The 45,935-nt window shown below is 70.4% G+C and carries 45 protein-coding genes (1 of these 45 only partly in view); 19 read left to right on the top strand and 26 right to left on the bottom strand.

Features of this window, described 5'->3' with window-relative positions; genetic code table 11:
- Nucleotides 1-144 precede the first annotated feature (144 nt).
- Nucleotides 145-1,818, top strand: coding sequence for a Na/Pi cotransporter family protein (locus tag ACO057_RS14825; protein WP_421993060.1), 1,674 nt, complete (start codon nt 145-147; stop codon nt 1,816-1,818).
- A 201-nt stretch (nt 1,819-2,019) separates the two neighbouring features.
- The gene (locus ACO057_RS14820) at nt 2,020-2,268 is read left to right on the top strand and encodes a hypothetical protein (RefSeq protein WP_421993058.1); all 249 of its coding nucleotides are present in this window, start codon (nt 2,020-2,022) and stop codon (nt 2,266-2,268) included.
- A gap of 12 nt (nt 2,269-2,280) precedes the next feature.
- Here the strand turns inward: ACO057_RS14820 and leuD are convergent, their stop codons facing one another.
- From leuD to ACO057_RS14805, 3 genes are read right to left on the bottom strand one after another with little or no spacing between them, the layout of a single operon-like run.
- A complete protein-coding gene (gene leuD, locus ACO057_RS14815) occupies nt 2,281-2,895 on the bottom strand; it encodes a 3-isopropylmalate dehydratase small subunit (protein ID WP_421993056.1) in 615 nt (204 codons plus the stop codon).
- 5 nt (nt 2,896-2,900) lie between these two features.
- Entirely contained in the window at nt 2,901-4,289 is a 1,389-nt protein-coding gene (locus tag ACO057_RS14810; protein WP_421993054.1) for a 3-isopropylmalate dehydratase large subunit, read from the bottom strand.
- Nucleotides 4,290-4,317: 28 nt separating this feature from the next.
- Nucleotides 4,318-5,034: an IclR family transcriptional regulator gene (locus ACO057_RS14805; RefSeq protein ID WP_421993052.1), complete on the bottom strand. Its 717-nt coding sequence runs from the start codon at nt 5,032-5,034 to the stop codon at nt 4,318-4,320.
- A gap of 94 nt (nt 5,035-5,128) precedes the next feature.
- Between ACO057_RS14805 and ACO057_RS14800 the strand changes: the two genes are divergently transcribed.
- Nucleotides 5,129-6,115 carry a Bug family tripartite tricarboxylate transporter substrate binding protein gene (locus ACO057_RS14800; protein WP_421993050.1) on the top strand — a complete coding sequence of 329 codons (987 nt, stop codon included), beginning with the start codon at nt 5,129-5,131 and terminating at the stop codon, nt 6,113-6,115.
- A gap of 12 nt (nt 6,116-6,127) precedes the next feature.
- Here the strand turns inward: ACO057_RS14800 and ACO057_RS14795 are convergent, their stop codons facing one another.
- The 4 genes from ACO057_RS14795 to cysK form a co-directional block, all read right to left on the bottom strand.
- Nucleotides 6,128-7,021 carry a dienelactone hydrolase family protein gene (locus ACO057_RS14795; RefSeq protein ID WP_421993048.1) on the bottom strand — a complete coding sequence of 298 codons (894 nt, stop codon included), beginning with the start codon at nt 7,019-7,021 and terminating at the stop codon, nt 6,128-6,130.
- Between the two features lie 29 nt (nt 7,022-7,050).
- Nucleotides 7,051-8,070 (bottom strand): amino acid ABC transporter substrate-binding protein, encoded by a 1,020-nt coding sequence (locus ACO057_RS14790; protein WP_421993046.1) that lies wholly within the window; start codon nt 8,068-8,070, stop codon nt 7,051-7,053.
- Between the two features lie 88 nt (nt 8,071-8,158).
- A complete protein-coding gene (locus ACO057_RS14785) occupies nt 8,159-10,471 on the bottom strand; it encodes a molybdopterin guanine dinucleotide-containing S/N-oxide reductase (RefSeq protein WP_421993044.1) in 2,313 nt (770 codons plus the stop codon).
- A gap of 3 nt (nt 10,472-10,474) precedes the next feature.
- Complete coding sequence (cysK, locus tag ACO057_RS14780; protein WP_421993042.1) at nt 10,475-11,389, bottom strand: cysteine synthase A; 915 nt, start codon at nt 11,387-11,389, stop codon at nt 10,475-10,477.
- Between the two features lie 288 nt (nt 11,390-11,677).
- Between cysK and ACO057_RS14775 the strand changes: the two genes are divergently transcribed.
- Genes ACO057_RS14775 through ACO057_RS14760 form a run of 4 tightly spaced genes read left to right on the top strand, consistent with a single transcriptional unit; the run spans nt 11,678 to nt 15,417 of the window.
- Nucleotides 11,678-12,697, top strand: a complete 1,020-nt coding sequence (locus ACO057_RS14775) for a sulfate ABC transporter substrate-binding protein (RefSeq protein ID WP_421993040.1) — start codon at nt 11,678-11,680, stop codon at nt 12,695-12,697.
- A gap of 4 nt (nt 12,698-12,701) precedes the next feature.
- On the top strand, nt 12,702-13,535 hold the full coding sequence (cysT, locus tag ACO057_RS14770; RefSeq protein ID WP_421993038.1) for a sulfate ABC transporter permease subunit CysT: 834 nt from the start codon (nt 12,702-12,704) through the stop codon (nt 13,533-13,535).
- The gene (gene cysW, locus ACO057_RS14765; protein WP_421993036.1) at nt 13,532-14,365 is read left to right on the top strand and encodes a sulfate ABC transporter permease subunit CysW; all 834 of its coding nucleotides are present in this window, start codon (nt 13,532-13,534) and stop codon (nt 14,363-14,365) included. The genes cysT and cysW overlap by 4 nt, the downstream gene beginning before the upstream one ends.
- Entirely contained in the window at nt 14,362-15,417 is a 1,056-nt protein-coding gene (locus ACO057_RS14760; protein ID WP_421993034.1) for a sulfate/molybdate ABC transporter ATP-binding protein, read from the top strand. Before cysW ends, ACO057_RS14760 begins: the two co-directional genes overlap by 4 nt.
- 65 nt (nt 15,418-15,482) lie before the next feature.
- Here the strand turns inward: ACO057_RS14760 and ACO057_RS14755 are convergent, their stop codons facing one another.
- Nucleotides 15,483-15,620 carry a hypothetical protein gene (locus ACO057_RS14755; protein WP_421993032.1) on the bottom strand — a complete coding sequence of 46 codons (138 nt, stop codon included), beginning with the start codon at nt 15,618-15,620 and terminating at the stop codon, nt 15,483-15,485.
- Between the two features lie 13 nt (nt 15,621-15,633).
- The gene (locus ACO057_RS14750; protein ID WP_421993030.1) at nt 15,634-17,322 is read right to left on the bottom strand and encodes an NADPH-dependent assimilatory sulfite reductase hemoprotein subunit; all 1,689 of its coding nucleotides are present in this window, start codon (nt 17,320-17,322) and stop codon (nt 15,634-15,636) included.
- A gap of 85 nt (nt 17,323-17,407) precedes the next feature.
- Between ACO057_RS14750 and cobA the strand changes: the two genes are divergently transcribed.
- From cobA to ACO057_RS14735, 3 genes are all read left to right on the top strand, one after another.
- Complete coding sequence (cobA, locus tag ACO057_RS14745; RefSeq protein WP_421993028.1) at nt 17,408-18,220, top strand: uroporphyrinogen-III C-methyltransferase; 813 nt, start codon at nt 17,408-17,410, stop codon at nt 18,218-18,220.
- Between the two features lie 32 nt (nt 18,221-18,252).
- Nucleotides 18,253-18,903, top strand: coding sequence for a peroxiredoxin (locus ACO057_RS14740; protein ID WP_421993026.1), 651 nt, complete (start codon nt 18,253-18,255; stop codon nt 18,901-18,903).
- Between the two features lie 88 nt (nt 18,904-18,991).
- A complete protein-coding gene (locus tag ACO057_RS14735; RefSeq protein ID WP_421993024.1) occupies nt 18,992-19,264 on the top strand; it encodes a hypothetical protein in 273 nt (90 codons plus the stop codon).
- 128 nt (nt 19,265-19,392) lie between these two features.
- Here the strand turns inward: ACO057_RS14735 and metC are convergent, their stop codons facing one another.
- Genes metC through ACO057_RS14715 form a run of 4 tightly spaced genes read right to left on the bottom strand, consistent with a single transcriptional unit; the run spans nt 19,393 to nt 22,798 of the window.
- Nucleotides 19,393-20,595, bottom strand: coding sequence for a cystathionine beta-lyase (gene metC / locus ACO057_RS14730; RefSeq protein ID WP_421993022.1), 1,203 nt, complete (start codon nt 20,593-20,595; stop codon nt 19,393-19,395).
- A complete protein-coding gene (locus tag ACO057_RS14725; RefSeq protein WP_421993020.1) occupies nt 20,595-21,434 on the bottom strand; it encodes a sulfurtransferase in 840 nt (279 codons plus the stop codon). Before ACO057_RS14725 ends, metC begins: the two co-directional genes overlap by 1 nt.
- 3 nt (nt 21,435-21,437) lie before the next feature.
- Nucleotides 21,438-22,157, bottom strand: coding sequence for an alanyl-tRNA editing protein (locus ACO057_RS14720; protein ID WP_421993018.1), 720 nt, complete (start codon nt 22,155-22,157; stop codon nt 21,438-21,440).
- Nucleotides 22,154-22,798 (bottom strand): NUDIX domain-containing protein, encoded by a 645-nt coding sequence (locus ACO057_RS14715; protein ID WP_421993016.1) that lies wholly within the window; start codon nt 22,796-22,798, stop codon nt 22,154-22,156. The genes ACO057_RS14720 and ACO057_RS14715 overlap by 4 nt, the downstream gene beginning before the upstream one ends.
- Nucleotides 22,799-22,847: 49 nt before the next feature.
- On the opposite strand from ACO057_RS14715, the gene ACO057_RS14710 reads away from it, so the two are divergent.
- The 3 genes from ACO057_RS14710 (at nt 22,848) to ACO057_RS14700 (ending at nt 26,110) form a co-directional block, all read left to right on the top strand.
- The gene (locus ACO057_RS14710) at nt 22,848-23,741 is read left to right on the top strand and encodes a DMT family transporter (RefSeq protein WP_421993014.1); all 894 of its coding nucleotides are present in this window, start codon (nt 22,848-22,850) and stop codon (nt 23,739-23,741) included.
- Nucleotides 23,742-23,816: 75 nt separating this feature from the next.
- Nucleotides 23,817-25,316 carry a glycosyltransferase family 39 protein gene (locus ACO057_RS14705; protein ID WP_421993012.1) on the top strand — a complete coding sequence of 500 codons (1,500 nt, stop codon included), beginning with the start codon at nt 23,817-23,819 and terminating at the stop codon, nt 25,314-25,316.
- The gene (locus ACO057_RS14700; RefSeq protein ID WP_421993010.1) at nt 25,316-26,110 is read left to right on the top strand and encodes a YdcF family protein; all 795 of its coding nucleotides are present in this window, start codon (nt 25,316-25,318) and stop codon (nt 26,108-26,110) included. The genes ACO057_RS14705 and ACO057_RS14700 overlap by 1 nt, the downstream gene beginning before the upstream one ends.
- A gap of 1 nt (nt 26,111) precedes the next feature.
- Here the strand turns inward: ACO057_RS14700 and ACO057_RS14695 are convergent, their stop codons facing one another.
- Genes ACO057_RS14695 through ACO057_RS14665 form a run of 7 tightly spaced genes read right to left on the bottom strand, consistent with a single transcriptional unit; the run spans nt 26,112 to nt 32,812 of the window.
- Nucleotides 26,112-26,600 carry a GNAT family N-acetyltransferase gene (locus ACO057_RS14695; RefSeq protein WP_421993008.1) on the bottom strand — a complete coding sequence of 163 codons (489 nt, stop codon included), beginning with the start codon at nt 26,598-26,600 and terminating at the stop codon, nt 26,112-26,114.
- The gene (locus tag ACO057_RS14690; protein WP_421993006.1) at nt 26,597-27,469 is read right to left on the bottom strand and encodes a glycosyltransferase family 2 protein; all 873 of its coding nucleotides are present in this window, start codon (nt 27,467-27,469) and stop codon (nt 26,597-26,599) included. Before ACO057_RS14690 ends, ACO057_RS14695 begins: the two co-directional genes overlap by 4 nt.
- Nucleotides 27,466-28,338 carry a glycosyltransferase family 2 protein gene (locus ACO057_RS14685; protein WP_421993004.1) on the bottom strand — a complete coding sequence of 291 codons (873 nt, stop codon included), beginning with the start codon at nt 28,336-28,338 and terminating at the stop codon, nt 27,466-27,468. The genes ACO057_RS14690 and ACO057_RS14685 overlap by 4 nt, the downstream gene beginning before the upstream one ends.
- On the bottom strand, nt 28,335-29,492 hold the full coding sequence (locus tag ACO057_RS14680; RefSeq protein WP_421993002.1) for a glycosyltransferase: 1,158 nt from the start codon (nt 29,490-29,492) through the stop codon (nt 28,335-28,337). The genes ACO057_RS14685 and ACO057_RS14680 overlap by 4 nt, the downstream gene beginning before the upstream one ends.
- Complete coding sequence (locus ACO057_RS14675) at nt 29,489-30,556, bottom strand: glycosyltransferase family 4 protein (protein WP_421993000.1); 1,068 nt, start codon at nt 30,554-30,556, stop codon at nt 29,489-29,491. The genes ACO057_RS14680 and ACO057_RS14675 overlap by 4 nt, the downstream gene beginning before the upstream one ends.
- Nucleotides 30,553-32,076 carry a flippase gene (locus ACO057_RS14670; RefSeq protein ID WP_421992998.1) on the bottom strand — a complete coding sequence of 508 codons (1,524 nt, stop codon included), beginning with the start codon at nt 32,074-32,076 and terminating at the stop codon, nt 30,553-30,555. The genes ACO057_RS14675 and ACO057_RS14670 overlap by 4 nt, the downstream gene beginning before the upstream one ends.
- A 37-nt stretch (nt 32,077-32,113) precedes the next feature.
- A complete protein-coding gene (locus ACO057_RS14665; RefSeq protein WP_421992996.1) occupies nt 32,114-32,812 on the bottom strand; it encodes a sugar transferase in 699 nt (232 codons plus the stop codon).
- Between the two features lie 260 nt (nt 32,813-33,072).
- Between ACO057_RS14665 and ACO057_RS14660 the strand changes: the two genes are divergently transcribed.
- Nucleotides 33,073-34,617 (top strand): DUF6311 domain-containing protein, encoded by a 1,545-nt coding sequence (locus tag ACO057_RS14660; RefSeq protein WP_421992994.1) that lies wholly within the window; start codon nt 33,073-33,075, stop codon nt 34,615-34,617.
- Here ACO057_RS14660 and ACO057_RS14655 read toward each other — a convergent pair.
- The gene (locus tag ACO057_RS14655) at nt 34,576-35,562 is read right to left on the bottom strand and encodes a glycosyltransferase family 2 protein (RefSeq protein ID WP_421992992.1); all 987 of its coding nucleotides are present in this window, start codon (nt 35,560-35,562) and stop codon (nt 34,576-34,578) included. The two genes, ACO057_RS14660 and ACO057_RS14655, sit on opposite strands and share 42 nt — an antisense overlap.
- A gap of 163 nt (nt 35,563-35,725) precedes the next feature.
- Here ACO057_RS14655 and ACO057_RS14650 point away from each other — a divergent pair, with 163 nt between their 5' ends.
- The 4 genes from ACO057_RS14650 (at nt 35,726) to ACO057_RS14635 (ending at nt 39,336) form a co-directional block, all read left to right on the top strand.
- Nucleotides 35,726-36,658 (top strand): dihydrodipicolinate synthase family protein, encoded by a 933-nt coding sequence (locus tag ACO057_RS14650; RefSeq protein ID WP_421992990.1) that lies wholly within the window; start codon nt 35,726-35,728, stop codon nt 36,656-36,658.
- 67 nt (nt 36,659-36,725) lie between these two features.
- The gene (greB, locus tag ACO057_RS14645) at nt 36,726-37,259 is read left to right on the top strand and encodes a transcription elongation factor GreB (protein WP_421992988.1); all 534 of its coding nucleotides are present in this window, start codon (nt 36,726-36,728) and stop codon (nt 37,257-37,259) included.
- On the top strand, nt 37,256-38,173 hold the full coding sequence (locus ACO057_RS14640; RefSeq protein WP_421992986.1) for a 3-hydroxyacyl-CoA dehydrogenase family protein: 918 nt from the start codon (nt 37,256-37,258) through the stop codon (nt 38,171-38,173). Before greB ends, ACO057_RS14640 begins: the two co-directional genes overlap by 4 nt.
- Nucleotides 38,170-39,336, top strand: a complete 1,167-nt coding sequence (locus ACO057_RS14635; protein ID WP_421992984.1) for an MFS transporter — start codon at nt 38,170-38,172, stop codon at nt 39,334-39,336. Before ACO057_RS14640 ends, ACO057_RS14635 begins: the two co-directional genes overlap by 4 nt.
- Here the strand turns inward: ACO057_RS14635 and ACO057_RS14630 are convergent.
- Complete coding sequence (locus ACO057_RS14630; protein ID WP_421992982.1) at nt 39,281-40,126, bottom strand: alpha/beta fold hydrolase; 846 nt, start codon at nt 40,124-40,126, stop codon at nt 39,281-39,283. The genes ACO057_RS14635 and ACO057_RS14630 overlap by 56 nt on opposite strands.
- Nucleotides 40,123-40,770, bottom strand: coding sequence for a DMT family transporter (locus ACO057_RS14625; RefSeq protein ID WP_421992980.1), 648 nt, complete (start codon nt 40,768-40,770; stop codon nt 40,123-40,125). Before ACO057_RS14625 ends, ACO057_RS14630 begins: the two co-directional genes overlap by 4 nt.
- 490 nt (nt 40,771-41,260) lie before the next feature.
- Here ACO057_RS14625 and ACO057_RS14620 point away from each other — a divergent pair, with 490 nt between their 5' ends.
- Nucleotides 41,261-43,603: a xanthine dehydrogenase family protein molybdopterin-binding subunit gene (locus ACO057_RS14620; RefSeq protein ID WP_421992978.1), complete on the top strand. Its 2,343-nt coding sequence runs from the start codon at nt 41,261-41,263 to the stop codon at nt 43,601-43,603.
- Nucleotides 43,604-43,629: 26 nt separating this feature from the next.
- Here the strand turns inward: ACO057_RS14620 and ACO057_RS14615 are convergent, their stop codons facing one another.
- From ACO057_RS14615 to ACO057_RS14605, 3 genes are all read right to left on the bottom strand, one after another.
- Nucleotides 43,630-44,796, bottom strand: coding sequence for a Bcr/CflA family multidrug efflux MFS transporter (locus ACO057_RS14615; protein ID WP_421992976.1), 1,167 nt, complete (start codon nt 44,794-44,796; stop codon nt 43,630-43,632).
- Complete coding sequence (locus ACO057_RS14610) at nt 44,793-45,233, bottom strand: cupin domain-containing protein (protein ID WP_421992974.1); 441 nt, start codon at nt 45,231-45,233, stop codon at nt 44,793-44,795. Before ACO057_RS14610 ends, ACO057_RS14615 begins: the two co-directional genes overlap by 4 nt.
- A 126-nt stretch (nt 45,234-45,359) precedes the next feature.
- Nucleotides 45,360-45,935, bottom strand: partial view of an ABC transporter ATP-binding protein gene (locus ACO057_RS14605; protein WP_421992972.1) — the 3' portion only. Its footprint extends 126 nt past the window's final position; 576 of the gene's 702 nt are visible here — the last part of the coding sequence; its start codon lies off the right edge, out of view; it ends in the stop codon at nt 45,360-45,362.

The following is a 45,935-nucleotide window of genomic DNA, read 5'->3' as shown; positions in this document are numbered from 1 at the left end:
AGGCGTGACGTCCACGGGGAGAGCGGCGGCTGGCGACACTCCGGTGAGATGGCTTCGTGGGCCCCGCGCGTAAAGCCGCCGCCCTTGGCATCGCCGGGCGCAGGGTCCACATTATGACATAATTATTGCAGCGGAGGGCGGCCCATGGGCTCCGAGATTCTGCTGCTGCTCCTGGGCAGCGTGGCTTTACTACTCTGGGGGGTGCGGATGGTCCGCACCGGCATGCTGCGGGCCTATGGCACGCTGCTGCGACGCGCTTTGGGCACCGCTTCGCGCCGGCGGGTCAACGCCTTCGGCGGCGGGATCGTGGCGGCCTTCGCGCTGCAATCCTCCACCGCCGTGGCGGTCATCATCGGCGCCTTCGCGGGGCAGGGACTGGTCTCCACCTCGGCGGCGCTGGCGGTGATGCTCGGCGCCGATCTCGGCACCAGCTTCGCGGCCCAGCTGCTGGCGCTGGACGTGAAATGGCTCTGGTCGGTGCTGCTCTTCGTCGGCGTGCCCGTCTTCCTCTCGGCGCAGTCGGACCGGCGCAAGGGCACCGCGCGGCTGATGATCGGCCTCGGCCTGATCCTGCTGGCGCTCTCGCAGATGGAACACGCGATCGATCTGCTGAAGACCTCCCCCGTCATGGCGATGATCCTGCAGACGCTCGCGGCCGAGAAGCTGCTGGCCTTCCTGCTCGGCGCCCTCGTGACCTGGCTGCTGCATTCAAGCCTGGCCTTCGTGATGCTGACGCTCTCGCTGGCGAGCTCAGGCCTGGTCGGGCCGGAACTCGCGGTGGCGCTGGTGCTGGGCGCTAATGCGGGCGGGGCGGCCGCGCCCGTGCTCTCGCTCAGCAGCGCGGGGCCGGCCGCGCGGCGCGTCGCGATCGGGCATTTTATCATCCGCGGCGGCGCGGCGGCGATCCTGCTGCCCTTCGCCTGGCCGCTCGGCCAGGGGCTGAGCGCGGTCTTCGCCAATCCCGCCGTGCTGGTGGCCATGGCCCATACCGGCTTCAACCTCTGCGGCTCCATCCTGGGCATGCCGCTGATCGACGTGATCGGCCGGATGCTGGAGCGCTGGATCCCCGACGCGCAGCTCAGCGCCGATGCCGGCGCGCCGCGCCATCTGGACGCCTCCGTGCTCGACAGCCCCGCCGAGGCCCTGGCCTGCGCCACGCGGGAATCCATCGTCCTCGGCGAGCGGGTGAGCGCCATGCTCGCCGAATCCTGGAATGCCATCGAGACGGGCGACCCACGGCACATCAAGGCCGTCGCGCAGGCGGATGACGCGGTGGACCGGCTGCACGAGGCCATCAAGCTCTACCTCGTCCAGGCCTCGCGCTCGGAGATGGATCAGGAGGAGAGCGGCCGCGCGGTCGAGATCCTCGGCTTCATCATGAACCTCGAGCATGTGGGCGACATCCTCGACAAGAGCCTGATGGAGCTGGCCGAGAAGCGCGGCCGCCTGGGCCTTTCCTTCTCCGCCCAGGGCCTCGCCGAGCTGCGCGCCTTCCACGGGCGGATCATGGAGACGATGCGCCTGTCGCTGAACGTCTTCACCACGCGCGACATGGGCCTCGCCCGCCGCCTCTTCGCCGACAAGTCCGGCCTGCGCGCGGCCGAGCGTGACGCCGCGCATCTGCACTTCCAGCGCCTGCGCGAGGGGGTGGCGGAGTCGCTGGAGACCTCGGCGATCCATCTCGACATGCTTCGCGACCTCAAGCGCATCCACGGCCACCTGACCGCGGTCGCCTACCCGATCCTGGAGGCGGCGGGGGAGCTGGCCGAGAGCCGGCTGCGCGAGCGGGAAGCGGGTCTGACGCCGGCGAGGGCGTGAGGCTCGGCACGCTTTCCATTCTTTCGTCGCGCAGCGGGCCGCAGCGCGGCGCGAAGGCGCGGCTGGTCGGCGCCATTTTCTGAATCTGGGTCGGTCGGCGCGAAAACCTTCCGCGGGCTGCATCTGAGGCGGCTCCTCCGCCGTACCCCCACGCGTATCGGGGCCATGCAGGCTCCGGTCCTGGAGCGTGGATCCGGCGGAATGCGACTGACCTTTTACCCGGATGAGCACAGCGTGACGATCAGCACCGAGACCCACATCCTGCGCGTCGAAGCGGTCGGCCCATGGCTGTTCGAGGCGATGACGGCCCGCGACGTCCAGGGGCCGCTCGTCGATCTCGCCCGGGAACATGGGGCGCCGAAGCTGGAGCTCTTCGCCGCCGGGCGCGATCCGCCCCATCTTTCCGCGGGAATCGTCGCGGAGCACATAGCCTGGTCGGGCGATGTGTGAACGAAGCGCCGTCTAGGCCGGGCGCGGCTCCAGTAGCCAGGGCCGGCGCAGCGCGTCCCGCGCCTGGAAGGCGGCGATGGCGGCCTCGCGCGTGAGGGTCAGGCCGATCGGGTCCAGCCCCTCCAGCAGCATGGTCTTGCGCAGCGGCTCGACCGGGAAGGACATCACGATGTTCCCGCAGCGGATCTCCTGCGCTTCCAGATCGACGGTCAGCTCCGGCGTATGCAGCACGAGGGCCTGCAGCTCGGCCACCTGTTCGGCGGGCAGGCGGATGGGCAGCATGCCGTTCTCGAAGAGGTTGTCGTGGAAGGCCCCACCGAAGGAGGGCGCGATGACGCAGCGGATGCCGAAGCCCTGCAGCGCCCAGACCGCCGTCTCGCGCGCCGAGCCGCAGCCGAAATTCTCGCCGCCGATCAGGATGCGCGATGCGTCATAGGGCGCGCGGTTCAGGGCGCATTCGGGATTGGGCGAGCCGTCGGGCCGGTTGCGCCACATCTCCAGCGCATAGGGTCCGAGCTGGTCGCGCAGCAGTCCGGCCGAGCGCTCGACGCGGATGATCATGTCGGTGTCGACATTGGCCAGCGGCACGGGGGCGGCGACGCCGGTGAGGGTGGTGAAGCGGTCCATGATTCTCAGCTCCGCGGATCGACGATGACGCCGGCCAGCGCGGCGCGCACGGCCATGACGGGGCTGGCGAGATGGGTGCGCGCGCCCGGCCCCTGCCGCCCCACGAAGTTGCGGTTCGAGGTGGAGATCACGCGCTTGCCCGGGCCCACGATGTCGCCATTGGAGCCGACGCAGAGCGAGCAGCCGGGCTCGCGCCAGTCGAAGCCCGCCGCGCGGAAGCGATCGGCGAGGCCCTCGGCCTCGGCCGCGCGCTTCACCGCCTGCGAACCGGCCACGACCCAGGCGGTGACGCCCTGCGCCACGCGGCCGTCTCCCAGCGCCCCCGCCGCCTCGCGCAGGTCCGACAGGCGCGCATTGGTGCAGGAGCCGATGAAGACGTGGTCGACCGCGAGGCCGGCCATCTTCTGCCCCGCGCTCAGGCCCATGTAGTCCAGCGCGGCGGCCCAGGCGCGGCCGCGCGCCGGGTCGGGCGCGGAGGCGGGGTCGGGCGCGCAGCCGGTCACGGAGACCACGTGCTCGGGGCTCGTGCCCCAGGTGAGCTGCGGGCCGAGATCGGCCACGGGCACGACGTATTCGCGGTCGAAGACGGCACCCGGATCCGTGAAGAAGGCGGACCAGTTCGCCACCGCCGCGTCCCAATGCCCGGGGCCGGGCGCGTGGCGGCGGCCCTTCAGATAGGCGAAGATCTTCGCGTCGGGCGCGACCATGCCCATCTTCGAGCCGAGCTCGACGGCCATGTTGCACAGGGTCATGCGCGCCTCGGCGTCCAGCGCCTCGACGGCCGGGCCGGCGAATTCGATGGCGTGGCCGACACCCCCGCCCACGCCGACCACGGCCAGGGCGGCGAGCGCCAGGTCCTTGGCGGTGATGCCGGCGGGCGGCGTTCCCTCGAAGCGGATGCGCATGTTCTTCGGGCGGCGCTGCACGATGGTCGAGGTCGCGAGCACATGCGCCACTTCCGAGAAGCCGATGCCCCAGGCCAGGGCGCCGAGCGCGCCATGGGTGGTGGTGTGGCTGTCGGGGCAGACGATCAGCATGCCCGGCTGCGTCAGCCCGAGCTCGGGGCCGACCACATGGGCTATGCCCTGGTCGGGATGGTCCTGGCCGAAGAGCATGACGCCGTGCCTCGCACAGCCCTCGTTCATCGCGGCCAGGTGCCGCGCGGTCCAGGGCGCGCCGCCCACGCGGCCGGGGGCGGTGGAGACGACGTGGTCGACGATGCCCGTGGTGCGCCAGGGGTCGCGCACCGGCAGGCCGCGCGCCTCCACCACGCCGAAGGCGCCGGCGCGCATCTCCAGCAGGTATTGGCGGTCGACGTTGAGCAGATCCACGCCGGGGGCCAGCGTCTCGATCCGCTGCGCGTCCCAGAGCTTGTCCAGCAGGGTTCTCGGCATTCGTTTCTCCAATTTCTCGGCCGTTTTCTTAGCCATCCAGGTCGCGGGTCAGGGCCGCGGCCTCGCGCAGCAGCAGGGTGGTCATGGCGGCGCGATGGGCGGCGTCGCGAAAGCGGGTGACGGTGCCGCTGAGGGTGAGGGCGCCGGCCAGCACCCCGCCCTGGCGGAAGACGGGGATGCTGAGCGCGCCCACCTCGGGCGTGCGCTCGCCGAAGGAACCGTGGACCAGCGGGACATCCGCGCGCGGACCCTCGGCGAAGAGCTGCAGCACCTGACCCGCCGCGCCCTGCAGCGGCAGCACGGCGCCGATCGTCACCACGTCGCGCACCTCCTGCCGGCCCTCGACGCGGGCGAGGGCGACGCGGCCCTCGCTTTCGCGGATGAAGAAGGACGCCGCCTCCTGCGTCTCGGCGGCGAGGCGCGCGAGCACGGGCTCGAGGGCCGAACGCAGGTCGAAGGCGCGGCCATAGGCCTGGCCCAGCCGCAGCAGGACAGGCCCCAGACGGTAGCGCCCATCGGCCGTGCGCACCGCGTAGCGGCAGCGCTCCAGCGAGGCCAGGACGCGCAGCAGGGTGCTCTTGTGGGAGCCGGTCCGGCGGGCCAGCTCGGCCAGCGGGATGGCGCGCCCGGCCTCGCCCAGCGCGTCCAGCACGGCCAGGCCGCGCTCCAGCGCCGAGACCCCGGCGGAAGCCCAGCTTCCTCCGGCCGGTTCGACGGCGTCCCCTCCTGGCTCCTTGACGTTCATGCGCGCCGAGGTAATCCTCAATTCCAGAACGTGTATTCTGCTGTGGTGAATGGTCGCGCGTCAAGCGGCCGGGCAGGGTGCGGAGGAACGAGTCATGACCCAAAATCCGATCGGGCGTCGCAGCCTGCTGGCCACCCCGGCTTTCCTGACGGCGGGCGCGGCCCAAGCCCAGTCCCAGGCCCAGAGCTGGCCGGACCGGCCGGTGCGCGTCGTGGTGAACTATTCGGCGGGCGGCGCGGCCGATACCGCCTGCCGGCTGCTCCAGCTTGGCCTGTCCGAGGCGCTGGGCCAGTCCGTGGTCATCGAGAACCGGACCGGGGCCGGGGGCACCATCGGCGCGATCGCCGTCGCCCGCGCGCCGGCCGATGGCTACACCATCCTCTACGAAGCGGCGGCGCATGTCGTCGCCCCGCTGATGTTCCGCAACCTGCCGATCGATTACCTGACGGCCTTCTCTTATATCGGCCGCGCCACCATCCAGCCCTATGTGATGGTCGCCAATGCGAACTTCCCCGGCCGCACGACGCAGGATTTCATCGCCGCCGCCAGGTCGCGGCGCGATCCCGTCACCTATGGCACGCCGGGCGTGGGCAGCAGCGGCCACATCGCGGCCGAGGCCTTCGCCCAGGCCGCCGGCATCCGGCTGGAGCACGTGCCCTATCGCGGCGGTGCCGAGGCGGCCAATGCCCTGGCCGCCGGCGACATCGATTCGGCCTGCATCACGCTGTCTTCCGCCGGGCCCGTCGTGCAGGCGGGGCGCGCGCATTTCCTGGGCGTGACCGGGGCGAGCCGCGCCGCCAGCCATCCCGATATCCCGCCGCTGGCCGATGGCGGCCTGCCGGGCTTCGATTTCACCAGCTGGTCGGGCTTCATGGGCCCGGCCGGCATGCCGGAGGAGGCGATCCGCAAATTCGCCGCGGCGCTTCAGGCGGCCGGCAGCCATCCCGCGACGATGCAGCGCCTGGCCGCGAGCGGCTTCGAATCCGCCCCCACCGGCCCGGCGGATTTCGCCGCCCTGGTGGCGCGCGACCGCGAGGCCTTCGGGGCCGTGGTGCGCCGGGCCGGCATGCAGCCGGCCTGACGCGCACGGCCCTCAGCCCACGCCGTGAGCCTTGAGGAAGACCAGCATCTGGCTCCAGGCGGAGGCTGCCGCGTCCGGGCGGTAACTCGGGCGGTAATCCGCGTGGAAGCCGTGCGGCGCGCCCGGGAAGATCACCAGAGTGAAGGACTTTCCGGCAGCGCGCATGGCGGCCTCCATCTGGCGAAGGCCCTCCACGGGAATGCCCGTATCCGCCTCGCCATAGAGGCCCAGGATCGGGCATTTGATCTCGGGCACCAGCTCCGTGATCGTGCGCGGAGTGATCGCGGTCGCGGGGTTCGCCACGGGGCCGTAGAAGGCCACGCCGGCCTTTAGCCGGGGATTCTGCGCGGAATATTCCCAGACGTTCCGCCCGCCGCGGCAGAAGCCGATAATGCCCAGCTTCTCTGCACTGCCGCCCTCGCTCACCGCCCAGGTGCAGGTGGCATCGAGGTCGCGGTTGAGTTCGTCATCGGGCTTGCGCAGCGCGATGGCGGCGGCGGCCTGCACGTTCTCAGCTGTCTTCGGATCCCCCTGGCGCACATAGTAGTCGGGCGCGACGGCCAAGTAGCCCTGTTGGGCCAGACGCCGGCAGACGTCCTTGATGTATTCGTGCAGCCCGAAGATCTCCTGGCACACGACGACGACGGGCCATCCCGAACCCGTCGCGGGGCGCGCGCGGTAGCCGGGGATGGGCCGGTCCGCGACGGGGATCATGACGTCGCCCGCCACCAGCCCGGTGGTGGCGGTGGTAACGATGGTCTGGGCCATCACCGGCCCGGCCGCGAGCGTATAGCCCGTCGCCACGCCGAGGCCCGCGCCGCCGAGGAAACCCCTTCGACCCGGTCGCTCCAGGCGCGAGGGCGAGATCATCTCTTCGGCGGAGGGAAGGTCGGTGAGCTTGTTCATGGCGAAAGCATCCTCCTCGAAATGACGGATCAGCGGATGGGCGGCACGTACATCAGCCCGCCGCGGTTCCACAGGTTGTTCACCCCGCGCTGAAGCCCGATCGGGGTGTTCGGCCCGAGGTGGCGGTCATAGATCTCGCCGTAATTCCCGACCGCCTTGATGATGTTATAGGCCCAGCGGCGGTCCAGCCCCATGGCGGGGCCATGATCGCCCGACTGGCCCAGCAGGCGCCGGACCGCGGGGAGCGGGCTGTTCAGCATCTCGTCCACATTGGCCTGGGTGATGCCCAGCTCCTCCGCCTCGACCAGGGCGTAGAAGGACCAGCGCACGATATCCAGCCACTGGTCGTCGCCATGCCGCACGGCGAGCGCCAGCGGCTCCTTGCTGATGCGCTCCTCGAGGATGATGTGCTCGGACGGATCGGCGAAGGCGGTGCGGATGGCGGCGAGCTGGCTGGCATCGGTGGAATAGGCGTCGCAGCGGCCGGAGGCATAGGCGTTGCGGGCCTCGTCCGCGCGCTCGAAGACCACGGGGCGATAGGCGATGTTGTTGGCGCGCGCCCAGTCGGCGACGTTGAGCTCGCTGGTCGAGCCCGCCGTGGCGCAGATCGCCGCACCCGCGAGATCGCGCGAGTTGCGGATATTGGCCGAGCGGCGGACCAGGAAGGACTGGCCGTCGTAGAAATTGATCGCGGCGAAGTTCAGCGCATTGGCGGTGTCGCGCGAATGGCTCCAGGTGAAGGTGCTGGCGACGAGATCCACCGAGCCGGTCTGCACCGAGGTCGGCCGCTGGCCGCCGGCGACGGGCACGAAGCGCGCGCGATTGGCGTCCCCGAAGACGGCGGCGGCGACGGCGCGGCAGGAATCCGGATCGAGGCCGCGATAGACGCCCTGGCTGTCCGGCGCGCCGAAGCCCGGCGTGCCGGGGCTCACCGCGCAATCCACGCTGCCGCGCGCGCGGACGGCGCTGAGCGTGGGCCCGGCCGCGAGCTGCGCGGCGGCGAGATCGGGCAGGACGAGCACGGCCAGGAAGGCAAGATATCGACGCATCCAGGGAACCCTTGTTTCTGGTTTTGCCCAGCCTGCGGAATTTCGAGGCCGGGCACCAGAACTTCCGGGATTATCTGAACTTTCGCGATTATTCTGCGGCTTCGGCGAGGCTCCCCGGCGGCTCATAGGCGCGTACCGGCGGAAGATTGCCCTCGAAGCGCTCGACCTCGACGGAGGTGAGCTGCCCCGTGCAGCCCTGGGCCAGGCGCGAGGTGCCGACATCGCGCGTCAGCACGTTCGGATTGCCGTGCACGCAGAGCGGCGTCTCGGCCGCGGCATCGTCCGGATCGTACCAGGCGCCGGTCGGCAGGTTCACGATGCCCGGCGCCACATCCTGCGTGAGCTTCGCGGTGGCGAGGCAGGCGCCGCGCGCGTTGAAGAGGCGCACGATGTCGCCTTCGGCGATGTTTCTGCTCGCCGCATCGGTCGGGTGGATGCGCATCACCTCGCGCCCGCGCCGCTTGGCGCCCTGGCTGGTCGCGCCGAAATCGAGCTGGCTGTGCAGCTTGGTCGCGGGCTGGTTGGCGACGAGGCGCAGCGGGGCCTCGGCGGTCGGCACGTCCACGGGTTCGAGCCAGGTCGGATGGCCGGGGCAGTCGGGGTAGTTGAAGCCGGCGATGACCGGCGAATGGATCTGGATGCGGCCGGATTCCGTGTGCAGCGCATTGGCCTCCGGATCCTCGCGGAAGGCGCGCAGCACGCCGCCGTCATCGGGCGCGAAGGGGATCTCCAGCGGGCCCTCGCGCCAGAGCGTGTCGAGGTCCGGCGCGGGCAGGCCGCGCGCGGCCAGGGCCACGCGGGCGGATTCGTAGAGGAAGGCGAGCCATTCGCGCGCGCTGCGGCCCTCGGTGAAGGCCTCGCCACGGCCCAGGCGCTCGGCCAGGGCCGAGAAGATGGCGTAGTCGTCGCGCGCTTCGCCATAGGGCTCGGCGATGCGGTGCATGGGGATGATCAGCGGATCGGTCGGCGCGGCGCCGAGGTCCTCGCGCTCCATGGTGACGGTGGCGGGCAGCACGATATCGGCATGGCGCGCGGTGGCGGTCCAGGCGCTGTCGTGGACGATCAGCGTGTCCACCGTCGCGAAGGCGCGGCGCAGGCGGTTGAGGTCCTGGTGGTGGTGGAAGGGATTTCCGCCGGCCCAATAGACGAGCTTGATGTCGGCATAGGCGTATTCCTTGCCGTCGTAATCGAAGCGCGCGCCGGGATTGAGCAGCATGTCGGAGATGCGCGCGACGGGGATGAACTCGCGCACCGAATTCTTGCCCTGGTTCAGCGCGGCGACGGGCGTGGCCACGTTGCGCCGCCCGGTGTGGCCGAGCGCGCCGAGCGAATAATGGAAGCCGCCGCCGGGCAGGCCGAGCTGGCCGAGGGCGGCCGCCAGCACCAGCGCCATCCACACCGGCTGCTCGCCGAATTCCGCGCGCTGGAGCGAATGCGCCACGGTGACGAGGCTGCGCCGGCCGGGCAGGCGGCGGGCGAGGGCGCGGATGGTCTCGGCGGGGATGTTCGTGATGGGCGCGGCCCAGTCCGCGTCCTTGGGCTGGCCGTCCGTCCGGCCCATCAGATAGCCCTCGAAGACGTCCCAGCCATCGGTGTAGCGCGCGAGGAAGGCCGCATCATGCATGCCGTCCGCGACGAGGGTGTGGGTGAGGGCGAGCATCAGCGCCGTGTCGGTGTTGGGGCGGATGGTCAGCCATTCCGCGCCGGCCTCTTCCGGCAGGTCGTCGCGCAGCGGGCCGATCAGTACGAATTCCGCGCCACGGTCGCGCGCCGCCTTCATGCAGCCGCGCTCGATATGCTGGCTGATGCCGCCGCTGGCCACCATGCTGTTCTTCAGCGCCATGCCGCCGAAGGCGAGCACGATCTCGCTGTGCTCGGCGATCGCCTCCCAGGTGACGTTGCGGCGGGAGACGGATTCCATCGGCCCGACGATGCGCGGCAGGATCACGCCCGAGGCGCCCGCGCTGTAGGAGTTCACCGAGCGCACATAGCCGCCCAGCGAGATGTTCAGGAAGCGGTGCACCTGGCTTTGCGCATGGTGGAACCGCCCCGCGCTCGACCAGCCGTAGGAGCCGCCGAAGACCGATTGCGGCCCGTGCTTTTCCTTCACGCGCCGCAGCTCGGCGGCCAGCAGGTCGAGCACCTGGTCCCATTCCATCGGGATCATCTCGTCGCTGCCGCGCGTCGCATCGGGGCCCGGCCCGCGCTCCAGCCAGCCGCGGCGGACCATGGGCCGCGCGATGCGCGCCTTATGGCGCAGCGCGGCCTCCATATTGCCCAGGATGGGGCTCGGATCCGGATCGCCCGGATGGGGCTTCAGCTCGAGGCGCCCCTCGTGCCACCGCGCGGTGAAATTGCCCCAATGGGAGCTGTGCGGCAGGAAGGGGGGCGCTTCGGGCATGGGTTACTCCGGCAGGAAGTCGGCGACGGAGAGATAACGCTCACCCGTGTCGTAATTGAAGCCCAGAACGCGCGTCCCGGCCGGAAATTCCGGCAGCTTCTGCGCGATGGCCGCCAAGGTGGCGCCGGAGGAGATGCCGACCAGCAGCGCCTCCTGCGTCGCCGAGCGCCGGGCGTAGTCCTTGGCGGCGTCAGCCGTGACCTGGATCACCCCGTCCAGCAGGCTCACATCGAGGTTCTTCGGCACGAAGCCCGCGCCGATGCCCTGGATCGGATGCGGCGCGGGCGCGCCACCCGAGATGACCGGCGAGGCGGTGGGCTCCACGGCATAGACCTTCAGCTTCGGCCAGGCCTTCTTGAGCACCTGGGCGCAGCCGCTGAGATGCCCGCCCGTGCCCACGCCGGTGATCAGCACGTCCAGCCCCTCGGGGAAGTCGGCCAGGATCTCCTGGGCGGTGGTCTTCACATGGATGGCGACATTGGCCGGGTTCTCGAACTGCTGCGGCATCCACGAGCCGGGCGTCGCGGCCACCAGCTCCTCGGCGCGGGCGATGGCGCCCTTCATGCCCTTCTCGCGCGGGGTGAGGTCGAAGGTGGCGCCATAGGCCTGCATGAGGCGGCGGCGCTCGATCGACATGCTCTCGGGCATCACGAGGATGAGCTTGAAGCCCTTCACCGCGGCGGCCATGGCCAGGCCCACGCCGGTATTGCCCGAGGTCGGCTCGATGATGGTGCCGCCGGGCTTCAGCGAGCCGTCGGCGATGGCGGCGTCGATCATGGCGACGCCGATGCGGTCCTTGATGGAGCCGCCGGGATTGGAGCGCTCGGACTTCACCCAGACCTCGGCCTCGGGGAAGAGGCGCCCCAGGCGGATGTGCGGGGTATTGCCGATGGTGGCGAGGACGTCGGTCGCTTTCATGGGGTCTCTCCGTGGTGAGGGGATTTCGTCCCCCGATCCTTACGCTCAACACGTGGCGCGATTGTCCCGGCCACGCAATGCCGGGAGGATACATCGCGTGAATTTATCGTAAAATAGTCATTGCACGAGAATTTGACGTTTTATAGGTTGGTGCGGCGCACAATGAGGGGGCGGCCATCTGGCCTGCCGTCGCGAAGGCTGGCTTCAGCGTGCCTCGCCGCCGTGCGGCATCCTGTCTTGCAACCGGTTCGCCTCTTCCCAGATTTCCATCCGAAGGAGACCCGACGCATGACCCTCCTCACTCTCCCGCGCCGATCGCTGCTCGCCGGCGGTTCCGCGCTTGGCCTCGCGGGCCGGGCCCAGGCCCAGGGCGCGCAGACCCTGCTGAATGTCAGCTACGACCCGACGCGCGAGCTCTACCGCGAGTTCAGTGCGGCCTTCGCCGCGAACTGGGCCTCGCGCGGCCAACCGCGGCCCACCATCAACACGTCGCATGGCGGCTCCGGCCGCCAGGCCCGCAGCGTGATCGATGGATTGCAGGCGGATGTCGTCACCCTCGCTCTGGCCTATGACATCGACGAGATCGCCGAACGCGGGCTGATCGCGCGCGACTGGCAGAAGCGCCTGCCGCAGAATTCCTCACCCTATACCAGCACCATCGTCTTCCTGGTGCGGCGCGGGAATCCGAAGGGCCTGCGCGACTGGGGCGACCTGCTGAAGCCCGGCGTCTCCGTCATCACGCCGAATCCGAAGACCTCGGGCGGCGCGCGCTGGAACTACCTCGCCCTCTGGGCCTGGGCGCTGCGTCAGCCCGGCGGCAATGCGGCCAGGGCCGAGGAGGCGGTGGCCCAGCTCTTCCGCCAGGTGCCCGTGCTGGATACGGGTGCGCGCGGCTCCACCACCACCTTCGTGCAGCGTGCCCAGGGTGACGTGCTGCTCGCCTGGGAGAACGAGGCGCATCTCGCCTTGCAGGAATTTGGCCGCAGCGGGGTGGAGATCGTGTACCCCTCCTTCTCGATCCTGGCCGAACCGCCCGTCTCGGTCGTGGACCAGAATGTCGAAAGACGTGGGACCAGGACATTGGCCGAGGCCTTTCTGAATCATCTCTACAGCGAGGAGGGCCAGCGCATCGCCGCCAAGCATTTCTACCGCCCGCGCGACGAGGCGGTGGCGCGCGCCAATGCCGAGCGCTTCCCGCGGCTGGAGCTCGTGACCATCGACGAGGCCTTCGGCGGCTGGGCCGAGGCCCAGCGGACGCATTTCAACGACGGCGGCGTCTTCGACCGCATCTACCGACCAGGGCGATAGACACTTGAGCGCGCGCGCCGCCCCGCGACGCCACGCCCTTCCCGGATTCGGGCTGTCGCTCGGCGTGACGCTCACCTGGCTCGGCCTCATCGTCCTGGTGCCGCTGGCCGCGCTGGCGCTGCGCCCGTGGCAGCTGGGCGCGCTGGGCGTGTGGCAGGCCCTGGCCGAGCCCCGCGTGCTGGCGGCGCTGCGCCTGTCCTTCGGGGCGGCGCTGCTGGCGAGCCTGATCGCGGCGCCGATGGGCCTGCTGCTGGCCTGGGTGATCACGCGCTATCGCTTTCCCGGCCGCCGCGTGCTGGACGCACTGGTGGACCTGCCCTTCGCCTTGCCCACGGCCGTGGCGGGCCTCGCACTGACCGCGCTCTTCGCGCCGAACGGCTGGCTGGGCGCGCCGCTGGCCGCGCTCGGCATCCGGGTCGCCTTCACGCCGCTGGGGGTGGTGGTGGCGCTGGTCTTCGTCGCGCTGCCCTTCCTGGTCCGCACGGTGGAGCCGGTGCTGCGCGACCTTTCGGTCGACGCGGAGGAGGCAGCCGCGACGCTGGGCGCGACAAGGCTGCAGACCATCCGCCGCGTGGTGCTGCCCGCGCTGTGGCCCGCCTTGCTCACCGGCTTCGGGCTCGGCTTCGCGCGGGCGGTCGGCGAATATGGCAGCGTCATCTTCATCGCCGGCAACATGCCGATGGTGAGCGAGATCGCGCCGCTGCTCATCGTCACCAAGCTCGAGCAGTTCAACTATGCCGCCGCCTCGGCCATCGGCCTGGCGATGCTGCTGATGTCCTTCGCCGTGCTGCTTGCCCTGGGGCTGTGGCAGCGCGCGCTGCGGCGGGGGCGCGCATGAGCCCCGCCGTGGCCGATCCGCGCCCGCTGCGATGGCTCGCCATCGCGCTCGCGCTGCTGCTGGCCGTGACGATCCTGCTGCTGCCGCTGGCCGCCGTCTTCACCGAGGCGCTGCGGCGCGGCTGGGCGCCCGCGCTGGCCGCCATCGCCGAGGAGGATTCGCTGGCTGCCGTGCGGCTGACCCTGCTGGTTGCCGCCATCTCCGTGCCGGTGAACGCGATCGGCGGCGTGGCCGCGGCCTGGGCCGTCACGAAGTTCGATTTTCCGGGCAAGCGCCTGCTCGTCGCGCTGATCGAGCTGCCCTTCTCGGTCTCGCCCGTCATCTCGGGGCTGGTCTTCGTGCTGCTCTTCGGCGCGCAGGGCTACCTGGGCCCCTGGCTGCGCGCGAACGACATCGAGATCATCTTCGCGCTGCCGGGGCTGGTGCTGGCCACCATCTTCGTCACCTTTCCCTTCGTCGCCCGCACGCTGATCCCGCTCATGCAGGAGCAAGGGCGCGAGGCGGAGGAGGTGGCGGCCACGCTGGGCGCGGGCGGCTGGAACATCTTCCGGCGCGTCACCCTGCCCAACATCAAATGGGCGCTGCTGAGCGGCGTGCTGCTGTGCAACGCCCGCGCGATGGGCGAATTCGGCGCGGTCTCCGTCGTCTCGGGCCATATCCGCGGCCTGACGAACACCATGCCGCTGCACGTCGAGATTCTTTATAACGAATATATGTTCGTGGGCGCCTTCGCGGTTGCCTCGCTGCTTGCCTTGCTCGGCCTCGTGACCCTGGCCGCCAAGGCTCTGCTGGAGGCGGCGGCGCGGCGCCGCATGGGAGGTCCCGCTTGACCGTCGAGGTCGTGAACCTGATCCGCCATTTCGGCGAGACCGCCGCGCTGGAGGGCGTAAGTCTCGCCCTTGAGCCCGGTGAATTCGTGGCCCTGCTCGGCCCCTCCGGCTCGGGCAAGACGACGCTGCTGCGCATTCTCGCGGGGCTGGATTTTCCGACCTCGGGCGAGGTGCGGATCGCCGGGGCGGATGTCGCCAACGTGCCGGCGCGCGAGCGCGGGGTGGGCGTCGTCTTCCAGAACTACGCGCTGTTCCGCCACATGAGCGTGGCCGAGAACATCGCCTTCGGACTGCGCGTGCGCCCGCGCCGCCACCGCCCGGCCGAGGCGGAGATCCAAAGGCGCGTGCGCGAATTGCTGGAACTCGTGCAGATCCCCGAGCTCGCGCAGCGCTACCCCGAGCAGATCTCCGGCGGCCAGCGCCAGCGCGTGGCGCTGGCCCGCGCCTTGGCCATCGAGCCGCAGCTGCTGCTGCTGGACGAGCCCTTCGGCGCGCTCGACGCGCAGGTGCGCAAGGGGGTCCGCCGCTGGGTGCGCGGGTTGCATGAGCGCCTGGGCATCACCTCCATCCTCGTCACCCACGACCAGGAGGAGGCGATGGAGATGGCCGACCGCGTGGCCGTGATGCAGGCCGGGCGCATCGTGCAGCTCGACACGCCGCGCGCGCTGCTGGAGGCGCCGGCGACGGAATTCGTGGCCGGCTTCCTCGGCGAGGCGACGCGACTGCCCCTGCGCATCCGCGACGGCCGGGCCCGCGCCGCGGAATTCGGGCTGGACGACATCGCGGTGGAACTGCCGGACGGCGAGGCGGTGCTGTTCCTGCGGCCCCACGAGGTCTGGATCGAGCCGGCGCCGGCGGGTCAGGGGATCGTGCGCTTCGTGCGGCCCGAGGGCGCGGGCGGGCTGCGCGTCCTGGTGGAGATCGGCGGCCATATGATCGAGGGCGTCAGCGGCGCGGGCATAGCGCGCGGCGATGCCTGCCGCCTTCGTCCCCAGGCCGGGACGGTGTTCCTGGCCGGCGGGGGAAGCCAGCGCTGGCGGTGCGGCGGTTAGAGCAGATCCCGATCAGGCGGCTTCGCCTGATCGGGTGAAGATGCTCGGAAAAGCTCTGGCTCGGTTCAGAGCAGGAACCAGGCCTCTTCCATCTCTTCGCTGGCGGCTTCGTCCAGCTCCGCCGCCCAGGGTTCGCGCAGCAGGGCCGCGATCCAGGCCGACAGGGTCAGCACGCAGGTCAGGCCGAGGGGGAGGAGGTCCATGGGATGCATGCCCTCACTCCGCCGCCATGGGCTGGGCGAGGGCGGCGCGGCAGGCCTCGGCCCCCAGTCGCGCGCAGAAATCGCCGAAGCCTTCCCGCGGATCGCGGCGCTCGGCCCAGGCGTCGATCAGCGGTGCCAGCGTCGCGCCGACCCGGTTCAACGGCACTTTGTCGGCGATCGGGAAGTTCAGCCGCGTTCCCGCGAAGTCGCCGCCCACGAAGACGACGTACATCCCGGGCGACTTCCCGACCACGCCGATATCGCCCTGATAGGGCCGCGCGCAGCCATTGGGGCAGCCGGTCAGCCGCAGGCTGATCCGCTCGCCGAGCAGGCCGACCCGGCCGAGCTCGGCCTCCACCTGGGCGAGGATCGGATCGCGGACCCGCTCGCCCTCGGCCAGGGCCTGGCCACAGGTCGGCAGGGCCACGCAGGCGAGCATGGTGCGGGCGACGGGGGTGAAGGCCTCGGGCAGCGGCACGCCGTGGAAGCGCAGGATGGCCTCCAGCGTCGGCCGGTCGGATGCCAGGACGTCCGTGAGCAGGACGTCCTGGTTCGAGGTGGCGATCGGGTTCACGCCGAGCACGAGGGCCAGTTCGCGCAGCGCGGTGCGCAGCTGGACCTTGCCGTGATCGGCGATGCGCCCGGCCGGGACGTGCAGGCCGAACCACCAGCGCCCGTCGCCCTGCGCGTGCCAGCCGAGATGGTCGGGAATGTCGAAGCGCGGCAGCGCGGGGGCCGGGGCGAGGGGGCGGCCGAGATCGGCCGAGAGGCGCTCGCGCGCCCATTCCACGCCGTTCTCCGCCAGGACGTATTTGAGGCGGGCGTGCTTGCGGTCCGAGCGGTCGCCGTGGTCGCGGGAGAGGCGCACCACCGCCTCGGCTACCTCGAGCACCTCGTCGGGGCCGATGAGGGCGACGGCGTCGGCGATGCGCGGATAGGTGGCGGGCTTGTTGTGCGTCATGCCCATGCCGCCGCCGATGGTGACGATCCAGCCTGTGAGCTCGCCGCCGGCATCCGTCTGCATGACGAAGCCGAGGTCGTTGGCCAGCACGTCGGGCGTGTTGTCGGCCGGATGGGCCAGGCCGATCTTGAACTTCCGGGGCAGATAGGTCGGGCCGTAGAGCGGCTCGGCCTCGGCCGTGCCGACCGGCTCCTCGTCCAGGAAGATCTCGTGATGGGCGCGGCTCTTGGGCAGGAGCGCCGAGGAGAGCCGGCGGGCCTCCCACTCCAACCGGGCGTGGATTGCATCGCGGCGCGGGGCAGGGGAGGTGACGACGTTGCGGACCACGTCGCCGCATGCCGCCAATGTCGTCAGCAAGGCGGAATCCACCGCTGCGATGCTGGCTTTCAGGTTTTCGCGCAGAATTCCGTGGAACTGAACGCCCTGGCGGGAGGTCAGCCGCAGGCTGCCATCGGCATAGGTACCGGCGAGGTCGTCCAAAGCGAGCCATTGCGCGGCGGTGAGCCGCCCGCCCGGCGCGCGGACGCGAACCATGAAGGACCAGGCCTTGTCCTCGCCGGCCTGCTTGAGGGCGGTGGCGGTGTCGCGGTCGAACTGCTCGTAGGTTCCGTGGAATTTCAATAGGGTATACGACGCCTCGGAGAGCCCGCCCTTCATCGCATCGGCCGAGATCTCGGCCGCGATGGGGCCGCGCAGCCCCGCGCTTTCGGACTTGATGGTCTCGGCACCGCTCGGCTTCATTGCCATTCCTCGCACTGGCTAGTGGACATGGTGAAACCACGATTATACGATGACATCAAGTATCATTTTCTGGTATCAACGTGACATGAGCGTTCAATTCGCATCGGCCCTGGCGGGCCAGAGCTTCCGCCCCGGCGAGGTCTGGCTCGTCGGCGCCGGCCCCGGCGATCCGGAGCTGCTGACGCTCAAGGCCGTTCGCGCCCTGGAGCAGGCGGATCTGGTCCTGCACGATGCCCTTCCCGGCCGGGCGGTGCTGCGCCACGTCCGCCCCGGCGCCGAGATCGTCGCGGTCGGCAAGCGCAAGGGCGCCGCCCCCGTGCCTCAGGTGAAGATCAATGCCCGCCTGGTCGCGGGCGCGCGCGCCGGTCTGCGGGTGGTGCGGCTGAAGGGCGGCGATCCCTTCGTCTTCGGCCGTGGCGGGGAGGAGGCGCTGGCCTGCGAGGCCGCCGGCATCGCCTGGCGCGTGATCCCCGGCGTCTCGGCCGGGATGGCGGCGCCGGCCGCGGCGGCCATCCCACTGACCCATCGCGGAACGGCCGCGGCCGTCACCTTCGTCACCGCCCATGACGAGACCGGCGCGCTCCCCGCGCTCGACTGGCAGGCCCTGGCCCGCACCGGGGGCACGATCGCCGCCTTCATGGCGCTGTCGCGCCTCGATGAGCTGGCGTTGCGCCTGCTGGCCGGGGGCCTGCCGCCCGCCACCCCGGTCGCCATCGTCTCCCAGGCCAGCATGCCCGGGGAGGCGGGGCTGCGGAGCACGCTCGGCGCCTGCACGCTGGACGCCCGCCGCGCCGCCCTGCCGACGCCGGCCCTCATCGTCATCGGCAACGTCGTGGGGCTGCTGGCCCAGCGCGGCGCCGAGGCCGAGCACGACAGCCGGGCCTTCGCCGCGATCTGACCTCGCCTTTTCTGTTGTTCCAAGGACCCATCATGACGCTGCAATTCGGCTTCCCTCTGACCCTCGGCCAGGTCGCGCCCGATTTCGAGGCCGAGACCACCGAGGGCTCCATCCGCTTCAGCGCCTGGGCGCGCGAGTCCTGGGTGGTGATCTTCTCGCACCCCAGGGACTTCACCCCCGTCTGCACGACCGAGCTGGGCGAGGCCGCGCGCCTCAAGCCGGAATTCGACAAGCGCGGGGTGAAGGTCATCGGCCTCAGCGTGGACCCGGTGGACCGGCACGCCGCCTGGGCCGAGGACATCCGCCAGACCCAGGGCTATGCCCTGAACTTCCCCATGATCGCGGACCCCTCGCGCCACGTCTCGCAGCTCTATGGGATGATCCATCCCGAGGCCGATCCCTCGGTCACGGTGCGGACGGTCTATGTGCTCGACCCCGCGCGCAAGGTCCGGCTGACGTTGACCTATCCGCCCAGCACCGGGCGCAACTTCCTCGAGGTGCTGCGGGTGATCGACAGCCTCCAGCTCACCGATCGCCACAAGGTCGCCACGCCGGTAAACTGGGAGAAGGGCGGGCGCGCCATCATCGTGCCCTCGCTCTCCGACGAGGACGCGGCGCAGCGCTTCCCGCAGGGATGGCAGGCGGACCGGCCCTATCTGCGCTGGGTCGATGTCGCGGAATAGCGGCGCCGCCCCCGTTTGGCACGGTGCCGATTCGGCCGGTATCGGGAGCGAGCCGCTTCGGTTTCCGAGCGCCGACAGGGCCGTGCCGATGGATGTCTTCAGCTTCGTCGATGGCCGGATCGTCGCCATCGGCTCCTGCGACGCGGTCGGCTGCGGCCCGCTCGCGGTGACTTGCCGCGACGGCGCCGGGGCCGTGGTGGCCACCTTCACCATCGGGGAGTTTCTCTTCTTCCCGCGCGACGGCGAGACGGTCTCGCGCCGGGGCGTCTTCGTCCCCGCGCGCCAGCAGGCGGAACTGCTGCCGGGCTGGCTTGCGGATCCGTCGCCCTCGCCGCGTCGAATGGGCGCGGCGCTTCACTAGCGCATCACCCGGCCAGACGGAATCGTCTGGCCGGATAAAGATACTCGTAGAAACAAATGGCTAGAGCCTGCGCCGTGAGCTCTTGCGAACGGAGAAGGCTCCAGAGGGGGGCCGGGCGGCCCCTTCGTTCAGTTCAGGACGCGCAGGCCCTGCGCCAGATCGGCGATGAGGTCCTGGGTGTCCTCCAGCCCGATATGCAGCCGCAGCATCGGCCCGCCGAAATCGCCCGTGCCCGCCGTGCGGGTGACGAAGCCGGTGGTCGGCAGGGCCAGGCTCTCGAAGCCGCCCCAGCTCGCGCCGATCCCGTAGAGCTGCAGCGCGTTCACGAAGCGGAACATGTCGCTTTGGTCGTAGCGCGGATCGAGCACGACGCCGAAGAGGCTGCAGCCGCCCGTGAAGTCGCGCTTGAAGAGGGCGTGCTGCGGATGGGAGGGCAGGCCGGGATGCAGCACGCCCTTCACCTGCGGCTGCGCCTCCAGCCACTTCGCGACCTCCAGGCTCGCCTCCTCCTGCTGCTTTAGGCGCATCGGCATGGTCCGCACGCCGCGCAGCGCCAGCCAGCAGTCATCCGGCGAGGCGTAGTGGCCCATCGTATAGGCCGCGCCCCGGACGATGTGGTGGTCCTCTTCGGAATTGACGGTCACGCTGCCGAGCAGGATGTCCGAATGGCCGCCTACATACTTGGTCAGCGCCTGGATCGAGATGTCCACGCCGTGCTCGAAGGGCTGGAAGGTGTGGATGCCCCAGGTGTTGTCCAGCATCACCTTGCAGCCGCGCGCATGGGCCGCGCGCGCGATGGCGGGGATATCCTGGATCTCGAAGGTGTGGGAGCCGGGGCTCTCCGTATAGACGACCTTGGTGTTGGGGCGGATGAGCGCGGCCATGCCGGCCTCGTCCACGCAGGGATCGTAGAAGGTCGTCTCGATCCCCCAGCCGGCCATGAGCGTGGTCGCGAAGTTGCGCGCCGGGCCATAGACGCTGTCGGGGATCAGGCAGTGGTCGCCGTTCTTCAGATAGGCGGTCAGCGGCAGCGTCACCGCCGCGAGGCCGGTGCCCACGATGGTGCAATGGGTGCCGCCCTCGATCTCGGCCACCACGTCCTCCAGGGCGTAATGGGTGGGGCCGCCCGCCGTGCCGTAGGTCATGTGGCGCTCGAAGCGCTTGGCGCCGCCGTCGCGCCGCGCCTCGGCATTCGGATAGAGCACCGTGGAGCCGCGATGGATGGGCGGATTCACGAAGCCGTGGCTCTTCACCCCGGCCCGGCCGGCATGGCCGACGCGGGTGGCGAAGCCGAGCTTCTTGCGGTCGGAGGGATTGAAATCGTTCGGCATCACGCGCTGACCTTCGTGGTTTCCGGGCGGCTCGCCCATTCGGTCCAGGAGCCGTCATAGACGGCGGGTTCGGGCAGGCCGGCGCGCACCGCGCCGAGGGTGAGGATGCAGGCCGTCACGCCCGTCCCGCAACTCGTGACCAGCGGGCGCGCCCCGTCGGCGCCGGCCGCCGCGAAGCGGGCCAGCAGCGCGGCCTTGGGCAGCATCGTGCCATCGGCCGCGAAGAGCTCGTTGAAGGGAATATTCGCCGCCCCCGGCATATGGCCCGAGGGCAGGCCCGGACGCGGCTCGGGCGCGCTGCCCTTGAAGCGGCCGGCGGCGCGGGCGTCGAGCACCAGCTTGTCGCCCTTGGCCAGGACCTGCTTGAGGTCGCCGATGCCGAGCACGCGGCCGGCGATGAAATCGGCCACATAGGTGGCCGGCGCGGGGGCGGCGGCGGCGCCGGTCTCCACGGCGCGCCCCTCCTTCAGCCATTTCGGCAGGCCGCCATCGAGCACCGCTGCGTTCAGATGCCCGAAGAGGCGCATCAGCCACCAGCCGCGGGCCGAGGATTGCAGGCCCTTCTGGTCGTAGAAGACGATCCGGCTGGCATTGGACACGCCGAGCTGGCCCATGAGCTTCTCGAAGCGCGCCGCACTCGGGATCATGTGCGGCAGGGTCGCATCGGGGTCGGCCACCTCGTCGATGTCGAAGAAGCGCGCGCCGGGGATATGCGCCTCGAGGAACTTCGTCTTGCCGTCGAAGGGCTCGTTGGGCAGGTATTTGGTGGTGTCGAAGACGAGGAGGCCGGGCTTGCCGAGTTCGGCCGCCAGCCATTCCGTCGAAACAAGATCTTCCATGAACTAGCCCTCCACGAGCACGATACTGATGCGGCGGTTTTGCCGCCCTTTGTTTTCCAACTTGGTCACTTCCACACGGCCGATCTCGGCCGTGCTTTTCACATGCGTCCCGCCGCAGGGCTGCAGGTCCACCGGAGCTTCGAGATCGCCGATCCGCACGAGGCGGATCTGCCCGTTGCCGCGCGGCGGCTGGACCGAGAGCGTGCGCACCAGGCCGGGATTGGCGTCGAGCTCGGCCTCGGTGATCCAGCTGTCGCTGATCGCGTGGTCGGCGGCGATGAGCGCGTTCAGCCCCTCGGTCAGGAATTCCTTGGTCGGCGGCTCGGCAAGGTCGAAATCGAGGCGCGACTTGTCCGCGCCGACCTGCCCGCCCGTCACGCCCGCCCCGGGGATCAGGCTGCACAGAAGGTGCATGGCGCTGTGCATGCGCATGTGGCGGTGGCGGCGCTGCCAGTCGAGCGTGATGCGCACCTCGCTGCCCGGCGCGGGCAGGGCCGCACCCTCGGGGAGCTTGTGCAGGATGGCCTCGCCTTCGCCCTTCACGGCCTCCAGGATGGCGGCGTCCGCCCCCTCCCAGTGCAGGATGCCGCTATCGCCCGGCTGGCCGCCGGCGCGGGCGTAGAAGATGGTCCGGTCGAGCACGACGCCGGCCGCATCGGCGGAGACGACGCGCGCGGTCAGCTCCCGCAGATAGGAATCGGCGCGGTAGAGGACTTCGGTCATGAGCGGGTCCATTCGGTGCGCAGGCGCGCATGGTTCTGGCGCAGCCAGAAGAGGGTGAGGGCGCAGGTGGCGTTGCGGATCTCATTGGCGTCGAGCATCGCGAAGGCGCGCGCGGCGGGCATGACGAGCAGGCGGATATCCTCGCCCTCATGGGCCAGGCCGTGGGTGGCGGTGGCGTCTGCCTCGGGCAGGCGCGCGCGGCCGCAATAGAGGTGCATCAGCTCGTCGCAGCCGCCCTGGAGCAGCATGTACTGGCCGATCTTCTCGACGAGGTCCGGCGCGAGGCCGGCCTCCTCCTGCGTCTCGCGGCGGGCGGCCTCCTCGGGGTCCTCGCCCTGCTCCAGCAGCCCGGCCACGCATTCCGTGTGGATCGGCGGCAGGCCCGCGGCATGCACGGGCAGGCGGAACTGCTCGATGAGGGCGACGCGGTCCGTCCAGGGGTCGAAGGGCAGCATCGCCACCCCGCTGCCGCGCCGCCACAGCTCCCAGGTGAGTTCGGGCGAGCGCGCGCCGTCGAAGCGCTCGTAGGTGAAGCGCACCCGCTGCAGGGGGAAGCGCCCGCTCCAGACCAATTCGTCGTCTCGGATCTCGAGGCCCGGATAGGGCGCGATGGGGGGGGCCTTGGGTGGTCTGGCGCTCATGCTGGGCAGACCGTAACCTCCTCGCCTACGCCAGTCCATGAGCCCAGCTTTGCAAACTCCCACGCGTGCCGCCCGCCGGCGCGCCATTCTCGCGATCCTGGGCGCGGCCATCCTCTTCGCAGCGGCGGCCGCCTGCGTGAAGGCGCTGCATGGCGCGGTGCCGCTGGCCCAGCTGGTGCTGTTCCGCAGCCTCTTCGCCTTGCCCGTCCTGCTGCCGCTGCTGCGGCGGGCGGGCGGCTGGCGCGCGCTGCGGACCCCGAATCCGGCCGGGCATGTCTGGCGCACGGTCTTCGGGCTGATCGGCATGGCCACCGCCTTCTACGGCTATGCCACCATGCCGCTGGCCGCCGTCACGGCGCTCGGCTTCACCATGCCGCTCTTCCTGACGCTGCTGGCGGTGCCGCTGCTGGGCGAGACGGTGGGCTGGCGGCGCGGCTCGGCCGTGCTGGTCGGCTTCTGCGGCGTGCTGCTCATGGTGCGGCCCTGGGAGGCGGCGGGCGGCGACGTGCCGCTGGCGCCGAGCCTGGCCGTGCTCGCCGGCTCGCTGAGCTGGGCGCTGGCCATGATCACCATCCGCCGGATGGGCGAGGCGGGCGAATCCGGTGTCTCGATCGTGCTGTGGTTCGCCATCGGCGCCTCGGGCGTCGCGGCGATCGCGAGCCTGCCGGGCTGGGTCTGGCCCAGCGGCACGCAATGGCTGCTGCTGATCGGCATCGGCATGGTCTCGGCCCTGGCGCAATTGCTGATGACCGAGGCCTATCGCGTCGGCGAGCCGACCCTGGTCGCGCCCTTCGAATATTCCGGCATCGTCTGGACGACGCTTCTGGGCGCCCTCGTCTGGGCCGAGGCGCCGGATCTGTGGGACGGCGCGGGGATCCTGATCCTGGTCGGCTCGGGACTGTATATCTGGCATCGCGAGATGCAGCTCGGGCTCAAGCGCTGACCTTCCATGGCGGGGTCCGACATCCGCGAATTGCCCATGGTTGCCCCTTCGCCCGACACAGGTCACTTTCCGGCGATGTCCTCCGACACCCTCGTTCACGATCGCCTTCGGCTGCGCTGGATCCTGGCCCTGCTGGCGCTGCCGCTGCTCGTGGCGGGGCTGCGCTGGGCCTCCTTCCTGCCCTCGGTCATCGACTGGGACGAGAGCCTCTACATCCTCCAGGCGCGCGAATGGCTGCACGGCAACTGGCCGCTCTCGGGCGTGTGGGACATGCATCCGGTGGGCGCGCCGGCCGCCATCGCGGGGGCCTTCCTCATCGGCGGCGAGAGCCTGCAGACGGTGCGCTTCCTCGGCGCCTTCTGCGTCACGGCCACCGGCTACGGGCTGATCGCGCTCACCCGCGTCCTGGGCGCCCCGCGCAGCCTGGGCTACGCGGCGGCGCTGCTCTACGCCGCGCATAGCCTGCTGCTGGGCGGGCTGGCCTCCAACACCGAGATCATCTTCGCGCCGCTGGTCGTCTTCGCCATGGTGATCGCGCTGATGCCGGGCCGCCCCTGGCCGCGGCTCATCGGCATGGGCGCGCTGATCGGCCTGGCGCTGGTCATCAAGCCGGTGGTGGCGCCCGAGGGCTGCCTGATCTTCGCGCTCTTCGCCTGGCCCCTGCTGCGGGCGCGGCAATGGCGCGCGCTGCTGATCTTCGCCGCCGCCTATGCCGGGCTCTGCCTCTTCCCGACGGTCTTCGTGGGCGCGGTCTATTTCCTGCGCGGCGAATTCGGCATCTGGTGGGTCAGCACCATCATGGCGCCGCTCCATTACGCCGCGGGCCGCATCCCGACGGAGCAGATGCTCTGGCGCATCACCCTGGCCGCGCTGGGCCTGCGCTGGTTGCTGGCCCTGGCGGCGGCGGCGCTGATCTTCTCCTGGCGCGAGCCCGCCCTGCGGCGCCTGGCGCTGCTGGGGGCGGTCTGGCTGGGGGCGGCGGCGATCGCCGTGGCGGGGCCGGGCTTCTTCTTCCCGCACTACTTCCTGATCTCGATCCCGCCCCTCGCGCTGCTGGCCGCGACCGGCGCCTATGCCTTCACGCGCTTCGTGGCCGGGCATCGCGGCCGGCTGCTGCTCGCCGCCGTGGTCGTGTCCATCTGCGCCGATCTCGTGGCCGCCGATCTTTCGCCGCGCCTGAGCCGCGGTTTCGCCATGGGGGCCCCCGATACCCCCCGGCGCATGGCCGCGATGATGAACGACGAACTCCAGCCCGGCGACACGATCTTCGTGCCGAACTACCAGCCCGTGGTCTATTTCCTGGCGCATGCGAAGCTGCCCACGCGCTTTCCCTTCCCCGTCCACCTCACCGGCAATTTCTCCGACCTCGCCGGCGTGGACACCAATGCCGAGGTCAAGCGCATTCTCGATTCCCGCCCGCGCTTCATCGTGCTGGACCGCAGCGAGTGGTTCGCCATGCGCCCCTCGGCCATGACCATGCTCACCGAGGCCCTCGACGAGGGCTATGAACTCGCCGCCAGCTTCGTGGAGGAGCGCGGGACCGTGGAACTCTGGCGCCGCGTCGAGGCCGAGTGATGGAGGACACGCTCTTCCTCGTCTCCAAGGTCTTCTGGCTCTTCGCGCGGCCGAACACCTTCGCGCTGCTGCTGGCGGTGGTGGGCGCGCTGGTGCTGGTCCGCGGCCGCCGCTGGGGCCGCGTCCCGCTGCTTCTCGGGCTGGGCTGGTTCGTCGCCGTGCTGCTGACGCCGCTGCCGGCCTGGATCACCCTGCCGCTGGAGGATCGCTTCCCCCGCCCCGTCGAGGAGGGGCATGTGGATGGCGTCATCATCCTGGGCGGCGCGGTGGAGCAGCTGCTGACCGAGCGGCGCGGCATCCCCGCCCTCAACGGCGCGGCCGAGCGCATGACCGAGGCCGTGTCGCTGGCGCGGCGTCATCCCCAGGCGCGCATCCTCTTCACGGGTGGCCAGGGCAGCGTGATCTCCGGCCAGCAGACCGAGGCCGATGTCGCGCGCGCGCTCTGGGCCTCGATGGGCCTGGAGGGCGAGCGCGTGGTCTTCGAGAGCGAGGCGCGCAACACCTGGGAGAACGCCGTCTATTCCCATCGCGTGGCGGGCCCGAAGCCCGGCGAGCGCTGGCTGCTGGTGACCTCGGCGAGCCACATGCCGCGCTCGGTCGGCTGCTTCCGCCGCGCGGGATGGGAGATCACCCCCTGGCCGGTGAACTACTCGACCGCGCCGGGCGGGCAGGGCTGGTTCGACCCGCCCTTCTCCTTCCGGCTGGGGCAGGCGGAGTGGGCGGTGCGGGAATATATCGGGCTCATCGTCTATCGCGTCCTCGGACGGACCAGCGCGCTCTTTCCCGCGCCCTGACCTAAGCGAGGTCGCGCCGCATGATCGTGACGGGATGGTTGTTGTCGACCGTTTCCTCGATCACGTACCAGCCGAGCTTCTCGTAGAGCCCCTGCGAATCATTCGTGTAGAGGTAGAGCGATTCATCGCCCACCCGGCGTGCCTCCTCCTCCACTGCGGCCACGAGGCGCCGCGCGCAGCCTTGGCCACGGGCCTCCGGCACGACGTAGACGCCGGCCAGCCAGGGCCCGATGTCGTTGCGGATTTCCAGATCGGCGGACACGAAGCTCGCCGTGCCGCAGGGCGTATCGCCCGCCAGCAGCACGAAGCTCTGCGGCGTGCCGATCTCGGCCGTGGCCTCGGAGACGATTTCGCGGACCTCTTCCAGGCGGTGGCCATTGGGTTGCCAGAAGGCGTCCCACAGCCAGTTCGCCACGAGGGGCACGAGGTCGGGCCGGTCGGCGATCCGGACGATGCGCCAGGTCGCCCCATTCGCGGATCCCTGGCTCACAGCGTCAGGATCCGCTCCGGATCGGCCCGGCCGGTCGCGAGGTCGATCAGGCCGCGCAGATTGCCGCGGAAGCGGCCCCAGCGATCCACCTCGGGCTCCGGCATCGGCGAGCGCGCGAGATTCATCGCGCAATGCCGCGCGACCGAGCGCAGCGCGTGGCTCCAGGGATAGCTGCCCTTGCGCGCGAGATAGACGGGATTCACCACCTGCGAATAGCCGAGCTTGATGCCGGGAACGCGCCCCTTCTTCGTGCCCAGATGCACGCCGCGCGCACCCTCCAGGCGGTAGATCTCGCCGTAGGGCAGCAGGCGGCGCGTGAGGTCGAGATCCTCGTACCAGCCGTAGAGCGGCAGCTTCTCGTCGAAGCGCAGGTCGTGCGCGCGGACGGGCGCGAGGCGCAGCGCCATGTTGCAGCCATAGCCGTTGAAGTGCCCGTGAAAGGCGAGGAGATCGGCGGGCGGCGTGTCGGCGGCCAGCATCGCGCGCGCGGCCTCGACCTCGATGCCCGGGCCCTTGGCGCCGTCGGCGATGACGGTCCCGGTGGCGACGGCGCATTCGGGATGGGCGGTCAGCACGCCCTCCAGCGCTTCCAGCCAGCGCGGCGCGGCGAGGAAGTCGTCATCCAGGAAGAGCACGGCGTCGCAATCGCCGATGGCATCGAGGATGCGGTTGCGCTGGCGCGGCAGGCCGGCCTGGGCGGTGAGGAATTCGACGCCGGGGAAGCGCGCCGCCAGGCCCGTCACGTCGTCCTCCGTGACGTGGCAGATGACGATGCGATCCGGCGCGCGGGTCTGGCGGTCGAGCTCGGCCAGCACCTCGCCCAGGATGGCGGGGCGGCCCCGCGTGGCGATGCCGACGGCGATCCTCATGCGAGGCTTTCCAGCGGCGCGGGATGGGGCAGGGCGCGGGAATCGGCGGAAAGGAAGCCCGAGAGCCGGCCCTGGAAGGTGGCGAGGTAATAGCGCGCGTTCAGCAGCCGCCCGCGCAGCAGCGAGACGCCCGCGCCCGCCAGGGGACGATAGAGGAAGGGCGCCCATACGCCCGCCGGCACGCCATGCCGGCGCAGCGCGAATCCGAGGCCCAGGCCGTATCGGCCGGCGCGCGCCACGGCCTCGGGCGTGAGGCGCTTGTCGGGATGGACCACGCGCAGCTCCGGCGCGTAGCGGGCCGTGAGGCCCCTGGCCATGGCGCGGCAGACGAGGTCATTGCCCTCGGCCGAGCCGAAGCGCGCGCCGGGGCCCATCGCCTCGTCGAAGCCGCCGAGCTGCAGCGCCACGTCGCGCCGCAGCCAGAGGTTGAACTCGATCACGCTGGTCCAGACGTTGCGCAGCGTGATCGCCCCGCCGGTCGCGTTCCAGCGGCCCGAGCCGAGGCCGCCCTGCGGCGCGGCGGCGGGGCCGGTGAGGAGGGCGAGCGTCGCCTCCGCCTCGAAGGCGGCGCGCACCTGGCCGAGCACGCCGGGCGGAAAGACGCAGTCGTCGTCGGGGAAGCCCACGAGATCGCCGGCGGCATGCCGCAGGCCGAGATTGCGCCCGGCATTGGCATGGGCGCGCGGGCTGCGCAGGTGCCGCAGCTTCAGGCGCGGGGCATAGGCCTCGACCAGCGCGTCGAGACGGCCGTCCTCGTTCTGGTCGACGAGCAGCACCTCGAAGGGGGCGGTGGCATCGGCCAGCAGGCTGTCGAAGAGCGCGCCGATCTCGGCGACGCGGCCCTTCGTGGAGACGACGAGGGAAATCACGTCGCCTCCGATGACCGAAGCGCCGCAGGCGCGGAGGGCTGAATCGGCGGCGCGAGGTCTCGTCCGACCACTTCCAGAAGCTTGCGGCGGAACTCCGCGATGCTGAACTGCTGCGCCTGGGCGTGGCAGGCCTGGGGCGTGAAGGCGGCCTCCCTCGCGACGAAGGCGCGCACGGCGGCGACGATGGCGTCCGCGCTCTGCTCCTCGAAGAACAGGCCGGTCGTGCCCTCCGCCACGATGTCGCGCGCGCCGCCACGGCCATAGACGATGAGCGGCGTGCCGCAGGCCTGGGCCTCGACCATCGCGATGCCGAAATCCTCCTCGGCGGCGAAGACGAAGGCGCGCGCGCCCTGCAGCAGCGCGATGAGTTCCGCCTGCGGCACGCGGCCGCGGATCTCGATGTTCGCGGCGCCCTTCGCCGCCTCGGCGACGAGCGGCGCGGAGGGGCCGTCCCCGGCCACGACCAGCTTCAGATCGGGCATGCGCGCGAAGGCCTCGGCCACGAGCTCGATGCGCTTATAGGGCACCTGGCGCGAGGCCACGAGGAAGTGGGTGCGCGGCGCCGTGCTCAGCGGGAAACCCTCGAGATCGACGGGCGGGTGCAGCACCTCGGCCTCGCGCCGCCAGACCTTGCGGATGCGCTCCACGATATAGCTGGAATTGCCCAGGATCACGTCGGGCCGCGCCGAGCTCAGCTGGTCCCAGGCGCGCAGCTTGTGCAGCAGCCAGCGCGTGTAGAGCCCCTTGAGCCCGCGCGTGAGCTTCGCCTGACGCAGATACTGGTGCTGCAGGTCCCAGGCATAGCGCATGGGGCTGTGCACATAGGAGACGTGCTTCGTCCCCGGCCCGGTGATGACGCCCTTGGCCACGGCATGCGACGAGGAGACGACGAGGTCGTAGCCCTGCAGGTCGAACTGCTCGACCGCGAGCGGCATCAGCTGGAGGTAGTTGCGGAACATTCTTCTCGCAAGCGGCAGGCGCTGGATGAAGCTGGTGCGCGGCACCTTGCCGCCCAGGAAGCCGCGCTGGTTGTCCGGCAGGAAGTCGCAAAGTGCGTAGAGATCGGCCTGCGGAAAGCAGGCGAGCATCTGCTCCACCACGCGCTCGGAGCCGGCGTAGCTGTCCAGCCATTCATGGATGATGGCGATCTTCATCGCGGCAGATATCCCAACAGTCTTCTTGCCGCTGCATCCCAGGAGAAACCGGCAGTACGATGGCGGCCCGCGGTCGCGATCGAGGCACGGAACTCCGCATCGTCGGCGAGCTGGCCGATGGCCTCGCCCAGGCTCGCGGGCCGCGCCGCGTCGAACCACAAGGCGGCCTCGCCGCAGACTTCCGCGACGGCGCCGATCCGGCTCGCGACCACGGGGCATCCGCACCACATGGCCTCGACCGGCGGCAGGCCGAAGCCCTCGTAGCGCGAGGGAAAGACGAGGCAGAGCGCCGATTCATAAAGCGCGCGCAGCTCCGGATCGGAGACGCGGCCGAGCGGGCGGATGTGCTGGTCCAGCTCCGCGCCGCCCTCCTGGCGGAAGACGCCGGCATCCTTCGCCCCGGCCACCGCGAGAACCAGTCCGCGCGCGCCCAGCGCGCCGATCGCGTCGCGCAGCGCGGCAAGATTCTTATGCGCCGCGCCCGTGCCCACGACGAGCGCATAGCCCTGCGGCGCGAGGCCGTGGCGTTCCAGGATCGCGCGGTCGGCCGGCTCGCGCAGGATGTGCTCGCCGCCCTCCAGCGTCACGCCGATGTCGCGGTCGGCGATGCCGAGATTCGCGACGATCCGCCCGGCGGAGAATTCGGAGACGCTGAGGATGCGCGCGCCGCGAAAGACCAGCATCCGCTGCATCGTCCGGTACCAGTTCCGGAAGGGCCAGGAATAGCTCTCGGGCGTGTCGAAGACGCCGGCGTCGTGGATCACCACGGCCTGGTTGCCGGCGGCCAGAAGCGGGCCGGTATTGCCCAGATTGAGCAGGAAATCGCCCGACAGCGCGCGCGGCAGGTCGATCTGCTCCCAGGCCTGGCCCGTCCGGCTGCCGACGATCTTCGGCGCGAGGAAGGGGAAGGCCTCCAGCCCCTCGGCCCCCGGCGGCGCGACGAGCCGGATCGGCGGCGCCTCGCCGGCCGCGACCAGCGCGTCCAGAGCGCGCGTGATCTCGCGCGCATAGCGCTGCACGCCGGTGAGGCCCTGGGTGAGGAAGCGGCCGTTGAGAACGATCATGCGAGTTCCGATTGGAGCAGACGGCGCACCTGCCAGGGCCGCCGCAGCAGCGGCCGCAGCGTGGCGCGCTCGATCGGCGTGAGCGCGCGCAGCGTGGCGGCCGCGACGGCCAGGAAGCCGGGCAGGGCGATGGCGATGGCCCAGCGCCAGTCCGCCGCCAGCACCGTCGCGCCCAATGCCGCCAAGGCGAGGATCAGCGGCAAGGCGAGGGCGCGCACGGAGGCGCGGGCCGGCGGATAGAGCCAGCCCGCGAGCCAGAACTTGCCGATGCAGTCGGCGAAGGCGCGCAGCCCCCAGGCCACCGCCGCGCCCTCGATTCCGAAGAGCCAGAGCATCAGCGCCGAGACGGGCAGGAAGATCACCACCTCGGCCATCACGAGCTTGGCCGTGGCGTCCGGGCGGCCCATCGCATCCAGCAGCGCATTGGCCGAGAAGGAGGCGCAGGAGAAGAAGATGCCCGCGGCCAGGATGCGCAGCACCATCCCGCCATTGGTCGCGAATTCCGCCCCCAGCCACAGCCGCAGCGCCCAGTCGCCCGCGCCGGCCAGGACGAGGCAGGGCGGCAGGGTCAGCAGGATCATCATCATCGCGCCCCGCCGCAGCAATCCGGCCGTGACCTCGGGCAGGGTGCGGAAGGCCGAGGCCATGGCCGGCAGCAGCGCCTGGGCGATGGCGATGGGCAGGATCCACATGCGCAGCACGAGGTCGAGCGGCGTGGCGTAATACGCGACGGCCGCCAAAGTGAGCATGGCGCCGATCAGGAAGCGGTCCGCATAGAGCAGGGCCTGGTTGAGGATGGAGGAGAAGGTCATCCAGCCGCCGATCCGCAGCAGCGGCAGCACCATCGCGGGACTGCCCACGGAAAGCCGGGGCAGGAGCGGCCGCGCCAGCCACATATAGGAGAGCGTATTGGCCAGGCGGCAGGCCACCAGCGACAGCATCACGGCGACCAGGCTCGGCCAGACCATCAGCAGCAGAACGGGGCCGACATAATACATGGCCGCGACGGGGATGGTGACGAGGTTGGCTGCGGCGAACTTCTGATGCGCCGCCAGCACGCCCCAAAGGGCGGCGTTGATGACGATGAGCGGCGCCGAGCAGGCCAGAATCCGGAAGGCGATCAGCGCCTCCTCCTGCAATTCGGGCGGCACATTGAGCGCGCCTTTGATCATCCAGGGCAGGATGGACCAGAAGACGAGGGCGCCCAGCGTGGCGAATCCGCCCAGCGCCACCATGGCCGTGCCGACCAGCTTGCCGGCTTGGGCATCCTCGCCCTCGGCCATGCGCTCGGAGAGGCCGCGCGTCAGGGCCGGGCCGATCCCCAGGTCGAAGATGCCGAAGACGCCGACCAGAGCGAGGGCGAGCGTGAAGAGGCCCCAGCGTTCCAGCCCCATCTCGCGCACCAGGATGGGCGTGAGGACCAAGGCGAGGAGCAGGGGCAGGCCCCGGCCCAGCGCATTCCAGAACATGCCGGAGATGAGGCGGCGCGCACCGGCCCGCGCCTCGATGGTCTGGCTCATGGATTGATGCGCCTTGGTTGAAGGCGCCGAACCTAGCTCAGCAGGCCCCGCGACGCGACAGCACGGCCATGGGCGTGCGGGCCAGGATGGTGACGTCCGTCCAGATCGAGGGGCGGGAGACATAGGCCACATCGAGCGCCACGCGCTGGGCGTAGCTGGTGTCCGAGCGACCCGAGACCTGCCACAGACCCGTCAGGCCAGGGCGCACGCTCATATAGTGGGCGGCGGCCGCGCCGTAGAAGTGGTCGAGCTCGGTCTGGATGACCGGGCGGGGGCCGACCAGGCTCATCTGGCCGAGCAGCACGTTGATCAGCTGCGGCAGCTCGTCGAGCGAGGTGGCGCGCAGGAAGCGGCCGAGGCGCGTGATGCGCGGATCGTTCTTGAGCTTGTGGGTGGCTTCCCACTCGGCGCGCGCCGCGGGGTCGCGGGCCAGCAGCGCCTCGAGGCGGGCCTGGCTGTCGATGACCATCGAGCGGAACTTGAGGCAGGCGAAGTCGCGACCGTTGCGGCCCACGCGGTGGTGGCCGAAGAGGGCAGGGCCGCCGTCGAGGCGGATCGTCAGGGCGATGGCGAGCATGAAGGGGGCCAGAACCAGCAGCAGCAGCCCGGCGCCGGCCGCGTCCATCGCGCGCTTGAGGGCGGGCCTCGCCCCCTCGCGCCATTGGGCGTGGGGAGGGGCCATGATCACGCTGGGAGCGCGGTATTCGCCACCCATCCGCGTTTCGCGGAGGGTCACTTCACGCTGCAGGGACGTAAAAGCGTCCAACCCGGGCATCTTGCCTCGCTCACCGCGACTGGGGCCGAAGCGCCCTGTCGCCGATCTGATCGCGGCGCGGGATCGGATCATCCGCTCCCTGGCCACGATGGGAGATAACCCCCCATCGCGGGCGGCAATCTGGCCCGCTTGGGGCAGGAATGTGGCAACGCAAAAAAACTGATGCCTTGCCGGCAAGAAGCTGAAATGCCACGACGAATGGAGTTGGCCTGGAGTTCTTGGTGTCCCGTTTCGCTTATCCCGCCTCATGCGCTCTGGGAGCAATCCTGGCGATCCATCTGTTCGGGCTCGATTTCATCTGGCCGCGAACCGGGCTGGATTGGCGGCCGGTCGGTGACGCAGCGCAGCATGCGATCGCCCAGCGGCATTTCCTGGCCGATGCCTGGCAATGGCCGCCGCTCCAGGTGGGCACGCTCGGCAATGTGAACCTGGCGTTTCTGGACGGAATTCCGGCACTCGCCCTCCCGCTGAAGCTCTTCGCCTCCTGGCTGCCCGAAGGCTTCCACGGAATCGGGATTTTCTATGCCTTGGCCTGGACTCTTCAGCCTATGGCGGCGGTCTGGGCGCTGCGCGGGGCGGGGGTGCGGGGCTTCTGGCCGGCCATCGGCGTGGCCGCGATGGCCAGCGCCATGCCCGCCTTCATCCTCCGCTACGGCCACGCGGCGCTCTGCGGGCATTTCGTCATTCTGGTGTCGCTCGGGCTGTATTTCCGGCTGGTGGAATCGCCGCGCTGGTGGTGGATCGCCGTGCCGTGGCAGGCGGTGGCGCTGCTGATCCATCCCTATCTCGCGCTGATGTCGCTGGCGCTGCTGGCCGCCGTGCCGCTGACGGTGCTGCTGCGCGGCGAGCGTTTCTGGCGTGCGGGAATGGGCGCGGCCTGCGCGGCGGCCGCCATGATCGGCGTGATGGCGCTCTTCGGCTATTTCGGCGCCTCGGGCGACGGGGGCTATGGGCAATATGCGCTGAACCTGCTCTCGCCGATCTGGCCCTTCCGCTCGTTGATGCTGGGCGGCTGGGTCTCGGCCGAGGTGGACGCCACCGGCCATGGCGGCTGGGAGGGCTATAACTGGCTCGGCATCGGCCTCTGGGCGGCGCTGATCGCGGGCGTGCTGGTGGCGCGGCGGCAAATCGCGCCGGGGCTGCGCGCGCATGCGGGCCTCGTCCTGGCGCTGCTGGCGCTGACGGCGATCGCGGTCTCCTTCCGCATCGGGATGGGCGGGCGGATCGTGCTGGACCTCGGCCCCGCGCCCGGCTTCCTGGAGCAGTTCCGCGCTTCTGGCCGGTTCTTCTGGCCCGTGGGCTATGCGCTGATGATCGGCGCGGCCGTGCTGCTCGCCAGCCGCGGCTCGCGCGGGGTCGTGATCCTCTGCGCCTGCGGCCTGCTGCAATTCATGGATGCGGCGCCGATGCGCGATGGCCTTCGCAACTGGGCGCGGCACCACGCGCCCTGGACGGTTGAGGCCGACGCGCTCCGCCCGCTCTTCCGCGAGGCCAGCCGCGTCACCTTCCTGCCCTCCTGGCCCTGCATCGCGGCCGAGGACGACGCGGCGCGCATCCGCACCCTGGAGTTGCTGCTGCTGGCCAGCGAGACGCCGCGCCCGGTGAACACGATGTATGCCGCGCGCTGGCGCAGCCCGCCGCGCTGCACGGATGCCGAGGTCTCCGCCTCGCCGCTGGCGCCGGGCGAATTGCGCGTGGGCCAGGCCCAGGCCGGGCTTTCGGGCTTAGCCTGCCGCGCGGTGGGGGACCTGACGGTCTGCCGATGAGGGCAGGTGCCGCTCGACCAAATAGAGCGGCCGCCCCTTGGTCTCGTTGAAGATGCGGCCGAGATATTCGCCGATGATGCCGAGCGTGATGAGCTGCACGCCGCCGAAGAAGAGAATCACGGCCATCAGGCTCGGATAGCCGGCCGTGGGATTGCCGAAGAAGATCGTCCGGATGACGAGCTGCAGCAGATAGACCCCGGCGAAGAGGGCGGTGGCGAGCCCCAGATAGGTCGCGATCTTCAGCGGCCCCACGGTGAAGCTGGTGATGCCCTCGAGCGAGAGGTTCCACAGCTTCCAGTAATTCCACTTGGTCTCGCCGGCGGCGCGCGGCGCGCGTTCATAGGGCACGGCGACGGAGGGGAAGCCCACCCAGGCGAAGAGGCCCTTCATGAAGCGGTGCTGCTCGCGCAGCGTCAGCAGCGCGTCGAGCGAGCGGCGCGACATGAAGCGGAAATCGCCCGTGTCGCGCGGCAGCTGCACCTTGCCGCCGAGGCGCTGCATCAGCCGGTAGAAGGCCGAGGCCGTGGCGCGCTTGAGGATGTTCTCGCCATGGCGGGCGCTGCGCTGCGCATAGGCGACGTCATAGCCCTGCTGCGCGGCCGCGATCAGCGCGGGGATGACCTCGGGCGGATCCTGCAGGTCGGCGTCGATGACGATCACGCCGTCGCTGCCGCGGCTGTGGTCGAGCCCGGCCGTCAACGCGATCTCCTTGCCGAAATTGCGCGAGAGATTGACGATCGCCACCCGCGCATCCGCCGCCGCCAGGGCCGACATCACGGCCAGCGTCGTGTCGCGCGAGCCGTCATTGACGTAGACGACCTCCCAGGGCCAGCCCATCGCGTCCATCACCGGGACGAGGCGGGCGTGGAATTCGGGCAGGACCTCCTGCTCGTTGTAGCAGGGGACGATAACCGAAAGGGCCGGGGGGGCAGGGCTGGATTGCATGCGGCCCCTCATGGCAACGGATCAAGGCCATTCCTGGGCGATATTCGATACAGGCCCGGCCAGAACGCGGATCGCCGGTCGCATTCCACCATTTCGGCCCTCGTCCATCCTTCGCAGCGGCGTGCATCGGGTCTAGCTTTCGACGCTCCAAAGGAGAAGTTCCATGCTCACCGCCCAAGCCTCCGGCGTCTGCGTCATTTGCCCGACGCCCTTCACGCCCGATGGCGCCATGGACGAGCGCAGCGCCGCGGGCATGACCGAGGCCTATGCGGCGGCGGGCGCGACGGGCCTGACCATTCTCGGCATCATGGGCGAGGCCCCGAAGCTCGACGCCGAGGAGGCGATGCGCCTGGTGCGCGTGGTGCTGAAGCACGCGAAGGGCCTGCCCGTGATCGTGGGTGTTTCGGCCGCCGGCTATGCGCCGATGCGCGCCTTGACCGAGCGTGCCATGGACGCGGGCGCGGCCGGCGTGATGATCGCCCCGCCCACCGGCCTGCGCGGCGACGACACGGTGCTCTCCTGGCTGCAGGGCGCGGCCGAGGCCGTCGCGCCCGCCCCCTGGGTGCTGCAGGATTTCCCCCAGGCCACGGGCGTCACCATGCCCGCGCGCGTGATCGCGACCCTTGCGGCCGATCCGCGCTGCGTGATGCTGAAGGCCGAGGAATGGCCCGGCCTCGACAAGATCACGACTCTCGTCGGCATGATGGCCAAGGGCGAGATGAACCGCATCGCGATCTATGGCGGCAATGGCGGCATCTTCCTGCCCGAGGAGACGCTGCGCGGCGCCGACGGCATCATGACGGGCTACGCCTTCCCGGAGATGCTGAAGAGCGTGCGCGAGCTCATCCTGGCCGGGCAGCGCGACGAGGCGATGGACCTCTTCGAGGCGCATCTGCCGCTCATCCGCACCGAGCATCAGCCGGGCCTGGGCCTCGCCGTGCGCAAATACGTGCTGATGCGCCGCGGGATCATCGCGCATGCGACGGTGCGCGCGCCGGGGCCGAAGCTCTCGGACGCCACGCGCGCGGAAGTCGACGCGATGCTGGCGCGCCTGGCGCAGCGCGACCCCGTCGCGCTGAAGCTCGCGGCGGAATGAAGCGCCCGAGGGGGCGTTTTGCTCTGGTCACCGGTGCCCGGCAGGGCATCGGCGGCCTTCGCATCCCATGAGCGACGAGGACGACGACGACGAGGGGCCGCCCGGCGTTCCCGCCGGCACGCCCTTCTACATGACGCCCGACGGCTTCGCGGCCCTCCAGGCCGAGCTCCACGAACTCTGGCACGGCGAGCGCCCCAAGGTGACGGAGATCGTCTCCTGGGCGGCCGCGCTCGGCGATCGCAGCGAGAACGCGGATTACCAATACGGCAAGCGCCGCCTGCGCCAGATCGACAGCCGCGTGCGCTTCATCCGCCGCCGGATCGCGCGCTCGGAGGTAATCGATCCGCGCGACCAGAAGCGGCGCGACCAGATCTTCTTCGGCGCGACCGTCACCTATGCGCGCGAGGACGATTCCGAGGTGACCGTGACCATCGTGGGCATGGAGGAGGCGGATGCGAGCCTGAGCCGCATCTCCTGGGTCTCCCCGGTGGCGCGCGCGCTGCTGGGCAAGCGCCAGGGCGACCTCATCAAGCTGCGCACGCCCTCGGGCGTGGAGGAGATCGAAGTGATGAAGATTTTCTACCCGGAGCGCGACGCATGAGCGAGACAGCCGCCGTCATCGGCATGGGCCTCATGGGCTGCGACATTTCCGCGATCTTCCTGGCCGGCGGATGGACCGTCGCGGCGCAGGAGCCCGCCACGGAATCCTGGCCCGCCAAGCGCGAGCGCGTGCGCCTTTCGCTGACGCAGCTCGGCGCGGATCCGGCACTGGAAGCGGGGCTCACGCTGCACGCCGCCATCGAGGAGATGCCCTTCGCCCAGGCCGCCTGCGTGATCGAGGCCGCGCCCGAGCGGATGGAGCTCAAGCGCCAGATCTTCGGCGTGCTGGACCGCAGGGTGCCGGCCGGCATCCCCATCGGCTCCAACGCCTCGGGCTATCGCATCAGCGACATCGCGCGCGACTGCGCGACGAAATCGCGCATGTGCAACCTGCACTTCTTCCTGCCCGCGCATCTCGTCCCCGGCGTCGAGGTCGTGAAGGGCGAGGCGACGGAGGATTGGGTGCTCGACCGCTTCTTCGCCATCATGGAGAGCCTGGGGCGCATGCCCATCCGCGTCTCGCGCGACGAGCCGGGCTTCCTCGCCAATCGCATCCAGCATGCGCTGATGCGCGAGGCTTTCTCCTGCATCGATTCCGGCCTCGCCACGGCCGAGGATGTGGACCGCGCCGTGCGCTATTGCTTCGGCTTCCGCTACCTCGCGGCGGGGCCGATCCTGCAGAAGGAGCTCGCCGGGCTGGAGACGCAGCTCGCCGCGGGCGCGACGATCTATCCCAGCCTGAACAACAGCCCCGAGCCCTCGCCGGGCCTGGCGAAGCTCGTCGCCGAGAATCGCCTCGGCCCCAAGACCGGGCGGGGCTATCGCGAATGGCCTCCGGAGAAAGCCGCCGCCGAGCGCGCGCGCTACGAACGCGTGCTGGCCGCCGCCCAGCCGCTGCTGCGCGACGAGGTATGAGCAAGTCGCGCGTCGTCCTGCTTCTGGGCACGACGCAGACGCTCGCCTGGGCGGGCAGCTACTACCTGCCGGCCATCCTGGCGGCCGCCATGGCGCGCGACATGGGCGTCAGCACCTCGACGATCTTCGTGGCCTTCTCCTGCGCCATGCTGATCTCGGCGGTGCTGGGGCCGCGCGTGGGCGCCGTCATCGACCGGCATGGCGGGCGGGGGATGCTGGCCGCCTCCAACCTGGTCTTCGCCGCCGGACTCGGGACGCTGGCCCTGGCCTCGGGGCCGGTCGTGCTTTTCGTGGGATGGCTGGTGATGGGCCTCGCCATGTCGATGGGGCTCTACGAGGCGGGCTTCGCCACCCTGGCGCGGCTCTACGGCAAGGAGGCGCGCAGCGCGATCACCGGCATCACCTTGCTCGGCGGCTTCGCGAGCACGCTGGGCTGGCCACTCACGGCCGCCCTGCAATCCGAGTGGGGATGGCGCGGCGCCTGCCTGGCCTGGATCGCCATCATGCTGCTGATCGCGCTGCCGCTGAACCTGCTGCTGCCGCGCGCGGGGGCGAGGGAGGCCGTGGAGCCCAAGCCCCTGCCCACCACGGCGGTCCGCCAGACGCGGCGCTCGGCCCTGCTGATGGCCGCCATCTTCTCCGTGAGTTCCTTCACCGCCGCCGCGCTGGGCGCGCATCTGCCGGCGCTGCTGCTGGCCGCGGGCGCGACCCCGGCCGCGGCCATCGCCGCCGGCGCGCTGCTCGGCCCGGCGCAGGTCGGCGCGCGGGTGCTGGAGTTCACCTTGCTGCGCAAGGCGCATCCGCTGCTCTCGGCCCGTCTCGCCCAGATCAGCCATCCGGTCGCGGCCGGGCTGCTGCTGATCTTCGGCGCGCCGGCCGCCATGGTCTTCGCGGTGGTGCACGGCGCGGGCAACGGCATCCTGACGATCGTGCGCGGAACCCTGCCGCTCGCGGTCTTCGGCGCGGCGGGATATGGCGCGCGCCAGGGGATGATCGTGGCGCCGGGGCGCTTCCTGTCGGCGCTCGCCCCCGCCGTCTTCGGCTTCTTCGTCGAGGGCTATGGCGTGGCCGCGCTGTGGCTGACCATCGCGCTCTCGCTCGCGGCCTTCATCGGCCTGTACTGGCTTCGCGTTCCGCGAGAAAGCGAAGAAGCGCCCCATTGAATTCCTCGGGCGCCTCATAGGCGACCCAATGCCCCGCGCCCAGGATCACATGGGAGAGCAGGCTAGGGTCGATCTCGCGCAGAACGTCGAGGCGGGCTTCCACATTGGGCCAGGCCACCGTGTCCATCTCGCCCCAGATGCCGTTGATGGGCGCGGTCACCTTCTCCAGCGCCTCCTTCAGGCTGGCGCCCGAGGCGAAGCCGCGGCTGCGGAAGCGCGCGTGCTGGGTGTTGTATTCCTGGATGTCGAGCGAGGTGTCGTCGATCTTCGCGCGGTCGCGGATCATGAGCCGCGCGAGGTTCTCCGCATTGGCCGCGCGCCGCGCCGCGCCTTCCTTGTCGCGCACTTTCAGCAGTTCCAACGGCGGGCGGGGCAGGCCGAGCGAGGCGGCGCCCACCACGGTCACGCTGCGCACATGGTCGCCCTCCAGCGCCGCGAGATGCCCGCTGACATTGGCCCCGAAGGAGAAGCCCGCGAGGTGGTAGCGCCGGTCCGGCCCCAACAGCGTGGCGATGCCCTCGGCCAGGGGCCGGGCGACGTCGTAGATGTCCTTGGCGCCGACCGGCATGGCGCTTTCGCCGAGGCCGGGGATGTCGGCCGCGATCAAGCGATAGCGCGCCGAGAGCGCGTCGATGTTGCGCAGCCAGTGCCGCCAGCTGCCCGATCCGCCATGCAGCAGCAGCAGCACCTCGGGCGCGTCGCCCCAGCTGCGCCAGGAGATCTGGCCATCGCCGCAGGGCGTGTGGAAGAGCTGGGCGCGGGCTTCGAGGGAATCGATTTCGGTGGTCATGCGGGCAGGTTCCTTCCGCGCCGCGCCTCGACGCGGGCAATCCAGGTGGTGGAGACGAAGATGACGGCCGCGCCGAGCAGCGTCGAGGTGGAGGGAAGCTCCGAGAGGAAGATGTAACCCAGGCTCGCCGCCCAGATCATGTCGAGGAACTTCACCGGCTGCGCCGTCGAGATATCGGCGAGGCGATAGGCATGGGTGAGGAACCAGTGCCCGAGGCTGCCCAGCGCGCCGCAGACCAGCGCGATCGCCCATTGGCCCGGCGTCGGCGCGACCCAGACCCAGAGCGCGACGGGCAAGGTGAAGAGCGAGACGGTCAGGGACTGCCAGGCGACGATCACCGTGGGCCGATCGCGCCGCGCCAGGGCCTTGGTGATGAGGAAGGAGGCGGCGAAGAGCGGCGAGGAGGCCAGCATCATGATCGCGCCCCAGTTGTCGCCATGGGCGAGCCCCGGCCAGACCACCACCAGCACGCCGAGGAAGCCGACCAGCGCCGCGGCCCAGCGTTGCCAGAACATCGCCTCCTTCAGCCAGATCACCGCGCCGATCATGATGAAGATCGGCACCGTGAAGCCGATGGCGACCAGCTCGGAGAAGGGGATCAGCGGAAGTGCCGCGAACCACAGGAAAAGGCCCGAGGCATGCACGGCCCCCGCGCGTGATCTGTCCGCTGAGGCTGCGCGTGCGATAGGCGGCGAGGCCGTCGCGCAGCACCCAGGGCAGCACGGCGAGAAGGCCCATGGCGTAGCGCATGAACTGGACCTGGAAGGTCGGCAGCTCCTGGGCCAGCACCCGCAGGATCAAATTCAGGACGCAGAGGGTGAAGCCAGCCGCCACGGCGTAGAGCATCCCAAGGCTGGTGGGATTCACGCGGGAGGGCGCTTTCGCGACAGGCGGTCTGGTGAAGAGTTCATGGATAATCCTGGACGCGCGCAACGTGACGCGATGGGCGTCGTTGCGGAAGCCCCCCGGTTCTCGCGTCGGCCCTGGTTCCCGCGTCGCCTCCGGGACTTTGCGGAAACGCCATGCGCGCCTACCATCCGCGCAAAGCCCGAAGCATGAACAGCTCGCAAGCTCCCGCTCATGCATCGGGCTTCGTTTTGACGCGCCTGGCCCAAGGCGCCTGAGGATACCGCGATGCCCGATAACAGCCTCGGCTACGACCCCACGCGCCTGAAGTTCGGCATCGGCCAATCCGTGCCGCGTCAGGAGGATCCGAAGCTGCTCAAGGGCCAGGGTCGTTATACCGACGATCTCTCGCTGCCCAACCAGCTCTACGCCCATGTGCTGCGCAGCCCCTATGCCCATGCCGCCCTCAATTCCATGGATGTGAGCGAGGCGCGGGCCGCGCCGGGCGTGCACGCGATCATCACGGCCGAGGACCTCGGCGATTACGGCGATCTCGTCTGCGCCATGCCGCTGAAGAGCATCGACGGCACGCCCTTGCGCACCACCCGCCGCCCCGCGCTTGCCAGGGACCGGCTGCGCTTCGTGGGCGATCCGGTCGCGGTCGTCATCGCCGAGACCAAGGCCCAGGCCAAGGACGCGGCGGAGATGATCTTCCTCGACGTCGAGACGCTGCCGGCCGTCACCGAGGCCTCGGCCGGCGCGGCGCCCGACGCGACGCAGCTCTATGACGACATCCCTGGCAACCAGGTGCTCGACTTCCGCTTCGGCGATGCCGGCAAGGTCGCCGAGGCCTTCGCCGGCGCGGCGCATGTCCAGAAGCTCTCCATCCGCAACAACCGCATCGTCGTGGCCGCCATGGAGCCGCGCAGCGCCATCGGCGAATACGAGGCCGAGACCGGGCGCTTCGTGCTGCGCGTCGGCTGCCAGGGCGTCTTCGGCCTGCGCAACCAGCTGGCCGACGACGTGCTCAAGATGCCGCGCAACAAGGTCCGCGTGCTGACCGGCAATGTGGGCGGCAGCTTCGGCATGAAGGCGTCGGTCTATCCGGAATACCTGCCGCTGCTGCATGCCGCGAAGATGCTGGGGCGGCCCGTGAAGTGGACCGATGAGCGCTCCGGCTCCTTCCAGTCCGACGCCCATGGCCGCGACCACGAGGTGGAGGCGGAACTCGCGCTGGACGCGGCGGGGAAGTTCCTGGCGGTCCGCCTCACGACCTTCGCCAATATGGGCGCCTATCTGACGAATGTCGGGCCCAATATGGCGACGGGCAACTACTCGAAGAACATCCAGGCGAACTACGCCACGCCGCTGCTGGAGGTGCACACGCGCTGCATCCTCACCAACTCCGTTCCCGTCACCGCCTATCGCGGCGCGGGCCGGCCCGAGGCGAATTACTACATGGAGCGGCTGATCGAGGAGGCCGCGCGCGCGATGGGCAAGTCACCCATCGAACTGCGCAAGCTCAACCACATCCAGCCCGCGCAGATGCCCTATGCGGCGGCGAGCGGCAGCGTCTATGACGGCGGCGAATTCTCCGAGATCCTCGACCAGGCGCTGGCGGCCGCGGATTTCGACGGCTTCGAGGCCCGCCGCGCCGAGGCGAAGGCCCGTGGCAAGCTGCGCGGCATCGGCATCGGCAACTTCCTGGAATGCACCGCCCCGCCGCAGAAGGAGCAGGGCGGCATCCGCTTCGGCGAGGACGGCACGGTCACCATCGTCACCGGCACGCTCGATTACGGACAGGGCCATTGGAGCGCCTTCGCGCAGGTGCTGCACCAGCATCTGGGCGTGCCCTTTGAGGCCGTGCGCCTGATGCAGGGCGACAGCGACGAGCTGATCGCCGGCGGCGGCACGGGCGGCTCCAAGTCGCTGATGGCCTCGGGCGGCGCCATTGTCGAGGCTTCGGAGATCGTGATCGAGAAGGGCCGTCAGGCCGCGGCGCATGTGATGGAAACCGCCATCGCCGATATCGAGTTCGAGGCGGGCACCTTCACCGTCGCGGGCACGGACCGCAGCATCGGCATCATGGAGCTCGCCGCGAAGCTCAGGGAGATGCCGAAATCCGAAGACCTGCCGGAGACGCTCGACGTCACCCATGTCTTCCAGGAAGCGCCGATGGCCTTCCCCAATGGCTGCCACGTCTGCGAGGTCGAGATCGATCCCGATACGGGCATCACGCGCTTCGTGAACTACGTGACCGTCAACGACTTCGGCGTGATCGTGAATCCGCTGCTGGTGCAGGGCCAGGCGCATGGCGGCATCGTGCAGGGCATCGGCCAGGCGATCCACGAATACGTCGCCTATTCCGAGGACGGCCAGCTCCTCTCGGGCAGCTTCATGGATTACGGCCTGCCGCGCGCGGACGACCTGCCGAGCTTCCAGTTCGCCAGCCACCCCGTGCCCTGCACGACCAATCCGCTTGGCGCCAAGGGCTGCGGCGAGGCGGGTTGCGCGGGGTCGCTGCCGGCGGTGATGAACGCGATCGTGGAGGCGCTGCGGCCGGTGGGCGTGTCGCATATGGACATGCCGGCGACGCCGGAGAAGATCTGGCGCGCCATTCACGCCGGGTGATCGAGGAGGGGAATGCCCTCCTCGCTTTATCGTGTCAGAAGCAGCCTTGCGGTGATCGCCGAGACACCCGCAAGGCCCAGCGTGACCGCCATGGGCAGGGCCGTGCCGTTGTGCAGGGCCGAGACCATCGAGCCCGCGATCGCGCCGAAGCCGAATTGCAGCGTGCCCAGCAGCGCCGAGGCCGTCCCCGCGATATGCGGGAAGGGCGTGATCGCCAGCACGCTGCCGATCGGCACCACCAGCCCCAGCAGCGCGATATAGGCCACGATCGAGGCATAGACTGCGAGGAAGGGCGCGCCCATCAGCACGAAGCCCGTCAGCGCGACGCCGCAGGCCGCGACACCGGCCACGCCCCAGGTGAACACCCTGTCGCGGCCGAAGCGCTCGGCCATGCGCCCGCCGAACTGCGACATCAGGATGAAGCCCGCCGCGCCCGAGCCGAAGAACAGGCCGTAATGCTCCGGCGACACGCCGTAGATCGTGATGAACACGAAGGGCGAGCCCGAGATATAGGCGAACATCCCGCCCATGGTGAGGCCGGAAACCATGGCCGTCGCCATGAAGCGCCGGTCTCGCAGCAGCGACAGGTAGCTCGCCAGGATCGCGAGCACCGAGGAGCGCTGGCGCTTGGCCGGCGTCAGCGTCTCCGGCAGGAAGAGCGTGCAGCAGACCAGCGCCAGCGCGCCCACGCCCGCCAGGAACCAGAAGATCGCGCGCCAGCCGAAGGCGGCGGCGAGATAGCCGCCCATCAGCGGCGCGAGGATCGGCGCCACGCCCATCACCAGCATCAGGCGGCTCATGAGCTTGATCGGGTCGATCTCATGCGCCACGTCGCGCACGATGGCGCGCGCCACCACCATGCCCGCGCAGCCCGCCAGCGCCTGGAACAGCCGCAGCAGGATCAGCGCCTCGATGCTGGTCGCCATCGCGCAGAGCGCCGAGGCGAGGGTATAGACCGCGAGCCCGACGAAGAGCGGCGGACGACGCCCCAGCCGGTCGGCCAGCGGCCCATGCGCGAGCTGCCCCACGCCCAGGCCGAGGAAATAGGCCGCCAGAGTGAGCTGCGCCCCGTCGATCCCCACGCCCATGTCCCGCCCGATATCGGGCAGGGAGGAGAGGTACATGTCGATCGACAGCGGCGCGAAGGCGCTGAGCAGGCCCAGCAGAAGGGCAAGGCGGTTCTGGCGGCTCATGCGGGCGGCGGCAGGAACTCCACTTCGTGCAGCGCGGCGAGGCGAACGACCTCAGCCGGGTCCGGCACGTCGTGGATGGCTTTGAAGAGGTCGAGCAGGCGGCGCGCCGGCGAGACCCAGAAGAAGGCGCGGGCGAACTTGCCGCTCTCGTTGAAATAGCCGTGCATGATGCCGCGCGGCATGCGCACCAGGTCGCCGGGGCGGGCGAAATGCGTCTGGCCGTCGAGGATGAGCTTGAACTCGCCCTCGATCATCAGGATGTACTCGTCCTGCACGGCGTGGATATGCGGCGGCACGAAGGTACCGGGGGGCGACAGCGCCTCGAAGGCGAAGCAGTCGTCGGTGGACGCCTTGGGGTGATAGGTCTGGCCCAGGATGTTCCAGGTAACGTCGTCCAGGCCAGTGGCGGCGCGGGTGATGCCGGCGGTTTCGAACATGGATGCCTCTCCTTGTTGATGGCGGCGGCACTTTGATGTTGCACCGCAGCACGATTGGATGTCCCAGCCAAGACCACACCGCGCGACCCCGGACTGCTGACCTCGCATGGGTTCGTCGGCGCTGGCCTAAACGTGAAGATATTGCTCGCGCAGTTCCGGCGCCGAGGCCAGGGCCGCGCTGTCGCCGGTCCAGACGGTGCGGCCGCGCTCGATGATGACGTGGCGGTCCGCCAGGCGCATCACGGCCGACAGGTTCTTGTCGATCAGCAGGATGGCCTGGCCCTCCGATTTGAGCTGGCCGAGCACGGACCAGATCTCGGCGCGGATGAGCGGCGCGAGTCCCTCGGTGGCCTCGTCGAGGATGAGCAGCCTGGGGTCGGTCATCAGCGCGCGGCCGATGGCCAGCATCTGCTGCTCGCCGCCCGAGAGGTTGCGGCCGGAATTGCCGCGCCGCTCGCGCAGGCGGGGGAAGAGGCCGTAGACCGCATCCAGGCCCCAGCGGCCGGGCCGCGCGGTGGCGACGAGGTTCTCCTCGACGCTCAGCGAGGGGAAGATCTGCCGGCCCTCGGGCACCAGCCCGATGCCGCGCCGCGCGATGGCATGCGGCGGCTGGCCGATGAGCGCGGCGCTGCCGAAGCGGATGTCGCCCCCCGTGACGCGCCCGCCCACGCTGCCCAGCAGGCCCATGATGGCGCGCACCGT

Origin of the sequence: Roseococcus sp. (genome assembly GCF_965227005.1) — a bacterium.
Classification (GTDB): domain Bacteria; phylum Pseudomonadota; class Alphaproteobacteria; order Acetobacterales; family Acetobacteraceae; genus Roseococcus.
This window is presented reverse-complemented; position numbering and strand designations above follow the sequence as displayed.

Excerpts from the sequence above, each read along its gene's own strand:
- ACO057_RS14825 (WP_421993060.1), top strand. The coding sequence starts at position 145 with ATGGGCTCCGAGATTCTGCTGCTGCTCCTGGGCAGCGTGGCTTTACTA.
- ACO057_RS14820 (WP_421993058.1), top strand. The coding sequence starts at position 2,020 with ATGCGACTGACCTTTTACCCGGATGAGCACAGCGTGACGATCAGCACC.
- leuD (WP_421993056.1), bottom strand. The coding sequence starts at position 2,895 with ATGGACCGCTTCACCACCCTCACCGGCGTCGCCGCCCCCGTGCCGCTG.
- ACO057_RS14810 (WP_421993054.1), bottom strand. The coding sequence starts at position 4,289 with ATGCCGAGAACCCTGCTGGACAAGCTCTGGGACGCGCAGCGGATCGAG.
- ACO057_RS14805 (WP_421993052.1), bottom strand. The coding sequence starts at position 5,034 with ATGAACGTCAAGGAGCCAGGAGGGGACGCCGTCGAACCGGCCGGAGGA.
- ACO057_RS14800 (WP_421993050.1), top strand. The coding sequence starts at position 5,129 with ATGACCCAAAATCCGATCGGGCGTCGCAGCCTGCTGGCCACCCCGGCT.
- ACO057_RS14795 (WP_421993048.1), bottom strand. The coding sequence starts at position 7,021 with ATGAACAAGCTCACCGACCTTCCCTCCGCCGAAGAGATGATCTCGCCC.
- ACO057_RS14790 (WP_421993046.1), bottom strand. The coding sequence starts at position 8,070 with ATGCGTCGATATCTTGCCTTCCTGGCCGTGCTCGTCCTGCCCGATCTC.
- ACO057_RS14785 (WP_421993044.1), bottom strand. The coding sequence starts at position 10,471 with ATGCCCGAAGCGCCCCCCTTCCTGCCGCACAGCTCCCATTGGGGCAAT.
- cysK (WP_421993042.1), bottom strand. The coding sequence starts at position 11,389 with ATGAAAGCGACCGACGTCCTCGCCACCATCGGCAATACCCCGCACATC.
- ACO057_RS14775 (WP_421993040.1), top strand. The coding sequence starts at position 11,678 with ATGACCCTCCTCACTCTCCCGCGCCGATCGCTGCTCGCCGGCGGTTCC.
- cysW (WP_421993036.1), top strand. The coding sequence starts at position 13,532 with ATGAGCCCCGCCGTGGCCGATCCGCGCCCGCTGCGATGGCTCGCCATC.
- ACO057_RS14755 (WP_421993032.1), bottom strand. The coding sequence starts at position 15,620 with ATGGACCTCCTCCCCCTCGGCCTGACCTGCGTGCTGACCCTGTCGGCC.
- ACO057_RS14750 (WP_421993030.1), bottom strand. The coding sequence starts at position 17,322 with ATGAAGCCGAGCGGTGCCGAGACCATCAAGTCCGAAAGCGCGGGGCTG.
- cobA (WP_421993028.1), top strand. The coding sequence starts at position 17,408 with ATGAGCGTTCAATTCGCATCGGCCCTGGCGGGCCAGAGCTTCCGCCCC.
- ACO057_RS14740 (WP_421993026.1), top strand. The coding sequence starts at position 18,253 with ATGACGCTGCAATTCGGCTTCCCTCTGACCCTCGGCCAGGTCGCGCCC.
- ACO057_RS14735 (WP_421993024.1), top strand. The coding sequence starts at position 18,992 with ATGGATGTCTTCAGCTTCGTCGATGGCCGGATCGTCGCCATCGGCTCC.
- metC (WP_421993022.1), bottom strand. The coding sequence starts at position 20,595 with ATGCCGAACGATTTCAATCCCTCCGACCGCAAGAAGCTCGGCTTCGCC.
- ACO057_RS14725 (WP_421993020.1), bottom strand. The coding sequence starts at position 21,434 with ATGGAAGATCTTGTTTCGACGGAATGGCTGGCGGCCGAACTCGGCAAG.
- ACO057_RS14720 (WP_421993018.1), bottom strand. The coding sequence starts at position 22,157 with ATGACCGAAGTCCTCTACCGCGCCGATTCCTATCTGCGGGAGCTGACC.
- ACO057_RS14715 (WP_421993016.1), bottom strand. The coding sequence starts at position 22,798 with ATGAGCGCCAGACCACCCAAGGCCCCCCCCATCGCGCCCTATCCGGGC.
- ACO057_RS14705 (WP_421993012.1), top strand. The coding sequence starts at position 23,817 with ATGTCCTCCGACACCCTCGTTCACGATCGCCTTCGGCTGCGCTGGATC.
- ACO057_RS14700 (WP_421993010.1), top strand. The coding sequence starts at position 25,316 with ATGGAGGACACGCTCTTCCTCGTCTCCAAGGTCTTCTGGCTCTTCGCG.
- ACO057_RS14690 (WP_421993006.1), bottom strand. The coding sequence starts at position 27,469 with ATGAGGATCGCCGTCGGCATCGCCACGCGGGGCCGCCCCGCCATCCTG.
- ACO057_RS14680 (WP_421993002.1), bottom strand. The coding sequence starts at position 29,492 with ATGAAGATCGCCATCATCCATGAATGGCTGGACAGCTACGCCGGCTCC.
- ACO057_RS14675 (WP_421993000.1), bottom strand. The coding sequence starts at position 30,556 with ATGATCGTTCTCAACGGCCGCTTCCTCACCCAGGGCCTCACCGGCGTG.
- ACO057_RS14670 (WP_421992998.1), bottom strand. The coding sequence starts at position 32,076 with ATGAGCCAGACCATCGAGGCGCGGGCCGGTGCGCGCCGCCTCATCTCC.
- ACO057_RS14655 (WP_421992992.1), bottom strand. The coding sequence starts at position 35,562 with ATGCAATCCAGCCCTGCCCCCCCGGCCCTTTCGGTTATCGTCCCCTGC.
- ACO057_RS14650 (WP_421992990.1), top strand. The coding sequence starts at position 35,726 with ATGCTCACCGCCCAAGCCTCCGGCGTCTGCGTCATTTGCCCGACGCCC.
- greB (WP_421992988.1), top strand. The coding sequence starts at position 36,726 with ATGAGCGACGAGGACGACGACGACGAGGGGCCGCCCGGCGTTCCCGCC.
- ACO057_RS14640 (WP_421992986.1), top strand. The coding sequence starts at position 37,256 with ATGAGCGAGACAGCCGCCGTCATCGGCATGGGCCTCATGGGCTGCGAC.
- ACO057_RS14635 (WP_421992984.1), top strand. The coding sequence starts at position 38,170 with ATGAGCAAGTCGCGCGTCGTCCTGCTTCTGGGCACGACGCAGACGCTC.
- ACO057_RS14630 (WP_421992982.1), bottom strand. The coding sequence starts at position 40,126 with ATGACCACCGAAATCGATTCCCTCGAAGCCCGCGCCCAGCTCTTCCAC.
- ACO057_RS14620 (WP_421992978.1), top strand. The coding sequence starts at position 41,261 with ATGCCCGATAACAGCCTCGGCTACGACCCCACGCGCCTGAAGTTCGGC.
- ACO057_RS14615 (WP_421992976.1), bottom strand. The coding sequence starts at position 44,796 with ATGAGCCGCCAGAACCGCCTTGCCCTTCTGCTGGGCCTGCTCAGCGCC.
- ACO057_RS14610 (WP_421992974.1), bottom strand. The coding sequence starts at position 45,233 with ATGTTCGAAACCGCCGGCATCACCCGCGCCGCCACTGGCCTGGACGAC.